The sequence below is a fragment of the Neptunomonas sp. genome (assembly GCF_016744175.1).
Classification (GTDB): Bacteria; Pseudomonadota; Gammaproteobacteria; order Pseudomonadales; family Balneatricaceae; genus Neptunomonas.
On record NZ_JADGEV010000024.1, the window covers coordinates 1 to 57187 of the forward strand.

Here is a 57187-nt window from a genome sequence, read left to right on the forward strand (position 1 = left end):
ACGTAGTCAGCGTCTTTATCGCCACGACCAGAAAGGTTCACTAAGATGCTTTGTTCAGGAGTCAGTGTCGCTGCTTTACGAATGGCCCACGCAACTGCATGAGCACTTTCTAGTGCGGGGATGATCCCTTCAACTCGCGATAGCATCATAAAAGCATCAAGGCACTCCTCATCACTTGCTACGTCGTACTGAACGCGGTCAAGGTCTTTAAGGTGGCAGTGCTGCGGACCAACACCTGGATAATCTAGTCCTGACGCAATCGAATGGACCGGCAGTGGCTCGCCGTTACTGTCTTGCAGGACATAGCATTTAAAGCCGTGAATCTCACCCGGTGTGCCTTTAGTCATGGTGGCAGAGTGGTGCGGTGTGTCTATGCCTTTGCCGGAAGGTTCAACACCTACGATGTTTACACTGTCATCATTTAAAAACTCGGTGAATAACCCCATAGCATTGGAGCCGCCGCCGACACATGCGGTGATGAAGTCGGGTAGTTGGTTTTCTTTCGCTAAAAACTGCTCACGGGCTTCACGCCCAATAACACTTTGAAAATCACGAACCATTTTAGGAAAAGGATGTGGACCAACAACTGAACCGATGGCGTAGATAAAATTAACAGGGTCCTTAAGGTACTCTTCAAAAGCACTATCAACAGCATCTTTAAGTGTTGCAGTTCCGCGTGTTACAGGAATGAGTGTGCATCCCAAAATTTTCATTTTAGTGACGTTCGGGTGCTCTTTCTCGATATCAACCTGACCCATATGTATTTCACAGGGGATGCCTACTAATGCGCATGCTGTGGCTAAGGCTACACCATGTTGACCAGCACCTGTTTCTGCAATGACCTTGGTTTTACCCATAAATTTTGCAAGTAAAGCTTCACCTAGGCAGTGGTTGATTTTGTGTGCGCCTGTATGGTTTAAATCTTCACGTTTAAGGTAAATCTTTGCTCCGCCGATTTTATCAGAAAGACGACGGGCATAATAAAGAGGGCTAGGGCGGCCTACATAGTCAGTTAAAAGCATTTCTAGCTCTTTCTGAAACTCGGGCATCTGTCGGATTTCTTCGTATGCTTGGTCTATTTCATCCATAATGGCTTTGAGCTCAGGAGGAATTATCTGGCCACCGTATTGTCCAAAAAAACCGTCTTTATCAGGCATAGGGCCAAAGTCAATATTGCTCATATTACATCTCTCTTGAAAAGTGCCGAATTTTTGTATCGTTATAAAAGAGACTATAAAAGAGAGTGAAGCAGGAATCTACGATAAGGGTTAATAATTACTACTAAATAATCTAGTGACCACTACGGATTTAGTTTAATCGAACTGAAACCCTAGTTGTGTTTCAGTGATCCCCATTGTTTTGTAACCTAATTTACGCTGTTGTTTATTCAGTGTAAGTACTAGAGTACGTGCTTCGATATATGTTGGAAGAATGGATCGATTGTATTCTTGCTTAATGGTTGACTGCAGACGGCCACGACTCTGAGAAACGATCCAATCACCCACAAGGTCTTGATAGAGTCGTATCACGATGTATTCTTGATTTTTTCGCCAGTGGACGATCAACGCGGCTGTACCATTTAATGAGTTCTGTAATGAGTTGTTTCAAGGATTTATAATGGCGCGAATTGAGCCTTAATCTACCGCATTTGTAAAGCGCAGGAGCTAAAGTTGTCAAAGAACACAGTAAAAATAGTGGCCGATGAGAATATTCCCGCACTGGAGGCTATGTTTGGTGCCGATACTAATATGAATATATCTATTCAGCGAGTGGCAGGGCGAGAGTTAACAGCAGAACAGGTTACAGATGCTGATGTCCTTTTAGTACGTTCAATCACGCAAGTCAATGAAGCGCTATTATCGACGGCTCTGCAGCTCAAAATGGTCGGTACCGCTACTATAGGGGTTGATCATATTGACCAAGTATATTTACAAAGTAGAGATGTTCCTTTTTTCAATGCTCCGGGATGTAATGCGGATGCGGTCGTTGAGTATGTGTTGAGCATTATATATAACACTTTATTTGAGCGTAAACTGGCATTACAGGAGCTAACCGTAGGTATTGTCGGTGTAGGAAATGTTGGAGGACGCCTTTATGAACGGTTACGTTCGCTCGGTGTTTCCCTATTGATTAATGATCCTCCACGACAGAAAAAAGGAGAGGAAGGTTTTGTTGATTTAGATATTGTTATGCAACACGCCGATATTCTTTGTTTGCACACGCCGCTCGTTCAGCATGGAGAATACCCGACATATCATCTACTTGCAGAGAGAGAATTGCTGGCGCTTAAACAGAATGTATTATTAATAAATGCCGGTCGAGGCCCCGTTATCGATAACGGGGCCTTGCTTACCTGCATGGAGGAAAGAAATGATATAACCGTGGTGTTGGATGTTTGGGAGCACGAGCCGCAGTTGAATACTTCTCTGGTTGCTAAAGCCATGCTGGCTACACCGCATATAGCAGGGTACAGCTATGATGGGAAATTGCGTGGCACTCATATGTTAAGGTGTCGTTTTAGTGAAGTGTTTGGGATCCCTCAACCGAGGCCTCTAGCGGATTATTTACCGCAAGCCACAATTAACAAAGTGAAGGTGACAAATGATGTGGCTATTCATGATTTGATGAACCTTGTCTATGATCCTTATCGAGATGACCGTGCGTTGCGCAAGACTTTAGTAGAAAAAAATCAACCCCAGCTATTTGATTTATTACGTAAAAATTATCCTATTAGGCGTGAGTTTTCTTCATTGAGTGTACAAGGCGTTACTGATAATGAGAAGGCTAATGTATTGAAAAACCTCGGATTTACGATTGATATAACGTAAGCTAAGTTTATTGATATAGAGGTTAAAATGCTCCCGACAACGAATGACCGCCAAAATGAAAAATCACTCAAAGACTTAATGCCTGCTGTTGGCGAGGTTGTTTCTATTCAGTTCCAGAGCCCACGCAAAAAGTTTTCATTAAAGCTATTAGGTTATAGAGAAAATGGTGGTGTAATTGTGTCAGCGCCTTCAGGCAGTGTGAATACTCTAAATCTTGAAGGTGCTAGATTAACAGCTACATTCATGGCGGGAAGTAGGCGCTGTGTTTTCGTTAGTCGACTATTGAAGGCTCAACCGTTTCCATACCCTCATTGGCACTTGGCATACCCCGATACAGTTGAGTATCAGCAAATAAGAAAGCATAAGCGCATCCCTGTTAATTTAGCTGTATCGATTGATCATCAAAATGAAATGGTAAGTGTAAAGTTGGGAATGCCTAGAATTTTACATAGCCAAGATGTGAGCCTCGATGGAATTTGCCTTGATGCTCCTTGCGCTCTTGGCCAAGTGAATGATAAATATTTTATAACGTTGCGGTTTCAGGTTGGTGGTTTTGATCAGGTGATTTTGCTGCCAACAGTATTACGTAGCATTCATAATATTGAGCCAGGCGTAGTGCTTCATGGTATGGAATTTGATGATTTAGAAGAAGATACGCAAGTGTTAGTAACGGCATTTGTGTACCAGCAGTTTTTAACAGAATTAGGTTATCTTGATGATGAATAATAAGCCACGGGTTTTTAAGTTAGGACTGTTAATTAACCCTTTGGCAGGGCTTGGTGGAAGCGTTGCTTTAAAAGGTAGCGACGGCGCAGATACTGCTCGTAAAGCATTGGCATTAGGTGCAGAACCTAAAGCCCAACTTCGGACGTTAGCAGCGCTATCCGTACTCAAGGGGTTAGAAATAGAGATCTTGGCTTATCCTGATGAGATGGGTGAAAGTGCAGCAAAAGCGGCTGGTTTTGTGCCACAGGTAATCGGAAGCATTGAAACAGGGCATACAACGGCGCAAGATACTGAGGAAGCTGCTTTAGCGCTCTATAACGCTGGGGTTGATTTGATTTTATTTGCAGGGGGAGATGGCACTGCTCGAAATATTTGTAGCGCACTGCCTGAGCAGTTCCCGGTTTTAGGTATTCCTGCGGGTGTGAAAATTCACTCAGGTGTTTATGCCGTCACACCAAAAGCAGCTGGAGAAATAGTTGCAATGCTTGTAAAGGGTGAGTTAGTGACTCTAGCTGATCAAGAAGTGCGTGATATTGATGAAGCACAGTTTCGTGAGGGAAGAGTGCGTGCTAAATATTATGGGGAGTTACTCGTGCCACAGGAGCATCGCTATCTTCAGAATGTAAAAAGTGGGGGCAAGGAAGTAGAAGAGCTTGTTGTTGCAGATATTGCTGCCGACCTGATTGAACGAATGGAGGCGGGTGTACGTTATATTATAGGATCAGGAACGACGGTCCAGACTGTTATGCATGAGCTAGGTTTGCCCAATACGTTACTTGGGATTGACCTGATAGAAGACGAACAGTTAATAGCAAGCGACTGTACCGCACAAGAGTTATTGGCTAAAACGGAAGGTTATACAACTAAGATTATTATTACTGTTATTGGTGGGCAAGGTCATATTCTGGGACGAGGAAATCAGCAATTAACTCCTGAATTGATCAATCGTGTTGGAAAAGATAACTTAATAATAATAGCAACTAAAACTAAGCTGGCCGAGTTGAAGGGTAGGCCATTGATTGTTGATACGGGTGATACTGAATTGGATAAAGCGTTATCTGGCGTAATACCTGTTATTACCGGATATCATGATGCTGTTTTATATCGTATTGCAGAGATTTAAGGTGAAAAACGCAAATCTCTTTGCGTTTTTCAGTTTGGAGGAGCTAGAACATTGCACCTTATAAGAGCATTAGGCTATCTGGACTCGGTTTCTTCCACTTGATTTAGCAAGGTAAAGTGCTTTATCGGCTCTTTCAATCATTTGTTCAGCGTCTTCGTTATGTAGCCTATGGCTGATACCAAATGAGGCGGTAATAGAGCTAATGACTTTTCCTGATCGTTTCTGTTTAATTCTAATAGCTTGAATTTTCTTACGTAGATTCTCAGCAAGATTGTGAGCTGCTTCTTGATGTTGACCAATCATAAGAATTGCAAATTCTTCACCGCCAAAACGCACAGGAAGTATAGGCTTTTGGCATTCTGTCTTAAGTAATTTTCCAAAGTATTGAAGAACTTTGTCGCCCATCAAGTGACCATACTCATCGTTAAATTTCTTGAAGTTATCAATGTCAATCATGATCAATGTAGCTTCCGCGTGTTTGGGTGACCCTATGATCTGGTCTAGTTCTGAATCAAAAACACGGCGATTAAACAAACCTGTCAAAGGGTCTACACGAGCATCTTGTTTCGTTTTTTGTAATTCTTCTTTGAGAGAAGCTATTTCAGCTTGGGCATCAGCAATTTGCTTTTGAAAGAGATTGGTTGATTCAGTAATTGAGGCTGTATTTTCAGCGAGTCGATTAATAATACTGGTGATCTCTTTGTCATTCTCTGATTCATTTAGGTCTTTTAGGCTGTTTTCAAGCACACATCCAAAATCAGATGTATGTTTGGCTGCATGGTCAACTTGGGTATTGAGGGTGTTAGTTAAGGCTATTATTTGGTTTTGAGCTTCTTCTGAATCAGTAATTTCATCACTGATGACATGCTCCCGAAAAAGCTGCTCACCTAATAATGTTGGGCAGGTTCCATAGGTATCAAGTGTTTGATCAATTTTATAGTTTAGATTTGGTACACGATTAGATACGTAAGTATACCAAAGTGCATAATTCAATGGGTTGGGAGGAATATTGTACTTTACCATTAATGGTATGGCTTGACGCAAATACTCTGCAGATTGTGTTGAATTTTCGGCAAACTTCATACATCCCCTTCGCTTATCTAAACTTTAGCAGTTCAGTATTACAAGCATGATTTTTGTACAACTTAACTCAAAAAACGCAACATAATATAGCGCTTTTTGATGAGTAATCAAACGCTTGTTTAAGCTGCCGCTTTGATTCTACTCTCAGCAAGTAAATTATCGGCTTCTATCCACTAAACTTTACATTGTTTGAGTATAGTTCATTTTGTAAACAAGAAATGAAGGCTGTTTGTTTTTTTATTGTCTTGTAACTCTTTGAGTGGCGACTAAAAGCTACTTGACTGTGTTTGGTTTAGCCGACAAGTTCGTAAGTAAAATTACCGCATGGAAATGCAAGTATGCAATGGTTATTCGGTTTACATTTCAATAACTTTAAGGGAGATCTTTTTGGTGGGTTAACGGCGGCAGTCGTTGCTCTACCTTTGGCACTAGCGTTTGGTGTATCTTCTGGTGCAGGCCCTGTAGCAGGAATGTACGGCGCAATTTTTGTAGGCCTGTTTGCTGCTTTGTTTGGTGGCACTCCTTCGCAAGTATCGGGTCCTACGGGCCCCATGACTGTCGTTATGGCGGGTATTTTCACTCATTTTGTTTCACTGGATCCTGTAAGCGGACCTGCAATGGCTTTTACTGTTGTAATGCTTGGTGGGGCGTTTCAAATACTATTTGGAGTCTTTCGTTTAGGGCAGTTTATTACTCTAATGCCGTTTCCTGTCATTTCTGGTTTTATGACGGGGATTGGGACAATTATTATCTTACTGCAACTGCCTCCATTATTAGGAGCTGCCAGTGAAGCAAATGTGCTCAGTGTAGTTAATCATCTACCTGTTATGATGAAGTCAATTAATCTAAATGCTTTGTTATTAGGGTTAGTAACATTAGGTATTGTTTTCTTTTGTCCAAAAAGCATCAAAAGGTACACCCCTCCTGCATTACTAGCGTTAATTGCAGGCACGGCTTTTTCTTTTGCTCTTAATGTTGTGGATACCATTGGTGAGATACCGACTGGTTTACCTTCTATACATTGGCCTGAGTTTGAGGTGAGCTTAGTAAAAGATATGCTCATCTCATCTTTGATACTTGCGACATTGGGTTCGATCGACTCATTATTGACTTCACTAGTAGCAGATAATATGACACGTACGCAGCATAAATCCGATAGGGAGCTGATAGGGCAAGGCATTGGTAACATAGTGGCTGGTTTTTTTGGCGGCTTACCAGGCGCAGGAGCCACCATGAGGACAGTGGTAAATATTCGTGCTGGTGGTAGAACACCGATATCAGGTTGTGTCCATGCGATTATTTTATTATCTGTCGTATTAGGTGCAGGTTCTTTTGCTGCTCATATCCCTTTAGCCGTTCTCGCCGGTATATTGATTAAAGTCGGTATTGATATTATCGACTGGCGCTTTCTTATGCGTATTCATCAAGCGCCACTGTTCGTTATCTTTTTAATGGTAACGGTATGGGGCCTCACAGTATTTGTTGATTTGATTACAGCGGTTGCTGCGGGTGTTTTTCTCGCTAATATTTATACAGTCAAACGCTTGTCGGAAACTCAGCTTGAATCGGTACGTATCATTCAGGACGATAAAAGTGATCATCATTTCTTAAGTGAGCATGAGAGTAATATTTTGATAGCTGCTGGAGGCAGAATTTTACTTTATCAACTGAATGGTCCATTAAGTTATGCTGCTGCGAAGGGTATTTCGAATAAACTCATGGCCTGCACAAATCATGAAATACTATTGTTAGATTTTAGCAATGTGCCACATATCGATGTATCAACAGCAATGGCTTTAGAAGAGGTTATTTTGGACTCTCATTTAGCCGCTCAAAATGTCCTAATAGTTGGCGCTAAACCTGAAGTAGAAACAATCTTGCATCGTATGAGAGTGGCCACATTGATTCCTAACCAATTTCATTTTCCTAATAGGGAGGCGGCACTTAATGCCGCCTCAGTTCTATTGACGGTTCCAAATGGTAAGCGTTGAAAACCACGGAAGCACTTGTAATGACTGGTTTAGTCGCAAGGTTAATTCTGAAATAGGGAGTGATAACGCGTTGTCTGCTTCAGCGTGATCAAATTTGAGCTCTATCTCAATTAAGTCGTGTAAGTAATGCAGTGTGACATAGTATTTTTGGATGCCAGGGGCATGAATACTCATCTGTTCTGATAGTGTTTCTTCTATTTCTTTCCTTAAAGGAAGAATTCGGCAAAAGCTTTCTTCTTCATCATCATAAGTATCGATGTGAAAGATGACATGGCCAATATCGTCAAAGCGTTGTAATAGTTTAATGACAGCAGTATCACCTATCCAGTGACCTTCCGAAGCACTACAGTAAGGTGCTACCTGAATATGCATTTCAAGCAGACTTTTACTTCCCATATTGCGGCTTTTGAAATTGTGTACGCTGATGATCCCATCGACTTCTTCTATTGACTCTTTAAGCTCTTTCACTCGCTCTTCAGGTAGAGCAGTATCGACAAGCTCTTTTATGCTATTCCAAGTAAGATCCCAACCGATCTTTCCAACAAAAGCAGCAACAATCACAGCGGCTAATATATCTAGCCATGCATAACCTGCCATCGCCCCAAGAATACCAAATAGAACTACGATTGATGAAAATGAGTCAGTACGGCTATGCCAAGCATTTGCTATTAGTAGGTCTGATTTAAGCCTTTTTCCTGCTGCCAATGTATATCGATAGATCCATTCCTTGCTGGCGATAGATAGGAAGGCAACTAATAAAGCAGGCCAGCCGGGTGTGGGTACTGTTGTAGAAATCCAAAACTCACGAATACTTTCAAATGCCATTGCTCCTGCAACAGCAATAAGAACACAGCCAAGAAAAACAGTACCGATAGTTTCAAAGCGTGCATGACCCCATGGGTGTTCCTCATCAGGCTCTTCATGAGAGAAGTGAAAGATGATAACAACCATAAAATCTGTCAACAGATCTGAGAAAGAGTGTATTCCGTCTGCGATCAAGGCGTTGGAGTTGGATGCCATACCAACAATAACTTTGGCAAAACCAAGCAAGGCATCAAGGATGGCACCGATAATAGTAACTTTTTGTGCTTCTTTGTTTCTATTTGCAGACATAGACATGTTTTACACCGATCATTTTGAACCAACGGCATGTTAACCTTACGGAAAGATTCGGGCTAGTTAAAAGCTAGAAAAAAGATATTTTTTTCATGAAAATAAGCTTGACACGAAAAAACACCAAAAATATCTATTTTAATTGAGTATTTTTTAATCACGCTGCATATTGTCTTTAAATGAATATGTAACTCATTGAAATTAAAAAGAAAATACATATGGTTAAAAAATGATCAATGTGAGTGAAAGCTCATTAAATGGGCTCTGTAAGACGTTTTTCTTACAGAATCCACAGGGTTATCCACAAGATATGTGTGTACCTTGCTCTAGCCCATATGGCGCGTAGGATTGAGGGTTATTTTGATAGGTTGTTTCACTTTGTAGAAGAAATTAGACTGCTTTTTTCTATGCCAAATAGGATTGACATTTAGATGGAAAATACATCGATAACGCAGGTTATTTTACCCATTGCTCTGTTCTTTATCATGTTCGGTATTGGTTTGTCACTGGTGGTTGCGGATTTTTTAAACGTGAAGTCTAAACCTCTTGCTATTGTAGTAGGAAGCTTAATGCAAATGGTCGGCTTGCCTGTATTGGGGTTTAGCATTGTGGTGTTATTAAAAGTTCCTGCTGAATATGCTGTCGGAATAATGATACTGACATTTGCACCTGGGGGAGCTACTTCAAATATGGTTAGTTACCTTTGTCGAGCTGATACTGCTCTATCTGTTAGCTTGACTATTGTTGCTAGCATTTTGACACCATTTACACTCCCACTGTTTTCTTATATGGCTGTTTCTCATTGGCTTTCACTTGATGCAATAATTACTTTTCCCATTGTATTCACTATTTTAAAATTATTGGGGATCGCATTACTTCCTGTTTTACTAGGTATGTGGCTGAACAATAAGGCCCCGTGGTTTTCAGCTAAATTGCAACCTATTATTAGATGGTGTTCTTTGCTGTTTATGGTTTTTGTTGTTGTTGGGATAGTAGCAGGGAATAAAGCTGAGTTATCGGGTATTCTGCTAGAGGCTGGGCCTGCAGTCGTGTTGTTATCTTTGAGTGCAATGTTGGCAGGGTGGTGGGCCGGAAGGCTTTTTAATTTACCTACACAGCAGAGCCTAACTTTAGCAATTGAAACCGGTATTCAAAACGCAGGGTTAGCTTTAATGATAACTGGAGTTGTATTGCACAACACTGAAATGTCAGGTGTTGTGCTGCTTTACGGTGTGTTGATGCAAATACCGGCTGTGTTACTAATTATCCGTCGCCACTGGCAGTGGAAAAAATCAGCGATGATTGATCGTATGCAGCACTTTACTCGATAATGTAATACAGCAACGGATTAATCTATTCCAATAACTTTGTGAGTTTGAAGGCTCATTTTCCAGCGCGGGTGCCTTAAACAGTATTCAATAACCTGCTGTGTGCTTTTTTTATGTTTTTCACTATCTAATGGCTGTAAGTAAAAGTTATCAAACTCTAGAGAAGTAAACCTTTCAGGCATTGCATCTGGCTGAGGGTAAACTAATTTTAGTTCATGGCCTTTATTAATGACTAAGGGTGCAGAAGCTTTTGGGCTGACACAGATCCAATCTATACCTTCAGGTAAAGGTTTGGTGCCGTTGGTTTCTACTGCAATTTCAAAGCCTAGATGGTGTACGGCGGTTATGAGTTCTTGTGTTAGTTGTAGTGCAGGTTCACCGCCTGTGAAAACGACGTAAGGCTTGCCTTCTGGTGTAGGCCAAAAGCTATTAATTGCATCTGCTAGCGCCTCTGCATTAAGGAACTTAGCACCATTTTGACCATCGGTTCCAATGAAATCAGTGTCACAAAAATCACATATAGCAGAAGCTCTGTCCTGTTCTCGGCCTGACCATAAATTGCAGCCCGTGAAACGGCAAAATACAGAGGGCCGGCCAGCATGAGCACCTTCTCCCTGCAATGTGTAGAACATCTCTTTTACGCTATACATTTTTGTATTATTTCTCTAATCAAGAAGGTAGTTAGGACGTTAGTTTAGATACATATAAGGTATTTTCTCAGAAGTAGCAGAGTCTACAGAGGATTAAAATCATATCAAGTGGTTATCACTTCATTTATTAGCCCTAAGTTGTATTCATTGCTATAGAAGAAAAGCTAGAGGTAATGTATAAATTAAAATGTACTAAATTAACATCCTCTAAACAAAAGATTCCTTATAATAAAAAGATAGGTTACCTATGTTTCTTAAAACGATTTCATCACTTGCACTAACAGGTATGTTAATGGCAGCGCCATTAGCGTTCGCAAAAGATAAACCCAAAGCCATGATTGCTCCAAGCCTATTCTCTTTCGAAGTGATGCATGATGGGGAAATGGTTGAGATTAAACGTAATCAAAACCCTGATAATGTAATTACCGAACTATATTCCACAACATTTAGGGGCATGCCACAAGCGATGCATCCCTTTGAACCATATGATGTTGAGACGGTTGCTGAGCGGGAATTTGTGCAGTACATGATTGCTGCTCAGAGCACAAAAAATATTATGATTGTTGATACACGTACCATAGGATGGCACCAACGTTTAACAATTCCTGGCGCGGTTAGTTACCCTTATACGATGATGGATGACGCTGATGATAGAGATTGGGCAATGGATGATTTTGGAGCTGTGAAGCAGTCCGACGGAAGCTATGATTTTACGAAAGCAAAAACGCTAGCAATGTTTTGTAATGGTTACTGGTGTGGGCAAACTCCATCCATGGTTAGAGCAATGCTTGAGCATGGGTATCCTGCAGAAAAAATCAAATATTACCGCGGTGGTATGCAGGCATGGACCAGCTTAGGCATGTCAGTAGTGGGTGAGGCAGTCGAATAAACAATAAGGTTTTTGGAAGTATTATTGATTAGAAAAGGGTTTATTTTAAATAAACCCTTTTCTTTTACTTGGCTAGCGCTGTACTTGTCCACCAAAAGCTTCTAAGACTTGTGGGAAGAGGCGTTGGCACTCAAGTGCTAGGCGTGAAACATCACTGTCTAATCTTACTAGAGGGTCTTCGGATGACTCCTCATTCAACGTCTGAGTTAATTCATCGGTTGGTTTTACACGCTTTATTAGCAAATCATCTTGTAGAATAAAACTAAGAGTTTCATCCCACTGTAAAGCTAGTTTGGTGACTTGTTTTCCCGTTTCCAAATGGGCGATGACTTCACTGCTATGTAGATCGTGTCCTTTAATGCGAATAACACCACCTTCTTCTGTTTGATCTTTTAATTCACATTCATCCAAGCACGTGAAGGCAGGAGATGAGCTTGATTGTTGCAACCATTCCGACATTACAACACCCGGTGAGTGAACAGTGTCCGGCAAAGCAACAGGTAAGGTAGTTAGGCTATTACGCAGGAGGTTAAGTAGCTCTTCAGCACCTTTGTGGCTGGAGCTGTCGACAACGATAAAACCGGCGCGAGGTAGAATAAGTGCACTTGTTTGTGAGAAGCGACTAAAAGCACGCGGTAATAAATCAATAATGATTTCATCTTTTAATTGAAGTTGTTCTTTGCGGTATACCTTTCTTGCCTGCTCGCGTTCAATCATGCCAACGCGTTCATTCAAATTTCTTTTAATAACATTTGCAGGTAAAAGTTTTTCTTCTTTTTGAGCGGTAATTAAATACGCTCCAGAGGAAGCAAATACAGTTTGTTCATCAAGTGCTGAATGCGGAGCAACCCAACCATAGCGGCTAAGTTCTTGGCTACGACATGGTTCAAATAAGTGTTCAGAGAAAGCGGCTTCTAGCTGTTCCTGTGTGTAATCTTGTTGCTCTGTAAACCGGTAAAAAACGAAATTTTTGAACCACATAAAGCTTCCACTATAAGAAAATTAAAATCGCTGCTAGCTTAGAGGGAAATTAGCTTGAGTGACAGAGCAAAAAGCGCAACAAGATAAATATTTGTTGTCGGGCCCCTTGTTACGTCTGCCTTATGGGGTATTTCTTAGGTGGCGCTTAGTCTTGTGAGTAGCAACGGCGCAAGACGGGTCATCTGGCCAAGGATGCTTAGGATAGCGGCCCTTCATTTCCTTTTTGACCTGAGGATATACATGTTCCCAGAAGTTCTCCAGGTCTTGTGTGACCTGCAAAGGGTGGCCTGCTGGTGAGAGTAAATGGATTATTAGCTTCACATTGTTAGCAATAGTAGGGGTAGATGTAGCGCCAAACATCTCTTGAAGCTTAACACCAAGCACGGGTGGGGTTTCACTATAGTCAATCTGAATTCTAGAGCCAGAAGGTACAGTGATGCGTTCGGGAGCAAGTTCGTTGAGTTGTTGTGGTAGTGGCCATGGAAGCAGGTTTTGCAGGATATGGTGTATATCTAGTTTGGCAAAATGATTAATATGGCTAACCTTGTTAAGGTATGGTGCTAGCCAGCTATCCAGTGTTGTTAGCAGTGCTGAATCTGATAAGTCAGGCCATTGGTTTTGTGCTTCTTTGGTTTTATTAGCTTCGTATAAAAAAGTGACGCGCTGACGCCACTGGATAAGTGCTTTTGTGTGAGTGAAAACAGTGAGGCCTTTGTTTGCTACAAGCCCTAACAAAGCGCGTGTCCGGGCATCCTCTGACGGTGATGTCAGCGGCTTTCGCTTAATGATGAGAGCTGCGCAGTAAAATTGTTCTTCGGCAATGAGCTTTTGTTGTTTGTCGTTCCATTCAACCAAGTCACGTTGCTTTATCATATGTGCAAGAGGGCCCTCAAAAAGAGATGGACTAAACTTAGCGGCAAGCCAAATGTTATCGCTTGCTTGCCCCTCCTTCCCACCTAGTTGAGCGACAGCTAGCCACGTTGATTTACTAAGATAATCGTTTTCGTGGGTGCTTGCTGCTCGTCCATTAGCCAGTTGAAAACGTGAATGTTCTCCTATGCGTTTTGCGATACGGTCTGGCCAAGCACTGGCTATTAATAGTCCAAGCTGGTCTTCGGTACTAATAGTTATTTGCTGTGGTGTTTGTTTGCTTGCTGGGAGTTTCTGGCAAAGTGTAACGTAACGTTGGCATTGTTGTTTTATTCGGTAGAGTTGACCCTGAAGGGAAGGGGAGCACTTATTAGGTTCTCGAAGCCAGTCAAGGCGAATCTGTAAGTCGGTTTGTCGTGTGTTTAATGGATCTCGTTCTGATAGTAGTGCGGCTAATTCACATGCTTGATACTCCAGTTGGTACACTCGAGCAGTCAGTATCATGTGAGCCAAGCGAGGATGTACAGGTAGGCGCGCCATCTGTTCGCCTTGCGCAGATAAATGGTATTCATTATTACTGAGTTCTAGGGCTCCTAATTGGCATAGCAGCTCACGTGCTTGCTGGCACGGCGCGAGGCTGGGAGAGTCTAGCCATGCTAGTTCAGCAGGGTCGTGGCAGCCCCAGTGGTACAACTGCAATATAAGAGGCGTTAGGTCTGCTTGTAGAATTTCAGGTGATGTGAAAGAGGGCAGTTGTTCTTGTTGCTCTAACGACCAGAGTTTATAGCAAACCCCTGGAGCCGTTCGGCCTGCTCGTCCAGATCTTTGTGTGCTGGCTGCGCGTGATAATCGTCGAGTTTGTAATCGAGTCATACCTGTATTGGGGTCATAGATCGCTTGACGACTGAGGCCACTGTCGATAACTACAGTGACTCCGTCAATTGTAAGGCTCGTTTCAGCAATGGAGGTTGCCAAAACTATTTTTCGTAAACCATCAGGAGCCGGCGTTATCGCTTTTCGTTGCTGTTCTAAGTTTAAATCCCCAAACAACGGGGTGATGAGCAGCTCTTGTATACCTGTAGGGTAAAGTGATTCGTGAAGTAGTCTTTCGACACGACGTATTTCGGCTTGCCCTGGCAGAAAGACCAGCAGGCTTCCTGAGTGATTGCTAAGAGCGGTTTTTATGGTAGCAACAATACGGGGCTCTATTCGTTCTTTGTACTTCCAAGGGGCGCCGTAAATCAGTTCAACAGGGAAGCTCCGGCCTTGGCTTTTTATTACTGGGGCGTCGTCAAGTAATTCCGCTATAGCTAGACTATCTAGGGTAGCGGACATGATGAGAAGCTTTAAAGGGTCATCGTCCCGAAATAGAAGGCGGCCTTGCAAGATTAAAGCAAGACCTAAGTCTGCATCTAGGCTGCGCTCATGGAATTCATCGAAGATAACCAAGCCGATATCATCTAAGCTTGGGTCGGTTTGTAGCATTCGCGTTAGAATTCCTTCAGTAACAACCTCAATTTTAGTTTTATTGCTAACCTTGGTGTCCATGCGAACACGGTAGCCGACGGTTTCTCCAACGGTTTCACCTAATGACATGGCCATACGTTCAGCGGCTGCACGAGCTGCCAACCGACGCGGTTCTAACATAACTATTTTTCGGCCACCAAGCCATGATTGATCAAGTAATGCTAATGGTATAACGGTGGTTTTTCCTGCGCCGGGAGGGGCTTCTAATACGGCTTCATGTCGGGCGTTGAGAGCGGTTGTCAGGCTAGGGATTATCGAATGAATAGGCAGTGTTAACATGTGAGAGAGGTATGCCTTTCGCTAATGGTTCATTAGTGGGGGTTTTTTAGTATAACGTGAACCGTGTTGGATGTTGATGTTCACATATGTAAAAGTATTTTTTCTTTGTATAAGTCACTATTTTTAAAATCTTTGCTACGATTATATTATTTAAGATTGTCGGGCGGGGAAGTTGTTTTGCGTTGCTTATTGAAGTTATTTGTCGCTAGTGTGTGTTGTATTTTTTCCGTGTTAAGTCTGGCTGTTTCTACACTGTCGTTCGCACAAGGTATAACCCCGGCTGTGTGCAATGCCATCACAAAAAAAGTGGATCGAGAACTATGTATTTTACGTTATCAAAGTCAAGAAGTTCGAAAGGTTCAGGCGGATGGTGCACGTGATAAAGCAGAAAAAGAAGCCGCTTTTAGACAGCGCCAAGAGCAAGTAGCTAGCCAAAAGGGATTCGGTATGCCGCGTATAGAGAGATACTCGCGTAATAAGTTAAAAGTTGTCTTTGATCCCGTACTTCGTCGTCAAAGAGTTAAATGTATTGGTTATGATGCCCAGGGTGAATACGTGTATAGCCGCTCTTTTCATTTGCGACCACCCGCTGATCATGGCTTAATGAGAACGAGGGATGCATCAAAAATTACTAGATTGGTGTGTAGGTAAGACGTTTATTTAGAACTATCTTTGAGTACTTTGATGGCTTTATCAATTGATTGGTCTAAATAATATCCATAAAACTCAGGTGTATTTACTCCTACCATATTAGGTACAAGGGTTTTTCCTTTTCGGTCCAGAAAAAGTAGGGTGGGTGTCAAGTTAGCGCTATAGCGGCGTGCAAAGCGTTTTGGTGAAATGTCTTGCCCATTGGCATCAGTTATAACCCTATTTGAATCAATCATTACTTCTCTAAAAAGAACTTTCTTTGCGTAATGTCCGCCTTTGTACATAGGATCAAGAAAGTCATTATGAATCAGTTCGCAATAGCTACAATCACGTTGGCTTATCATCACAATAGAGACTTGGTATTTTCCTTGAGTTTTTGCGTCCTCAAGGAAATTGTTGGCTGCAGGTAGTTCACCGGCCTGTGTAACAGAGAGGGCTGCACAGCTCACGAGAGCTGTAATGTAATGTATGAGTTTATTCATGGTCACTTTTGGTTTTCCAAAAATTCGACCAAAAGGTCAATAACTTCATCAGCGTATAGGTCTCTGAAATAATGATCGGCACCTTCAATAATACTGTGTCCGACTTGTGCATTAGAAACTTGAGCCATCATTTCGGGAAGCGCTGCTACCGTTTTATCCTCAGAGCCACTAATGACGAGTGTCTGTACCTCGATATTATTTAAGATATAAGGTGTATTAAAGCGTTTATCGGGTTGATAGTAATTTACGAAAGATTCGGTAGTAACTGTACTCTTGGGGCAGTAAATAAAGCCTGTGTTTTCAAGCCATGTGTCCTTATCGATTAGCTTAGCTTTAGCCAGCACTTCTGTTAGTGATTGGTTGTAACGTTGTTCGTAATTTCTCTTTTCATCTTGCTCATTCCACGTGGCGGGAGCGAGTAATATTTGAGCTCTTACTTTTTCTGGATTATTGGCTGAGAACCATGCGGTTTGGTTTCCGCCTCGAGAATGCCCCATTAAGAATATATCTTGTGCGCCCTTATGTTTAAGCCAATCAATCCAGGTCGATATTTCATTAAGTGCATCGGTATGTTTGTGCTGATGTGGTATCTCACAATCATACATACCGTGTCTGTTATCGACTCCGAGGCTTAAGTTGATCGCTAGTGAGCTGATACCAGAGTCGACTAATAAGTCTTGTAGTGTGCTAATGAGCTCCATCTTGTTATGAGCAAGAGTGCCATGTGTAATGAGTACTATACCGTCTGCTAAGGAGGTGCCTTCGGCGAGTAATAGTTCTGCATTTAAAGTGTGGTTATTGTATGAGGTAGTGACTTCTTTTGCATATAGCGCTTGGTTTGCAAGTAGTAAGGATAATGATAATGCGCAGAAAATAAGTTTAATCATGCAAACCTCTATTATTGTTATAAGCTTATAATAAACCAAACAATAACAGAGGTCTCTAATTTAGGCTACAGACCTTCGTAGGCCAGCATGGTATAGACAGGAATGCCCGCTTCCTGAATACGGGTCGAGCCATGTAGATCAGGTAAGTCTACAAGTGCCGCGCTCTCTATAACGTCAGCGCCAAGTTTTTTGATGAGAGTGCAAGCGGCTAAGATAGTCCCGCCAGTAGCAATTAAATCATCAAAGACTAGTACTTTGTCGCCAGGGCCTACAGAGTCGATTTGCATCTCTACCGCAGCACTTCCATATTCAAGGTCATACTCTTGGTGAACAGTTTCTCCAGGAAGTTTGCCTTTTTTGCGTACCAGAACCAAAGGCTTCTGCATTTGGTAGGCCATAATTGAAGCAATGAGAAAGCCTCTAGCATCGATACAAGCGATGTGTGTCAGCTCTGAATCCATATATCGTTGAATAAAAGCATCAGCGACCATGCGTAATGCTTTTGGGTCTTTGAAAATTGGCGTGATGTCACGAAAGACAACACCTGGTTCAGGCCAGTCAGGAAGTGAGCGGATCACTGATTTGACATAAAATTCGTCGTAAGACATGTACTAATAGCTCCTCAATCAAGTCGGAACGTCAACGCTTGATATGGCTCAATGTTTACAAAAAGAATATACGGTTTAATCACTGTGTTGGGTTACACATAGAGATGGCTACTTCTTTGTGCAACTATTTTTAGCGCCGTTCAATTATTTGAACGGCGTTTTTTTATGTGCAGCATCTTGTTTTATAAAGAGAGCTGTTGGATGTCGCTATCTTTATCGATATCTTTGCCAGGACACTCACCTGAAACTTCATATAAACCGTCTAAATCAAGAAGGTCCAGTTCTTTACCATCAACTTGAATCAGATTGTTTTTCTGAAAGCGGGTAAAGATACGGCTAACGGTTTCTACTGCTAATCCTAAATAATTACCTATTTCATTACGCGACATAGATAATCTGAATTTATGAGCAGAATAGCCTCGTGCTTGAAAACGTTGTGATAGTTTTACGAGGAAAGTGGCAACTCGCTCTTCTGCATTCTTTTTAGAGAGAAGGAGCATCATTTGTTGGTCATCTCTAATCTCTTTGCTCATAGTTCGCATCACTTGGCGGCGCAGTTCTGGTAGCTGGCCACAGAGTGTATCTAAATTCTCGAACGGAATTTCACATACCGTTGTTGTTTCCATGATTTTAGTAGAAACCGGATATTGTTGGCTATCATATCCACTTAGACCAACCAGTTCTCCTGGGAAGTAAAAGCCAGTGATTTGTTCTTCCCCTTCGTTTGTTATTGTGTAGCTTTTTACGCTCCCTGCGCGGATAGCAAAAACCGATTCAAAATTATCACCTTGGTGAAATAAGTGATCTCCCTTTTTTAAGGGACGGCTTTTTTCAATAATATTATCAAGACTGTCCATCTCAGTGTTGTTTAAAGACACGGGAAGACAAAGTGAGCTTATGCTGCATGTATTACAATGAGCTTGTTGCAGGCTATGTAGTTTCCCTTCTTTTTTTATATCGCTCATGGCCGGTTCCTGTGTTTGTTACATAATGAGAGGCTACTCAGCCGCTAATTATGTAACATTTCGAGGGAGGCGTGAAGCATCTATTAGATGATACGGGAAAAACCTTGTGTCGGTTGTTGCTTGGGAATATAGCGATCGAAGGCCATGCAGATGCGTCTAATGAGCAAGCGCCCTGCCGCGGTAACAACTATTTTCTGCTCATCGAATTCGATTAAACCGTCGTTGGAAAAGTGTTGTAACTCTGCTTGTTCATCAGAAAAATATTCTTTAAATTCAATACTAAACAACTCTTCTATAGGTTTCGGGTCTAATTCAAAATGGCAAATAAGTTGTGTGATTACAGCACGTCTTATGAGGTCATCTGTACTGAGTTGAACGCCGCGGCGAATAGCACTAGCTCGTGTTTCAACGGCCTCGGAATAGGCGTTAATGTCATGTTCATTTTGATAATAAACATTACCAATTTGACTAATGGCTGATACGCCCATAGCAACTAAATCGCAATCTGAGTGAGTTGTGTACCCTTGGAAGTTGCGGTGAAGGTGTCCGCTTTCCTGAGCGAGTGCAAGTTCGTCGTCTGGTTTTGCAAAATGATCCATGCCTATATAGACATAACCCGCAGCAAGTAATTTGTTTATAGTCGACTCAAGAATGGCTAGTTTTATTTCAGGGCTTGGTAAATCTGCTTCATTGATATGCTTTTGCGAACGAAAGCGATCAGGCATATGCGCGTAATTAAACACGGATAAACGATCTGGACTCATATCGATAACAGTATCCAAAGTAGCGTTAAAGCTCTCGAATGTCTGGTGTGGGAGTCCGTAGATGAGATCCATATTAATCGACTTGAAACCAAGTTCACGTGCAGCATTAAGCACGGCTTCAGTTTGTTCTGTTGGTTGGATACGATTGACAGCTTTTTGTACTTGCGGGTTTACATCTTGAACACCTAGGCTGATTCGGTTAAAGCCAGCTTTTCTAAGCGTGCGCATTGTTTCTAGTGATGCTTCGCGTGGATCAATCTCAATGGAGTAATCGCCGCTATCGTCATCCAGCAGATTGAATTCTTGTTTGAGTTTATTCATCAGCTCAGTCATTTGTTCATCGCTGATGAAAGTAGGAGTGCCGCCGCCCCAGTGAAGTTGGTTAACAATTCGGCCGTCACTATACCATTTTGCTGCTTGTTCAATTTCTTTATATAAGGTGTCTAAATAAGGCTGAGCTTTTTTTCTGTTACGGCTGATAACTTTATTGCAAGCACAGAAGTAGCATACGTGGGCACAAAAAGGAATGTGAACGTAAAGCGATAATGGTGCCGTTTTATCGGTGGTTGTTTGCCCATTTAAAACCAATTGCTCTTCAGAAAGAGAGGCATCAAATTGAATGGCAGTAGGGTATGAGGTATACCGGGGACCTGATAAATCATAACGTTTAATTAGGTCCAGATCCCATGAAATGGTTTTTTCCAGGCTCACGATAATTTCCTCATAGTATTAAGCGCTGCAGTATAGCATTTGGTATAGATATTAATTTGATGCGTATCAAATGCCAATGATTCCATTAAATGGAATGGTGTAAAAGCCGAATATAATAATCATCAGGCCTGCAATATGTTGAACGTTACGATTTGATAGTAAGGCTTGCATCTGCTTGGCAAGCATTCCGGTACTGAGCATCGCGGGAAGTGTGCCGATACCAAATGCAAACATTAAACTGGCACTTTTCACAGGATCGTTTGCTGTAGCGGACCAGATTAGAGTGCTATATACAAGCCCGCATGGAAGCCAGCCCCAGAAAAAGCCTAATAAGAGTGCTTGTTTGATATTTTTGACGGGTAATAGTTTGCTAGCAGCAGGGCTAATAAACGTCCACAACTTGCTGCCCAATCTTTCTACATGAGTTAGTCCTTTCCACCATTGAGCGACGTATAGACCCATTGCGATAAGTAGTAGTCCGGCAATAGTTCGAAGCATAATGGCAAGAGAGCTATCTTTTACCATCACACCTATGGAGCCTACTAATGCCCCAGCCACCGCATAACTGAGCAATCTTCCAAAATTATAGCCAATAAGGTTTGGAATTCGGTTTTTCTGCTGCCCGAGTGCGATAGTTGCAGCGATACCGCCGCACATGCCTAAGCAGTGAGCGCTGCCAAGCAAGCCAAGTAAAATGGCTGTAGAGATGGATAGGGACTCAATCACGTGTCGTGGTTACTTTTTCTTGCTTGGCGTCATCAGGAATTAAATCATCATCGTCATCAAATAAGATACTGTGGGCCGGTGAATCAAGATCATCATACTGACCTGTGTTAACACTCCAGAAAAAAGCCCAAATGGCAAACCCCAGCAAGATGATGGCTATAGGTATTAATACGAAAAGAATTTCCATGGAGAATTATCTCGAATATTGAAGAGGCTATTTTACAGGATTACGGCGAACAAGTTTAGTCAGACGAAGCGCATTACCAACAACGATCAGTGAGCTGACAGACATACCAATGGCTGCCATGTAAGGCGCAATAAAGCCCATAGCTGCTAAGGGTAAGGCAATTAGGTTATACAATAGCGCCCAGGTCAGGTTTTGTTGAATAATTGACTGAGTTTTTCGTGAAAGCAAAATAGAATCCGTTAAGCGTATGATATCACTGCTGATTAGTACGGCATCGGCATTAGTTTTTGCAAGATCGGTTGCACTACCCATAGCAATAGAGGTCTGGGCACCGGCTAATACAGGGATATCGTTAATGCCATCACCTATCATGACAACTTTGGCTCCTTGGTTTTGGAGCTGCTGGATGTAGGCAAGTTTATCTTCGGGGGAGGTATTAGCTATGACCTTATCTATACTAAGTTCTCTGGCTACCTCTTGAACAGCGCCGGAGTTGTCTCCCGTCAACATTTGAATTTCAAGCCCTAGTCGGCGCAGTATTGATAAGGTTTGATGAGTTCCTTTACGGATCTGATCATTTAAGCAAAACCATGCTAATGGCTCTTTTGTACTGCAAAGGAGTAGCCATTGCCCGTCGAGGTTAGGTGCATTGTCATGAGTTAGATGTTGCTGGCAAAGCGCAGAGGCAAATTGAGGTTTGCCTATTCGGTAAACATCAGTACCTATAGTGCCCTCTAAGCCTTGGCCGAGTTCGCTATGCATTGTTTCAGCTGTTCGAACTTGGTATTTGCGAAAAGCTTTAGCGATGGGATGCTCCGAGTGAGCCTCAAGTGCTGCAGCAATTTCTAACACAGATTGAATATCATGGCTGCCACAAGCTTGTGTGTCATTGAGCGACAGGTTTCCTTCAGTAAGTGTGCCTGTTTTATCAAAAATAATGTGTGTTGCTGTTGCAAGGCTTTCAAGAACATGACCACGAGTGATAAGTAGCCCGTGCTGTCTAAGCGTACCTGTTGCTGCGGTAAGGGCTGTCGGTGTTGCTAAAGATAGGGCGCAAGGGCAGGTAACCACAAGCACTGATAGGGTAATCCAAAAAGCATTTCCCGGATCTATTTGCCACCATGTAACGCTAACAACAGTGGCTGTAATGAGCACGGCAGCAACAAAGTAGCTGGCAACACTATCGGCAATTTTTGCAACAGCGGGTTTTTCTTCTTGGGCTCTGTCGAGAAGGCGTACGATGGCGGAAAGTTTTGTATCTGCACCTACTTCTGTAATTTTTAATCGAAGAGGACTTTCTACATTTATAGTGCCGCCAACAACAAGGTCATCAACTGTTTTATTAATGGGGCGATATTCGCCTGTAAGAGCTGATTCATCAACTGAAGAGTAGCCTGTAATGATGATTCCATCTGCAGGAATAGTGTGGCCTGGTTTGACTAAAACAATATCATTGATAGCAAGCTCTGTGGCAGGAATAAGCACTTCTTGAGCATCTTTTATTTTTATAGCGCTGGCTGGGATTAGGTTTAATAATGCATTACCAGCACGACCTGTTCTGTGTCGGGCTTGCATCTCCAAATAGCGGCCAATTAGAAGAAAAAAAGTAAACATTGTTACTGAGTCAAAGTAGACTTCGCCGCTTTGTGTAATGGTGGCCCAAGCACTCGCTAAATATGCGCTTCCTACAGCAATAGATACGGGGACATCCATGCTGAGGTGTCTGGATTTTATGTCGCGTATAGCTGCAGTAAAAAAAGGTCGAGCAGAATACAGTAGTACAGGTGTTGCAATAATGAGGCTAGTCCAGCGTATAAAGGTTTCAAACTTATCTTCGATCCCTTGAAGAGCACCTGCGTACAGAGCAATAGACATCATCATTACTTGCATCATGCCAAGCCCTGCAACCCCTAAACGACGAAATGCACGCTTTTTTTCTAGTGTCAGTAGCTGCTCTTCTTTATCTGGGTGGTAGGGATGTCCTTGGTAACCAATATGATAAATCGCCGCCATGATGCTACTCAGAGAGGTTTTATTATCGTTCCAGCGAATGCGAGCCCTATGGTTAGTTAGGTTTACGGAGGCTTGATCTACACCGGTTTGTTTTACTAAATGATGTTCCAATAGCCATACGCAAGCGGCGCAAGTAATGCCCTCAATAACCAGTGTTGCTTCTTTAGAGTTGTCTTCTAAAGTAACAACGAAGGCTTGTTGAATGGATGGATTGTCATAGAGTTTTAATTCATCTTGAACGGTACTTGGTAACTCTGTACCTGAAAGCTCAGGGACGATAGCTGAGTCTCCCTGACGATACTTATAATAGTGCTCTAGTCCACTAGATATAATGGTTTCAGCCACTGCCTTGCAGCCAGGGCAACACATAGACTGTGCTGTCCCTTTAATATTAGCTACAAAATGAGTGCCATTGGGTACATCCTGGCCACAATGAAAACATCTTTCAAGACGATGTTGGCTATTAAGATTACTGCTCATACTGCGTGCCTTATAAATTTGGCTTTAGTTCAAAGCTGCGTTGCTCATAAGGTGGCAGAACCTCTTTGCGGAGATGCCAGTTTTCATCAGCAGGAAATAGGAAAAGATATCGCTTTCCCTTAAGTGGGTTGGCTAATGAACCGGAATACAGTTGCTGGGAACCAATTGCTTTAAGAGTAATTTCTTGGTCATATTTTTGGTGGGTAGGGTGGACAATATCTAATGTTAGGAATTCAGGAACAGTAGTCAGTTGCCCATTTAATTTTACCATGATATCGCCGGTCAAATCATCCAGACTGAGCTCTGCAATAATATTCTGGTCAATGGCGTTTTGATTTTTCTCGGTGTTGAGTTCATAGCCTCTGGCTATGCGGTAGTAGTCATCTTTGACAACGCCGTCCATTGTGACAATAGACAGGTAAAGAAAGCCAAAACCGTAAAATACTACAGCGAATATTGGCGTTAGAATAAAAAGAAGCCAAGGTTGTTTGTACCAAGGTTTTGCTGCTTGAATTTCATCTTCAGTCATATTTATTTCTGTCATAAAAATAGCTGCTGTCTTTGCAGAGAGCAGCTATTGTAACTTAATTTAATGCGCGGGTCGGCTATCGACGTGGCGCAGGGCCAATGAATCTATTGTCTTCGGTAATCGAGATACTATCGTTGTCGAGTGCTTGAACATTGATCTGAATATCATAATTTGGACGTTTGATATTCTCTTTTTTTACATGAATTCGGATATTGTAATCAAGTAGCTCGCCAGCCTTAATAGTGACTACTGGTTCAGAAATTAGTTTCAGTCCCTCAATACCAGTAATGGTTATTCGATAGTCATGGTCTCGTTGCTCTTTATTAGCGAGCTTAAGTTTGTAAACGTTTTCAATAAGACCGTCGGAAGTTTCGTTATATAGTTGTCCACGGTCACGCAATATATCGAGCTCAAGAGGAATACGGCTGAAAATCGTATAGCTAAAGGCAATACACATTGCTATGAGCACTAAGAAATAGCCAATTAGATTTGGTCGCAATAAATGAGTCGTGTTGCCGTCAAGTTGATGTTCCGTTGTGTAGCGAACGAGGCCTTTCTCATATCCCATACGGCCCATGATGTCATCGCATGCATCGACACATGCGCCACATGCTACGCATTCATATTGCAGGCCATCACGTATATCAATACCGACAGGGCAAACATTTACACAGAAGCCACAATCAATACAGTCTCCCATACCTTCTGCTTTGTAGTCTGCATTCTTTTTGCGTTTGCCGCGACTTTCTCCGCGTTTTTCATCATAAGAAATGACGAGAGTGTCTTGGTCAAACATAACACTTTGAAAACGTGCGTAGGGGCACATATAAATGCATACTTGCTCGCGAAGCCAGCCAGCATTTGCATAGGTAGCTACCGCAATAAATCCAATCCACCACATTTCCCATGGGCCGAGTGAGAACGAGGCTAAGTCACTAACTAACTGACGGATAGGGGAGAAGTAGCCAACAAATGCTATCGCTGAAGTAATGGCTATAAATAACCATAATGCATGTTTAAGCGTTCGTTTACGGAGTTTGGAGGCACTCCAGGGTGCTTTGTCGAGTTTGATGCGTTGATTGCGGTCGCCTTCAGCGATACGTTCGGCCCAAATAAATAACCAAGTCCAGACAAACTGTGGACATGCATAGCCGCACCACAAGCGCCCTGCAAATACGGTTACAAAGAAAAGAGTGAATGCGAGAATAATTAAAAGCCAAGATAGCAACATGAAATCTTGAGGCCAAAATGTCATTCCAAATATATGAAATTGGCGGCTGGGTAAATCAAAGAGAATGGCTTGTCTTCCGTTCCATTCAATTAACGGAAACGCATAAAACATGAGCAGCATTATTGAACCGGAGATAACGCGAAAGTTCTTAAAGATTCCTTTGTAGAACTTCACGTGAATATGTTCACGGTTTGCGTAGAGTTCGTAAGTCTCTTTCTTGCCACTTGCTGGAGGTGTGACGTCTTTAACAGGTATCTGATTCATGTCTGTGCTCGCAAGCTTATTGTTGGGTATTAGCCTACTGGGCCAACTCATCCATTAGAGAAGTTGAATATTATAATCTTGTCTATAAAAAAGGCGATATGAATTTCTTCATATCGCCTTTTTATTGATAGTTGTCAATTACTTGTTAGACAAACTATACACGTAAGCAGTAATCAGCTGAACTTTGTCTTTGCTAAGCAAGTCTTTATGAGCCGGCATTACACCATTACGTCCAGAGCGGACAGTGTGTGCGATTTGCTCAAATGAACTTCCGTAAAGCCAAGTGTTGTCAGTCAGGTTAGGAGCACCAAGTGCTAGCATTCCTTTACCGTCAGCACCATGGCAAGCGGTACAAAGTGCCTGGAACTGGGTTTTCCCACGGGCAGCTCCATCAGCGTCAGCTTCCTGACCGCTGAGTTCTTGCACATAACTAGCTACGTCACGTACACCTTCTTCTCCTAATACAGCACCCCATGCAGGCATAGCGCCTTGGCGACCATTTAAAATAGTCTGGGTTAGTGCATCCGGAGATCCGCCGTACAACCAGTCATTATCTGTTAGGTTAGGGAAGCCGTGAGCACCTGTTGCAGCTGTTCCGTGACAAACAGAACAGTTATTAGCAAACATGCGCTGCCCCATTTTAAGGCCCGCTTCGTTTTCTGGTTTTTGCAGGTCTTCTACAGACAAGGTGGCGTACTTAGCGAAGACTGGTTTATACACTTCATCAGCGTAAGCCATTTCTTCTTCCCACTGGTTTGTGGAAGTCCACCCCAATAATCCTTTGAAGTTACCTAGGCCTGGATATAGCGCTAAGTAAACTAAACCAAAAATAACAGTGCCCATAAACATCTGGAACCACCATTTTGGAAGAGGGTTATCTAATTCTGCAATGCCATCGAACTCATGCCCGACAGTTTCTTCAGTTTCTTCTTTATAGGTTTCACCCTTACGTGTCTGTAAAAGCAACCAAGTACAGCCAAAAATTACTGCTAGGGTAATAATCGTTACCCATGCGCTCCAGAAAGCACTCATTTTTCCACTCTCCTGTTCGGGGTCGATTCATCCGAATTACCGTTTGCTTCATCAGCGAAGGGTAGTTGAGATGCATCATCAAATCGTTTCTTATTACCGGGTAGTAACACCCAGATAAAAAGTCCGATAAAGGTGATGAGCATAATCACCGGTATGAATGGGCCGTAAACATCGTAACTCACTAGTGATTACCGTTTATTGTTATAGACAGAATGGGTTTTGCCCAGTGCTTGTAGATATGTAACCAGTGCCTCGATTTCATATTTACCTGCAACATCGTCCTGAGCACTTGCGATTTGTTCGTCAGTGTAAGGGACACCCAATTTACGCATAACACTCAATTTGGCAGCCGTATCCTTACCCGTTAGCTTGTCTTCGAACAACCAAGGGTAAGAGGGCATTTTCGACTCTGGTACAACATCACGAGGGTTGTACATATGAGCACGATGCCAGTCATCGGAGTAACGACCTCCAACACGAGCTAGATCTGGCCCGGTACGCTTAGAGCCCCATAGGAACGGATGCTCCCATACTTGCTCATTTGCAGTGGAGAAGTGGCCATAGCGCTCAGTTTCAGCACGGAATGGACGAATCATCTGAGAGTGACATACATGACACCCTTCGCGTATATATATATCACGGCCTTCTAGCTCAACAGCGTTGTAAGGGCGTAGACCCTCAATAGGTTTTGTTGTTGATGCTTGGAAGAATAAAGGTACGATTTCAGCTAGACCACCACCGCTGATAACGATGATGATTAACAAAACCATTAGGCCGATATTCTTTTCTACTGTTTCATGCTTAATCATTATTCTGCTCCTCAGCCTTATGCAGCCTGCGCAGCAGCATCAGCCGCTGGGGCTTTGCTGTCCTTACGAACAGTTTGCCAAGTGTTATAAGCCATCAGAAGCATACCTGTCAGCCAGAATATACCGCCTAACCAGCGAACGAAGTAACCTGGGTGAGATGCTTCGAGTGCTTCAACGAAGCTGTATGTTAGCGTGCCGTCTTCATTAACTGCGCGCCACATTAAGCCTTGCAGGATACCGTTGACCCACATCGCGCAGATGTAAAGAACAGTACCTACAGTTGCTAACCAGAAGTGAGTATTAATTAGGGCAACGCTCCACATCTGTGTTTTACCAAATAATTTTGGAATCATGTGGTATGTCGCACCAACAGAAATCATTGCAACCCAGCCCAATGCGCCGGCGTGTACATGACCAACAGTCCAATCTGTGTAGTGAGATAGTGCGTTGACAGTTTTAATAGCCATCATAGGGCCTTCAAAGGTAGACATGCCGTAGAAGGATAGAGAAACGACTAAGAAGCGAAGTATAGGATCTGTGCGTAATTTATACCAAGCACCAGACAGTGTCATCATACCGTTAATCATACCACCCCATGAAGGCGCTAATAGAATCAATGACATAACCATTGCTACAGATTGAGTCCAATCTGGAAGAGCAGTGTAGTGAAGGTGATGTCCGCCGGCCCACATGTAAGTAGCAATCAATGCCCAGAAATGCACGATTGATAGGCGGTAAGAGTAAATTGGACGCTCTGATTGCTTAGGAACGAAGTAATACATCATTCCTAGGAAGCCCGCGGTTAGGAAGAAACCTACCGCATTATGGCCGTACCACCACTGAACCATGGCATCAACGGCACCAGGGTATATTGAGTAAGATTTCCACATAGTAACAGGCATAGCCATGCTGTTAACAATGTGTAGAACCGCTACCGTAATGATGAAGGCCATGTAGAACCAGTTACCTACATAGATATGTGAGGTTTTACGGTTCTTTACAGTGCCTAGGAATACAATTGCATAGGAAACCCATACAACAGCAAGCAATATGTCAATTGGCCACTCTAGCTCTGCGTATTCTTTAGAAGAAGTTAAACCCATTGGTAGGGTTATCGCTGCTAAAAGAATAACCGACTGCCATCCCCAGAATGTGAAGGCCGCTAAACCGTCTGAGAAAAGACGCGTTTGGCAAGTACGCTGAACTACATAATAAGATGTAGCAAATAGCGCTGATCCACCAAATGCGAATATAACCGCATTGGTGTGTAACGGGCGTAAACGTCCGTAGGATAACCATGATGTGTCAAAGTTTAGTGCCGGCCATACAAGTTGTGCGGCAATTAAGACGCCAACTGTCATTCCGACTATACCCCATATCACCGTCATAATGGCGAACTGGCGCACAACCTTGTAATTATAAGTTGGGTGTTCAGTTACAGTGCTCATGTCAGGCTCTCATCCAAAAGCTTGGTTTGATAGTACAGTTCCGCAGGCAATTATCTTGGAATAGCCTTGCGTTTTCAACGAGGTTCAGGCGTTGAGTGTGGCGCATTGTCGCATAATTTGATCAGTAAATATATTTTATATCCATTTTAGTTAAGTGTTTATTTTGCGTGTATCTAATTGATTTTATTTGAAATAAATTTTACTGGCGATGCTATTCTACAATCGTCTACAGTGGTCTTAAGCATGAAATTGTCTTTTTTATGCTACTTTAGGCTTGCTTTTATCTTTTGTTAATTGTCAATTGCTTGATATAGATCAAGCTCTAAATTAGCGATAAATATCCTTAAGTAAGTTTTTTTTTGTTGAGGTGACTTTTTTGAATGTTTTGATCGATGGTGAGCCTATTCTTGGGCGGCTATTATTGGCGCATGGGGCTGGCGCTGGTATGGAAAGTGACTTCCTAATTGACGTTTCTCAGTATCTAGCGGGCTGTGGTTTGCAAGTTATTCGGTTTGAATTTCCATATATGCAAAAGAGGCGCCTTGATGGTAAGAGAAGGCCTCCTGATAGAGCAGATAAGTTGTTGATTGCTTATAAAGAAGTAATAAATGAATTTTCGGGAGAGGAACCATTATTTTTGGCTGGGAAATCTATGGGAGGAAGAATTGCCTCTATGGTTATGGAGGATACACAGGCAAGAGCATGTTTTGTATTTGGCTATCCTTTTCATGCGGCCGGTAAGTTGTTAACAACGCGAATAGACCATATGCATAGATTATCAAAGCCTTTACATATATTCCAAGGGGAAAGGGATTCTATGGGGACAAGAGGAGAGGTTATAGAGTACCCGTTGCCTCCTGCTGTAAGAATGCACTGGTTGGTAGATGGCAATCATGATTTAAAGCCACGAAAGGTATCCGGGTTTACACAACAAGGCCACATGCGATCCAGTATGGATAAGATGATTGAAGAAATCCAATCTCTTAATCATCACCTTGCAATCAATGCTCAAGAACCGTGAACTTTTCTTCTTGGTCTAGCATTGGCTTTAATTGTTCCATCATTTCTTTGCGTTCTGGAGAGCTTAGCCAATGTTGCCAGTCATTTATCGTTCTGTAATTAGCAATAACCACTCTGTGGTTTGGGTCATTTGAATCCCTCAGTGCCTCACCAGAAATAAATCCGTGTGCTTGCATTGCTTTTTGAAGTGTTGCTTTAGCTGCCTTTTCGTAGTGTTCCCCTAGTTCATCAGCGATATGACGTTCAATTATTACTTTAATCATGGTTTCCCCCTAAGAATTTATCGCTATTCACTAATAATAAACCTAGTTATTGAAATCACAAACTCATACTTTGGCAAGTACCAGCTTTCGTTACTGTGTTTTATTTGAGACAATAGAGATGTTTATAGATCGAGATGTGAAATGGCTGGTATTAAAGAAGATCATTTGCTGGATGCTACAGGGCTATATTGTCCCGAACCGGTAATGATGCTGCATAACAAGGTACGTGAAATCGAGACGGGTGAGGTTTTGCTGGTGTTAGCCACAGATCCATCTACTCAGCGAGATATACCAAAGTTCTGTACATTTCTTGGACATGAGCTGGTTGAACAGGTCAATGAATGCGAAAATGAAACATTCAGCTATTATATTCGAAAAGGCAGCTGATATAGTGTTTGACGATATAAATGCCGCAGTGGAAAAAACATTGCGGGTAGTTGATGAGTGCGAACGGTTAATTAGCGATTTTGAGCTGAAGAAAAACCGTTCGAATATCAAAGTGATCGAGAGAAATGTTGTGAACGACGTAGTGATACCAAAAAGTAAAAGTAAAGCGAAGAATCGAGCTGCAAATCAGGCTGCACTTCAGCTTTTGATGGAAACATACCCACAGGTCTTTAACCGTGAAAACGTGCGACCTTTAAAAATTGGTATTCAGGACGACTTGATCGCTGATGACAAAGTTGCAAAAAATAAAATTAAGAGAGCGTTAGCTTCATATGTACGTTCTCCTCAATATTTTCGATCCTTACAAGAAGGCGTCGATAGGGTTAATCTGCAAGGTGAGGGCCAAGGACAGGTTACAGCTGAAGAAGCAGAACATGCCAAAGGTAAGCTAAAAGAATTTCATCAGCACCGACGTGAGCTTCAGAAAGAAAAAGAGAAGCAGCAACGTGAAGCTGAAAAAGCTGATCGCTTGCACAACAAGTTGGATCAGTTGGTTGCGCTAAATAAACGTTAAGCGGGCCTTGTAATCCCTTCAAAGCACCTTATATAGTTACTAGCTTATATATAAGGTGTTTTATGTCTCAAATAAAGTTAATTTCTTGCCCTTCCTGTCAAACACAGAATCGTGTACCTGCTGATAAGCTTGCTGCTAAACCAATTTGTGGTCGATGTCGTGTGCTGCTTTTTCAAGGCACTTCTGTTGAGCTAACAATGGTTCAATTCGATAAGTTTGTTAAGAGAAGTGATGTTCCTGTTGTTGTAGATTTTTGGGCGTCTTGGTGTGGGCCATGTAAAATGATGGCTCCAGTTTTTGAGCAAGCAGCAAGGCAGTTGGAACCACGATTTAGATTTGTGAAGGTTAATACAGAAATTGAACAAGCGCTTGCTGCGCGTTATTCAATTCGTAGTATTCCAACACTTATTATACTGAAAGGTGGAGTAGAGATTGCTCGTCAAGCTGGAGCTTTAGATTTAACGAGCATGTCCCATTGGTTGGAGCGCTACCAATAATCTATATGCAATAAATTATTTAGATAAGCGCTTCCGGCCTACCGTGTAGGAAGCCTTGTGTACCATCTATATTTAACGTGCTGAGTTGCTCGCTTTGGCCTTCTCTTTCTATACGCTCTGCATAAGCTTGTATGCCTAGGCTGTGTGCAGCTGTGATTAAGCTACTCACAAAGAAGCGGTCTTCAGCACTGTTATCAATTTCACGGCAAAGGGAGCCGTCAATTTTAATATAGTCAGGTTGTACTACATACAAGTAACTAAACCCACTGGGATGAATGCCAAAGTTATCTACTCCGAAGCCAACGCCATTTTGTTTTAGTAAATCTCGAAACTGAACTATGTGCTCAATATCATTAAGAACAGCTGTTTCGTTGATTTCAATATTTAAGCGACCTTTGAGTTTTTGTTTGCGTAGCTTTTTATTTATCCACGCCGTGAAGTTTTCAGAATGGATTGCCTGTTGGCTAAAGTTAATAGTCAGGGGAGGGCATGAAGGGTGCCCCTGAATGTATTCGATAGCACGTTCCAGCACGGCTTTGTCTAATGCTTCAATTAATCCTAGTTCTTTAACAACTTGTATGAACTCAATAGCAGAGCAAGGCATGTTTTCTCTATTGAGAATACGTGCTAATAACTCTCTTTGTATGACGGTGTTGCCGGAGTTTGAAATAACTTTCTGATATTGCAGAAAGACTTGTTTGTTATTGATGGCGTTAGCAACATGTGACTGCCATGAATTCGACGTTGTCTGAACTCCAGTAAATTGCTCGGGGTATTGTATATCTACGTTATTTAAGGATGCTTGCCTTAGGAGAATGCGCGCTTCTGAGAGTAACTGAGCAGCAGTGGTGTGCTCATTGCTTTGCGTTACTGCTATATGTATAGGTAGTTGGTTTTGGGCGATTTCTTGCGAGTTGGCATTGATTTTTATTGATTCTTTGAGTTGGTTTATAGTGCGTTTTACTGTCTCTTCATCAGTAACAGGAATCAAAGCTATAAAGTCTGAGCCGGTTAAGCGTCCTACTATATTCTGCTGGTATTGTAAGGCTAAATTGCTCAATTGAGTTCCTACATAACAGAGGAAGTTATTTATTCTCTCTTCTCCTGCCTGTTGGTTGAGCGATTGTAGGTTGGGGATGTGTAGGTAGATGCATGTGCCGGGCCCAAAATCTTTACGATAGTCTAACCAGTCGCTGAGTTGTGCTTGTGTGGATCGTTGATTGGCAAGGCCTGTTAGATTGTCTTGATATGCAGTTTTTCGCAGTTCTTCTATATGGCGTGTTTGTTCGTCAAAGGTTCTTTGCACGCGACGTACCATTTTGTTCATCGCTTCGACGACTGTTTTCAGTTCTTGAGTTTTTGGTATGTGCTTTTGTTCAACATATTTTCTTTCCGATAGTGCGGATGCTTGTTCTGCAACGCCTTTAAGTGGACGTAAGATAAATCTAAGGAGGTAGCTAAGTGAAAAGACCGCGATAAGAGAAAGTGAAATAAACCAAATGAGAGTTTTTTCGGCACCTTTCCATAACTGTTCATAAGCATATCCTGCACGACCCTGGACTTTAACTTTGCCTACTTTACGCCACTGGTGGCTTATTTCACGTTCCATAGACGGTGGGGTGAATTGAACGAGCTTAAGAAACCATTGAGGTACGTTTTGAGGGGTAGGAGGTGGGCTATCAGAAGTAAACAGTGTTTGTCCTTGAGCATCAAGTACTTCAATCTTTTGGTAAAATCCGCTATCAAAAATGGCGTTGATAGTTGTCTCGATAGTTGCTGTGTCTTGCTCGGCAATATAAGGCGCTAGGTAAAGCCCTAAGTGAGTAGCAGTGTCTTGGCCGTGAGATTCTAATTGGTGAGACAGCATGTCTTTTGAGCTGTCTGACATAATGTAAAGAGTGCCAGACACCAAGCCAATCAACACGGCAAAAACCGCAGCAATCAACTGATTGAGTAAAGACATAAAACACTCCTTGGTTCTAAATTAATTAACATTAACACGATTGTTCTCTATTCTTGATTTGAGTTTTACCCAGGGCCCTAGGCGGTCTGAAGTGCCTACTAAAGTGGTTCTTCGTCCTTTTTTTGACAACCAGAGATTGTCACCATTGAAGCTGTATACATGTAAAAGATCTGTTCTTTGGGAGGCCGGTTTAATCTCAGGAATGAGGTTATCAAGTACAACAGGCATTGCGCTTGGTTTTTTATAATATGTGAGTACCATGTGCGCTTGATTGAGCTTAAGAGCTTTAACGTAGGATATGCTTAATTTACTCACATCCACCCCAACTTCCTTAAGCGTGTAATATTTTGCAATTGAAAAATCTTCGCAGTCCCCACCATTACTGATGAGAAATTCAACGGGGGTTGCCCAGTAATCTTTTTTCCCCCAGTGGTCGATATCATCTAAAAATCTAACTTGATTAAAAAAATCATTTACCTGTGCTAGCTTTTCACTTTCTGGCAAGTTTGCTATGTCGGTTATTAGTGTTTGCCACGCTTGTAATCGGAGTTTTGCTTGCGGCCCATATTTTTGCCCGAGCTTTTGAATATAAGCATTGTTAAGACGAATACTTATATCACTCAAGGCGAACATAGATATTGATGCGCAGAAGAAAGCGACGCATACATAAATTAAGCTATTGATTTTTAGTGACTTGGACCGTCTTTTTTCAGCGATGCAAGAGCGGTTTTTAAGCACAAGCTACCTTAAAGCGCAGGAGTAATGCATGCAGCATGGTAGAAGAATGCTATTTTTTCAAGGTTGAAGCTATTTACTTGTTATTGTTTGGCATTAAATTGCATTGACTCAGAATTTCTTGCCAGGCATCGGTGTGTTTGTTGCGTGCGTTGATATATCGATTCCAAATACTTTCATTAGAATCCCTTAAAAACACTTGAGATACATAGGGCGCCACTTGTGAAGGAATAGGTAAAAATTTTAGCGTTTGTTCATGAATACCAAACCACTGTTCACCAATGAAGTGTACATTAGCCAAATAGGGCTGTAGCTGGCGTGCATAGTATTCAGTGAAGACGTTTTTTAATATATTTGCTTTAGGGTTTGTCATGCCTTGAAAACATAGTGGTCTTCGCATGAGTCTAGCGTTTATTAAGTCGGCGGCTCTATTTAGTGTGGACTCTAATAGCAAAAGGGACTTTAGCAACGGAGTACCAAGCGGGTCGTGATATAGAGCTGCATAGCTCTCTTCTAGCTTCTTTAAAGAGTGTGAGTCGGGAGGGATCTGTTTGCCTAGCGTCATTTCAGTGACTGAAAAAAGCTTACGCATCGCTCTAAAATAGTTGCTATGATTTTTTTTATTTAAAGAAAGAGGCGAAAGATTTAAGGCAAGTGAGGCTTCTATTTCTTGTCCGGTATAGAGAGCGTTCCAAAAAACTGCAGGTAAATTTTGTTCTTTTATTTCGTATATAGCAAAAATACGTAGTTTGGATTTTTGGGATAGGCTGTCGTCTTTCTCAATGCTTGGTAAGCAGCGTTTAAGTAGAGTGTGAAATTGTATTTCGTAACTAAGCCGTTGAGAGGGAGGTGCTACTGCTCCGAGTGAGCTATTTCTAGCGGCGATCAGTGAAAGCAGATTGCATCTGCCTAAATCTAGAACATCAAACATGCCTTCTTTGATGGTTGTGATTTCACGGTAGCGAAGCCGTTGAGGGGGTAAGGCCGGTAATGAAGAAGTCAGTATAGGTTCTTCTATTTTCTCGCCTAATACATTCTCTATACGCTGGATATAGTCGTTTGTCAGCTGTTGTTCGGGCGTTTCATTACTGCAGCCCATGACGAGAAGCAAAATAGCACAGTAGAGGTATGTGCTAAATACATGCATGTTTAGCGACCCGTCGTAACCTTATCATTAATAATATGGCTGAGACGGAGAGACCTATTACAAGTCCATACCAAAAGCCTGCAGCGCCCATTGCGGGTAAAATAATATCGGTTAAGCTAAGTACATAGCCAAGTGGAAGGCCTATTACCCAATAGGCAATGAAAACGATAACGAGAGGGATAGTGGTGTCTTTGTAGCCACGTAATGCTCCCGCAGCTGTTACTTGAAGCGCGTCAGATATTTCAAAGAGAGCGGCGATTAGTAGTAAGCTTGCCGCGAGTTCAATGAGATATTGTTCTGTTGTAAATATTTGGGCAATGTGGGTGGCAAGAAGCCAGATGACGACACTAGTAAGTAGAGCAATACTGGTAGTAACTAATATGCCAGCCTTTGCGCTAAACCACGCTTCCTTCGGTTTTTTGGCTCCTGTTAGCTGACCTATTCTTATCGTGCAAGCCATGGCGATACTCAAAGGGATCATGAATATTAAACCAGAAAAAGTCATTGTGATTTGATGAGCTGCAACAACGAGCGTACCTAAAGGAGCAAGCAAAAGCGCAATAACAGAAAACATGCTAGTTTCAATTAAAATAGCAAAGCCCATTGGGATGCCGAGTTTTAAATAATTAAATAAAGCGTGGAAATCTATCCAGCAAGGTTCGGTTTCTTCAGGTAGTTTTAGTTGCGGATTACGTTTTATTGCTGTGGTGCCGAGCGCAAGCATTACCCACATTACTAATGCGCTGGCCCAGCCGCATCCTGCAGCCCCTAACTCTGGAAAGCCCATTTTACCAAAGACAAATATATAGTTAAGAGGAATATTAAGTAATAAAGCAAGAAATGCGATGCGCATTGCTGGACGGGTTTTGCCCAATCCCTCGAAATAACTTCTTAACAGCTGATAGAGTAAAAGTGCTGGAAAGCCCCACGAAATAGCGTGTAGATATTCTTTTGTTTTGGTAGCTAAAGACGGCTCAACCCTCATGAAGTCGAGAATCCATGTCGTGGAATTCAATATGAGTACGCTGAGTATACCCAGAGCAAGAGCAACCCAAAGCCCTTGTCTGAAAATGCTGAGAACCCCATGTGTTGTCTGTGATCCGGATGCAAAAGCAACTAAAGGCGTTGTTGCCATGAGAATACCCGTAGCGGCGAGGTAAATAGGTAGCCATATACTTGAACCTAGGGCGACGGCTGCTAAGTCGAGGGTGCTGTATTGTCCGGCTATTAGTGTGTCGACAAAGCCCATGGAGGCTTGTGCTAATTGCGTGAGCATAATAGGGAAGCCAAGAGCAAGAAGGATTTTAACTTCCTTCCAAGTGCGGTGTTGCGTCACAGATTGGTTCTCTTAAAGAATGAGTGTAGTGCTATTGGTTTCGAGTAAAACGTATAACTCGTAGAAAGCAAAAAGCCTCTGCAATACAGAGGCTTTTAATGTTACAGATTATTGTTCTAAAAATCGTTAGTCGATACGCACTGTTACGAAACGGCCTGGAGCTGCTTCAATCGCTTTGTTGTCTGCGTTTCCATAATCTGCAGGAGCGGCAACCTTTTTACCGCCACGTTTTTTCTGCCACTCGGACCAGTTTGGCCACCAAGAGCCTTCAACGCGTTCAGCTGTTTCTAGCCAATGATCAGATCCTTTTCCTTGCTCGCCTTTGACCCAGTAGTTACGACGGTTTTTAGAAGCAGGGTTAATAACCCCGGCAACATGACCGCTGCCACCGAGAACAAACTCCACATTATTGAAGTTTTCTGCGCCTGTGAAAGTGCCTTTCCATGGAGCAATATGATCATCAATAGTCGACAAGAAGTAGCACGGAATTTTAATGCGGCCCAAATCAATTGGAGATCCGCACATGGTCAGAGCATCTTTCTCAACAAGTTTATTTTCTAGGTACATGTTGTTGATGTAATAAGTGTACATCTCAGCTGGCAGGTTAGTAGAATCGCCATTCCAGTATAGGATATCAAATGGAGGCGGTGTCTGGCCTTTCAGATAGTTGTTAACAACATATGACCAAATAAGGTCATTAGAGCGAAGCATGTTGAAAGAGGTTGCTAGTTCTTTGCCCGATAGGTAGCCCTGATTGTTCACCTTGTCTTCTAGTTTTTTGACCTGCTGTTCATCAAGGAACACGCAAAGATCGCCTGGATCTCTGAAATCAGTTAGCGTAGTCAAGAACGTTGCCGATGCAACACTGGCGTCTTTACGGTGCGCTAATACTGCCAAGGCTGATGCAAGCAGAGTTCCGCCTATACACCAAGCGACGGCATTGACTTTAGGAGATGCTGTGATCTCTTTAACCTTGTCAATTGCAGTGATGACACCTTTGCCAACGTAATCGTCCCAGCTGATATCGCCTTGCTCAATACTTGGATTAATCCAAGAAACTAAGAAAACAGTTTGGCCTTCATCAACGCAGTATTTAACGTAAGAGTTGTGTTCTTGGAGATCCAGAATATAAAACTTATTAATACATGGAGGCACAATTAGAGTTGGCTTTTCATAAACCTGCTCTGTTGATGGCTTGTATTGAATAAGCTGGAACATATCATTTTCAAAAACAACAGCTCCTTTTGACGTGGCAATGTTTTCGCCAAGCACAAAAGCGCTTTCATCTGTCATCGAGATACGACCTTTCTCGATATCGCCCAATAGATTTTGCAAACCATCTACTAAGCTTTTACCTTTGGTTTCTAAGGCTTGCTGTAGTACTTCAGGGTTGGTGATTGCAAAATTAGTAGGAGACATAGCATCGATGTACTGTTGAGTATAAAACTCAAGCTTACGTTGCTCTGTATCTGACAAGTTGGCATTTGAAGCCATGTTCTGAAGCATTCCAGAACCCAAAAGGTAAGATTGCTTTATATAACTAAAAACTGGGTTTTGAGACCACTCTTCCGCATTGAAACGACGATCACCTTGCACCGGTGCAGCAACAGGTTTTACATCGCTTTGGCCTGTTAACAGATTTTTCCAGAGGTTCATTTGAGCCTGCTGGTAATCTGTAATCGCTTTGATCCAGACAGTCGGGTCTTCTAGAGAGCGAGTGGCTAGTTCTGACCAAGATTGAGTGAACTGGCTAAATACATCATCTCCACCCGCGCTAGTGTAGTTTTCGAGGAGCTTTTGGGTTTCCTGGTTAACGTAGTTGATGAACTCTTGAGGGTTCGTAAGCTTGTCGTTACTATTTTTTTCCATGAAACTACCTTATTTTGCTGAAATCTGGTTGCTGCCCGGCTAATACCTAGGTATCGATTTGACGTTATTCAGATTAGAGTTAACAGTTTACGATTATCGATTCTGAACTTAAGTTCAGCATATCCTTGCCGCTGCGAGGCTTGCAAGTGATGATGATAGAACTTTAGCCTTGTTTTTGGTTATGATGCTCATCAACCATACCGTCAATATATTGCAAAACCTTGTCACTTGCATTTTCTGCGCGCTGCATTGAGTCAGTTATTTCTTTTCTGATCGATGGGTTATTCCCCCAGTCAGCGTCGCGCAGTGCCACAGCATTTTGTATTGCAAGGTGAACCGCTTCATGAGGAGCTTCAAGTTTTGCATAGGCTGTCGTATTGCTAAAGAGCTCCGCACCAGGTCCCTTATAGTACCATTTTCCTAAGCGGCAGTTATGGTGGCTTACCGATGTTGCTTCGATTTCGTTGGTACGATCCATTGATCCATCAAGTGCGATATAACCGTTTTGTTTAAAAATAACATGATCGGCTTTAACTAAGGAACCAAATGCTTGGCTTCTTGCATGGGTTATAGCCCGCAGTGTTTCGTCGGCGCCTATTGCAAACCCGTCGAACTGTGTCTGGAACTCAGCGACGATACCATTCACGTCTGCTGCCATCTTATTCGAGCTTTCTGCTTGCTCAATCATTTCGTTAACGTGAAGACTGAAATCTGAAATAGTGGACGTTACTTCGATAGCAGCTTCTTTAGTGCGGCGAGAGAGCGCTTTTACTTCATCGGCAACCACTGCAAACCCGCGTCCTTGTTCTCCGGCTCTCGCCGCTTCAATAGCGGCATTCAGAGCGAGTAAATTTGTTTGGTCTGCAATGTCCGTGATAATAGATAAAGAGTCAGTGATTTTGGCGCTATCTTCTCCTAATTTACTAACGTTAGTTGCAATAGAGTTAATAGTGGAAGAAATATTATCAAGTGCAGTGATCATTTGACTTACAGATTGCTGGCTTTGTTTAGCGGCTGTTCCGTTGTCTTGAACGATTGATTCCACTTTTATCATATCTTCGCTGATCTGTAATAGATCATTTTGGGTTTGGCGTAAATTGGTGATTAAGTGCTTCCCATTGAGGGAATGGAGTTCTGAGTGTAGTGCGTTTGCTGCGACTGTTTCATTACCCTTTTTCATTTCTATAAGAGCAAAATTGATATTCTTTAGCGACTGTTTTAGAAGGCCGGGTAGCCCTTGATGGAGTGCAGGTCTGTCGTACTCGCCTCTGGCTACATGCGTGAAACATGAGTCAACTTCTTTAAAGTAAGATTCCACTTTATCGAGGAAGTCATTGACTTCCCATGCTATTTTACCAACTTCGCCTAGTTTTTTTGTGCGCGTTATTCGTGCATCAAACTCCCCACGGTTTGCTTTCTCCAGTGTTTGATGTATTTGTTGCAAGGCATGAAATACATAACCGGTGTTTACCAGTAGTCGATAAACTATGTAGCTGGTTAGTAAGGGAGGAATTAGCCAAATCGCATTAATTTCATAAGCATAAGTAATATAGAAGGAGCTGATAAGTGAAATGCCAATAAAGCTATAGCAGTAAGTTTTAATTCTGGCATCTAAAAATGGAGCTCCAGCGCTGACACCCGATTGCTGAGGATTACGTATACTCATGTTTGCTCCTCCATATCATTCAGGCTCAGCATTAAATGAGAGTATGTAGTGTTCAGTGATAATAGTGTTTCGTTCAGGTAGGCTTGTGAAGCTGCCATCGCCTCTTTTGTGGAGCTGCTTTTCTCTATTTCTAGCATTTTTTTATAAATTGGTATAATCGTATTAATTGCGCGGCGTGAGGGTTTTCTTCGAACAGAATAGTAACCTCGTAATTGTCCGTTTCCGTCATAGTCATGGGTGATATTAGCGAATACCCAATAGTAGCTGCCGTCTTTACATAAATTTTTCACATAAGCAAAAAATTCGTCTCCTTGTTCTAAAGTGTCCCATAGAAGCTTAAATGCGCCTCTTGGCATGTCTGGATGGCGAATAATGTTGTGTTGTTTGCCTAATAATTGAGATTCTGGATACCCTGAAATACTCATAAAGGTGCGGTTTACATAGGTGACGATGCCTTTTTTATCCGTTTTGCTGACAATAAACTCATTTTCAGTGAGTGAAACTTCATGATCGATAGGTGTTATTTTGGGCTTCATAGACAGCGTCTCTATAAAGAAGTTGATTAAATGTTCATTTACTTAGGATATTTAAGATCCTCATTAGGGTTTATGTTAGCAGAGATGCCATAATCTGCATGAAAAACCATAAAGACCTTGGTATATATTATGATGCAAAAATTTGTTTTTTTTACGACAACAGGCTGCCATTTGTGTGAGTTAGCAGAGGCTTTACTTGTCACAAATCTGAACCCGGAGCAACATCAAGTAGATGTTATTGATATTGCTTATAATGACCAATTACTTGGATGCTATGGTGAAAAGATTCCCGTCATAAAAAATGAAGATACCAGCGAAGAATTGTTTTGGCCCTTTGATGCAGAGAAGCTAGTAAAGTTTGTGTCCTTATAGGAATGTGTCTTGCTATTCAGATCCCGAAAAGCCGGCGGGTATTTGTGACCGTTTGCGCTGAAAGTTCATCGAGAGATACATTACGTAGTTTTGCAATTGTTGATGCGACGTGTTGAAGGTAGGCGGGTTCGTTTCGACCTTTTTTTGCTTTAAAAGGCAAATCCCTAGGTAATAAATAGGGTGCGTCAGTTTCAATTAAAAGTTTGTCACTAGGTATTTCTTTTACTAGAGACTGCAGCTCCAGCCCTCGGCGTTCATCACAGATCCATCCAGTAATACCAATAAATAGCCCTAAATCTAGATAATTAAAGAGAGCTTTTTTATTGCCTGTGAAACAATGTAATACTGCGCCTTCAAGTTGTTGCATTGCTGGCGTAAGTAAGCTTATTTGTTTTGATGTGGCTTCTCTATCGTGAAGGAATAGTGGAAGCTTGGTTTTCTGAGCTAGTTCAATGTGGCTTTCGAAGGAGCGTATTTGTTCTTCGGGCGTTGAGAAGTTGCGATTAAAATCAAGCCCGGTTTCTCCAATAGCAACAACACAAGGTTGTTGGCTAAGTATATAGAGCTGATCGAGCATCGAGTCAGTCAGTACTGATGCGCCGTGAGGATGAACCCCCACAGTGGAATATAAATATTCTGAGTGATGCTTACATAAATCTGCAGCTTTTAGTGATGACTCTAAAGATGTTCCAGTTAACAGCATTGCACGTATCTGCGAGTCTTTCGCTCGCTGAATAACCTCCTCTGTATCGTTACGAAAACGCTTGTCAGTAAGGTTAACACCAATATCTATCAGTTCAGCCATAGTAGTTATAACGTAGGGCCGCTATTATTTTTTTCATCTTGATTTAGTGCAAGCAAATCAGATTCTTGCTTACTGAATAAGCTAGCTTTTTTGGAAGCCATTACGTCATAAATGACACTGAATGCTAAAACATTTTGCACATAGTTACGTGTTTCATCAAATGGGATAGTTTCAATCCACACGTCCAAAGGAACATTTCCGCGTGCTTTTAGCCATTTTTTAACACGATGTGGGCCTGCATTGTAAGCTGCTGTTGCATATACACGATTTCCTTTGAATGTCCCCAGGACCTCTGCAAGATACGCTGTACCCAATGAGATATTGGTACGAGGGGTGAATAGCTGATTAACGCCGTTGTATTTAATATCATATCTTTTGGCAGTCATCTTTGCAGTGGCGGGCATTAATTGCATTAGTCCGCGAGCGCCCACTCTAGAGCGTGCGGTCTGATGCCAAGCGCTTTCTTGGCGAGCGACAGCGACGGCCCATGTTTGGTATATCCCACGCTTGGCTGATAGCTCCTTAAATAAGGACTGATGAGGGTTCGCAAAGCGGATATCCAAATCATCCCAAGCCTTTATTCGTGCAGCACCTCGAATGGCTTGATCATACCAGCCCCAGTCATAAGCAATATGAGCCATAGCCAATTTATCATTTTTTGATAGCTGCTTGCTTAAATGATTCCACTCAACACGTGCAGCGTATTGGTAATCAAGCGCCAGTAACTCTTTAATTCTTTTAAAAGCGGGCAGGTTGCTCACTTTGTTTTTATGAGCCGTTGTGATGCCCGATGGACGATGGTTTAGGTAGAAAGCGTTGTTAGTAATCTCTGATGCGAGAAAACCGTAAAAACTTCTTTCTTTAGAGATCTCATCATAATTAGGTTTATGGCTTTGAGGGTTTAATCTATGTGTCGTAGATTCCTTCCAGTATGCCCAACGGCCTTCGCTTTGAAGTTTCTCCGGGAGTTTCTCAATAAGTGCTAATGCACCTTTCCAATCTTGCTTGGCGAGCTTCAAGCGAATACGCCATTCTGTTAGTTTTTCATAAGTAAAATTAGGGTCCAGCTTGCCCAGCACCTGTTCGGCATTTTTACGATAGCCTTTGGCGTAGCGCATCCCGAAATATAAATTAGTTTTATCCACTACCTTTTGACTAAACATCAACCGATTGCGATCACGGAGCCATAAGTTAGCTGCTTTATTAATGTCCTTGCGTGCAATTTTGCGAATAGCATATGCTGCTACTACGCCATGGTGAGGCAGTTTTTCTTTGAGCAACTTGGTATTTTCGATTAAGTCTGGTTTATTTTTCACATCCCAGAAAAGCATGGTTTCTTTAGTATGTGTAGGGTTGTTTATAAAGCGGGCAAGGTACTTCGCGAGATCAAAGTTTTTGTTTTCAATGGCAAGCCAGAAGCGTTTGCTCGCAATGGAAGATGTTACGTTACCTTGCTTAATCCATTCTACAAATAAGGCATTACATGCAGAGTCTTGTGAATAACCTACTAGCCATAGTTGTTGTGCTGCAATAAACGCTTGCTTCTTCTGCCCAAGTTGAAACGTAGCATTAGCTAGCTCGCATCTATAACGTTTACTGTTTATGGGGAATTCGGCATAGGCTTTGTTAAACGATTGCCATTTTTTTTGCCGTAGTAGTTTATTTAGTCTTACTTTCTGTACATCATCAGCATAGGGTGTTGTTTTGTTCGCTTGAATGAAACTGCTCACAAATGCATCATCAAGCTTTGCAATATCTCTTTTAATTTGTCTGGTGTGTAAATAAGGAGCGAGAGGATAATTTTTTAGTTGATCGGTTAGTTTATCCGCTAACGCAGTGTTTTTTTTCTCAAAGGCTGTTTTGGCTTTTAGATAAAGTTGGCGCTCGGGTGTGCTTGCATAGGCAGAAAAAAAAGGAGAGCTGAAGCCTATAGCTACACCGATGATTGCTACCGCAGATAACAGTTTTCTTCTTTTTAACATGATGCTATGAGCCTACGGTTGAGTCATATGTTTTTTTAAGTGTAAAACAGCTTTTATAAAAAGGGTAATATATTGATAAGTTTTTATTTCAGAATAATATAACGTTATAAAAGCGAAACTATGACATATCTGTTTACGTTAAGTTCGTTTTAATTTGTTTTTGGGAACACAGCAGAAGTTACCTCCCGTGTGTTCCGCTTGACATAGGTAAATAGTTTTAAACGTTGTTTAACACGGCATTGGGATAATGTTCTTGAAGAACTTTATTTTGAAATTTGTCGTTGAAACGGCTATTTATAATAATGATGAACCGTTCGAATGGGATGTCACTGCTAATGGGATGGACTTGCGAAACATTATGAAATACCTCGTTATCCCTAACATGCAGAATTTCTCCAGGCTCTAGAGTGACCTCAGTTAAAGGGTGCTTCCCTGTTTTGTCTTTATATAGTGCATTGCTTCCGCCAGCCACATTGCTTCTATTTAATACTAAGATGCTAAGGAATTGACTGCCATCCTGATGAATACCCTGACCTTGTAATGGGTCAAGTAATTGTTGGCCTCTGACACCATTAATTTGCATCAAAATAGGCTCATGAGGACCGATATTCCATAAACTTGCCCAGTTTTTAATAAACACTTGTACATCTTGGCGCTTAAGAAACTGTTGTTGTAGTTGGGGGTAATAACGTAACTTATCTGCCATTGTTGCAGCATCATTGTACTGGCTTCCTTGTGCCATCGGGCATTCATTTATAATTTGTAATTGGTTGTCATCATCTAAAAATAGCCATGACATTCGTTTCCAGCGTGTATCGACATAAGGATCTTTAGGTAAGTATTTCAGGTAGTCTTGCCACTCTTCTAAATCAATATGTTCTTCTATATTGGCTTTACTCCATGAACCTTGTGATAAATCCTGGCGTACGCTGGACTCCCAGTAAGGTATTCCTCCATGAATAAGAGGGGGTAAGGTAGGTTGTAAGAAAGAAATATTAGAACTTTTCATTGTTGACTCCATTCACATTAAATGAGCTTGATAGGCTATTTGCCTTATCTGGAGGTAACAATGAAAGTGTTACAGGGATTGAGTCAATACTCTGATTGTTTTTTGTGCTGGCTTTATTTGGCGTTAATGTTAAAACTAATTAACATAGAAAGTATATTATTTAACAAACTATAAGGGTATTTGGGTTGAGAATTTATTCCTTCTCATTGAAATTAGGGTGCGAAACTTCCTCATGTTTGGTTCTGCATATAAAACTTTTTCTGCAAACATTTGAAATGCGTTCATATCAGCGACATTAACAATCAAAACGAAGTCGACTTCCCCAGTTACTTGGTAACATTGAGTAACTTCTGTGCTGTTGGCTATCCGTTTGGCAAAGACTTGGTTGAGGTCCACGCGATCGCGTTCCATTTCGACTTCCACAATTATGGTAATACCAATACCGCTAAGCTTAGGGTTTAGTATGGATACATCTTGCTCAATAATTCCTTTTGCCCGTAATGCTTTTACTCGCTTAAGGCACGCAGGTGCAGATAATCCGACCGCTTCTGCCAAAGCAAGATTGGTGATGTTGTTATCTGTTTGTAATAAGCGAAGGATTCGCTTTTCTGTATCGTCTAGTTTCATATCTGGAACACCAAATGTCGATCGTGACTAAGTGGTTAATATAATTAACTAATATATTAAAATACAAAATATAATTAGTTGAAAGCTCTTCATAAAGAATTTTTATAAGGTTCTGTCTCGTTATCATATACCGACTAGCTAATTATGGGTGGCTTCATGAAATTGTTTTTTACTGAACTGGGTCGAGATATTTTCCAAGTTTCTTTTACGCTTTTTAAATTGATGATTCCTGTCATTATTGTCGTGAAAATATTTGAAGAGCTGGGTGCTGTTGAATACCTAGGTTTCATGCTTAGCCCGGTGATGCATACCGTAGGCCTGCCAGAATCTATGGGGTTTGTGTGGGCAACCACAATGTTAACCAATATATATGGTGGCATGCTGGTATTTTTCTATGTCCAGCAAGGAGAAGTGCTAACCATTGCACAAGTAACAATATTATCTATTCTGATGCTACAGTCACATGCTCTTCCGATTGAAGCTCGGATTGCGCAGCAAGCCGGAGTTCGCTTACGTGTAACCTTGTTGCTCAGGGTGGGTGGAGGATTAGTTTTAGCTTTTATCATGCATCATATTTATCAGTTTTATGATCTCTTACAGGAACCAATGACCTTAATTTGGCAGCCAGAAATGCCTGAGCCTGGTTTGCTTGCATGGGGAGTTAGCCAAGTAGAAAGCTTAATTATGATTCAAGTTATAATTGTGATCTTACTGACCGTATTAAAGTTATTGAAAATAGCAGGGATAGAGCGCTTGATGGCACTACTGTTACGCCCTGTTTTGCGTTTGGTGGGCATTGGTCGTGAGGCAACAACAATTACCATTGTGGGTGTAACGCTAGGATTATCCTTTGGCGGTGGCTTATTGATAAAAGAAGCTCGAGCAGGGCACGTAGCCAAACGTGATATTTTTGCTTCTATGAGCCTCTTAGCGCTGTGTCATAGTATTATCGAAGATACATTGCTGGTAACCGTTTTGGGCGCTGATCTTTCAGGGGTTTTATGGGCGCGTTTATTGTTTACATTCGTCTTTATCGGTGTCCTGACTCGCGTGCTAAATGCTTGTCCTGACTCATTCTGGAAGACCCATCTCGTTAATAAGCATGTTGAACCATTAGGCTAAGTCGCTCGCACTTAAAGAATCAGCTATATTGCTACCGTTAAATTCGGTAAAATGCCGGCTCATTTTTCCCGTATAGAGAATACCATGCCCCTGATTCGCCTTGATAAAGCCTCCGTCGCGTTTGGCTCGCGCCCTCTACTTGCTGATGTAGGTCTTAACATTGAGCCAGGGGAGCGTATTGGTTTGGTTGGGCTTAATGGGGCTGGTAAGTCGACCTTGTTAAAAGTCATTACTGGACAAGTTCATCTAGATAATGGCGAGTTATGGATTGATCCTTCGTGTCGTATTGCTGAGCTCGCTCAGGCTTTGCCGGCTGCTGATGAGCGAAGAGTATGGGATGTTGTTGCTTCGGGATTACAAGAAGTTGTTGATATGCGTGCCGAATACGACAAGCTATCATCAAATACAGATGCTAAATCTCTCGCTAAGCTTGATCATTTATTACATGAAATGGAAGCGGTAGATGGTTGGGGGTTAGAGCAACGGGTGGAGCGGGTACTCACTCGTCTAAAGCTTAACGGCGAAGCGCTTATGTCTTCGTTGTCTGGAGGGTGGCGCCGACGTGCGGCACTGGGTACCGCCTTGGTACAAGAACCCGATTTATTATTACTTGATGAGCCGACAAACCATCTGGATATAGATACTATTGAATGGCTTGAAAAACAGCTGTTAGAGTTTCGTGGTGGCGTGTTATTTATCTCGCATGACCGTGCTTTGGTTGATCATCTTGCGACACGTATTATCGAATTAGATCGCGGGGTTTTAACCTCATTTGTTGGTAATTATACGTCTTACACTGAGCAGAAGCAGATATTGCTAGAGCAGGAAGAGCGCCATAATGCTCTTTTTGATAAAAAACTTGCGCAAGAAGAAGTATGGATTCGCCAAGGAATTAAAGCTCGTCGCACCCGAAATGAAGGCCGTGTTCGTGCGCTGGAGTCATTACGACGTGAGCGTTCAGACCGTCTTGGCCGTCAAGGCAAAGCCAGTTTTAACCTTGAGGCAGCACAGCGTTCAGGTAAATTGGTAGCGGAGCTTGAAAATGTGACTGTTGGCTTTAACGGCACTCCGGTTATTGAGAACTTTACGGCCGCTATTCAGCGTGGCGATAGAATCGGCCTGATTGGCCCCAATGGTGCTGGTAAAAGTACCTTGCTTAAATTGATACTAGGCCAGCTTAAGCCTGATAGTGGAAGTGTTTCTCACGGTACCAAACTTGAAGTAGCGTATTTTGATCAGTTACGTGGTCAGTTAGATCCAGAAAAATCAGTTATCGATAATATTTCTGAAGGACGTGAGGCGATTGAAATAAACGGCCAGCGGCGTCATATCATTAGCTATCTTCAAGATTTCTTGTTCGCACCTGAACGAGCACGGACACCCTTAAAAGCATTATCAGGTGGAGAGTGTAACCGTGTGTTATTAGCGCGACTGTTCAGCCAGCCTGCAAACTTGCTGGTATTGGATGAGCCAACAAATGACCTTGATGTAGAAACACTAGAGCTGCTAGAAGAGATTTTGATGGACTTTAAGGGTACGGTTTTACTCGTGAGTCATGACAGGGCATTTTTGGATAATGTGGTAACCAGCTCATTTGTGTTTGAAAACGGTGGGGTATCAAGTTACATCGGTGGTTATCAAGATTGGTTAAGACAGCGTCCTACTGTTGTAAAAGAAAAGCCGCCTGCTAAAGCCGGATTGAGCCAAGCGGGGGCTGTTCCTGTGAAAAAAGCCTCAAAGCTTAGCTATAAGTTACAGCGAGAGCTTGAGCAAATGCCTGCTTTATTAGAGTCTGCAGAAGCTGAGCTTGATGCGCTAATGACAGAGACTAGCGCAGCAGGTTTTTATGAAAGCGATCATTCACTAGTCACGGAAAAGCTTGCGTTACTGCAAGAGCAGGAACGCAAGATTGAAGTGCTAATGGAGCGTTGGGTAGAGCTGGAAGCTATGTAGTCTAGTTTTCAGGTTCATAAACGCGAACAGCGAGGACATCGCAAGGTGCTCCATGTAATACGCTGTTTGCGGTTGAACCCAGAAGTAACGCCAGGCCGTGACGGCCGTGACTGCCAACAATTATTAAGTCGCACTTTTTCTCTTCGGCCATGCGATGAATTTCAGATTCAGTATGGCCTGTGATCACTTGTTGAGACTCAACAGGGTAGTTGAGTTTTTCAGAAAAAGCCGAGAGTTTGGTTCGAGCGTGCTCGTCGAGTTGGTCTTGAACAGTGGTAAGGTCCATTGGGACATCGCCACCATAAGCGAAGCTAAGCGGCTCGATAACATGTAGTACTGTTAATTCTGCTTGGTTATTCTGCGCAATAGTACGGGCTTTCTCAATGAGCTGGTCTGATTCCTCAGACAAGTCTACAGCCAAGAGAATTTTGGAATAAACGGCCATTGGGTTAATCCTCTTTATTGAATTTACTTCAGTCTAGCATATAGAAACGTTATGAAATTGTGATAACCATCAATAGAATATGAGTCCTTCAAAGGAAATTTTAAGATGAAAATTTTTATTATCGTTGTTGTAGTAATGTCCCTGCTAGGCTCATTTATGTGGATGATGCCAACGCAGCGAGAAAAATTTCAGGCACAATTGCGTTTAAGAGCAAAAAAAGAAGGCTTTATGGTGCAGCTCGTTAGGTTAACAGCACCAAGGGCTGAAGGTGAACTGGACGAAAAAGTCCGCAATACACCTGCTTATCGTTTGCCTAGAACGAACCTTGGTAAAAGAGAAGTGGCTGAAATGCTTCCTTGGCAAGTTTTTAAAGTTACGGCGATAGCAAATGAAGGTCTGCCAGAAGGCTGGTGTTGGAAGTTGGGGGAAAGGTCTTTGTCGGATGCTCAGTTAAGTGTGTTAAATGAAGTTATTGCACTTTTGCCTTCTGATGTTGTTGCATTGGAATCAACCCCTGTTCATGTCACCGCCTTTTGGAATGAGCGAACCGGAGAGGAGCAATTGGAAACACTCAAAGTTGCTTTAGGAAAATTGATTGAGGAAAAACTATGAATCAGGACCTATCACTTAAGCCTTCATTTCAGGCCGGCAAATACCGTCATTATAAGGGTAATGAATATGATGTGACTGATCTGGTAAGACACTCCGAAACGGAAGAGTGGATGGTGCTCTATCGACCTTTATACGGTGATGCTGATCTTTGGGTTCGCCCTTTTGATATGTTTTTTGAGCAAGTTACCTTGGACAATGGTCAGCTTGTTGAACGGTTTGAGAAGTTATAATGAGTGGTAAATTACATCCCAAAAATCTTCATCAGGGTCGCTATGATTTAGTTGCGTTAAGTCTTACTTGCCCTGAGCTTACTGCGTTTCTTAGGCCGAACCCTAAAGGAGATCAAACGATCGACTTTAGCGACGAAAAAGCAGTGCTTTGTTTAAATAAAGCGTTGTTAGCTCATTACTATCATGTTCAACATTGGCAGATTCCCCCCGGCTACTTATGTCCTCCCATTCCAGGGCGCGCAGATTACATACATTACATAGCTGACCTGTTAGCTACAGGTAATGAAAAACAATGTCCGACAGGAAAAAAAGTTCATGTGCTGGATATTGGCACGGGTGCTAACTGTATTTATCCGATTATTGGTAGTCAAAGCTATGGTTGGCAGTTTGTAGGGACTGATATTGACCCCTTGGCAGTTAAAACAGCGGGTTTAATTATTCAATCAAACAGTGCTCTTAATAAACTTATTAAGGTGCGACAGCAAAAAGAGAGTGCGTGTATTTTTAAAGGCATTATTAAGCCTAAGGACAGATTTGATCTAACACTTTGTAATCCTCCTTTTCACGCCTCAATGAAGGAAGCTCAAGCGAGCAGCCAGCGGAAGTGGCAAAATCTTAACAAAGGAATAAAAGAAAATTCATCTGAATTGAATTTTGGTGGGCAGCAGTTTGAGTTATGGTGTCCCGGTGGAGAGTTAGCTTTCTTGGAATGTATGGTTAAAGAGAGCGTTGATTATGCTGAGCAAATTTGTTGGTTTACAAGCTTAGTTTCAAAGAAAGACAATATTAAGCCATTACAGCAAATACTTAAGCGCTTAGGGGCAAAGCAGTGTGAAGTTATTAACATGAGCCAAGGACAGAAAGTGAGCCGATTGATCGCTTGGAGCTTTCTTACTAAGGCTGATCATGCTCAATGGGCTAATATGTACTGGCATTAATACCTCGTCCAATTTTCTTCTATCTTTCTTTAGGCGCTTAACATGCTTTCGGATTTGCATACTTCATTAAAAGAAGTGTTTGGTTTTGATCAATTTCGTTCAGGGCAAGAGCAAACTATTTGTCAGTTGTTAAAGGGTGACTCGTCGTTAGCAATTTTTCCCACCGGTTCTGGAAAGTCCTTGTGTTACCAGTTAGCTGCAATAAAGTTACCGCATCTAACACTTGTTGTGTCGCCCTTGTTGGCGTTAATGAAAGACCAGTTATTATTTCTTAGGCATAAAGGTATTGCTGCAGCGAGTATAGATTCTACGTTGACAGCAGAGCAAAGCAAAACTGTAATGTCTGAGGCTCGTTCCGGAAAAATAAAAATATTAATGGTATCAGTTGAGCGCTTTAAAAATGAACGCTTTCGGAATTTTATTCAATCAATCCCCGTATCTATGTTGGTCGTCGATGAAGCGCATTGTATTTCTGAATGGGGGCATAACTTTCGGCCTGATTATCTAAAGCTTCCTGCTTATCGTGATGAGTTGCAAATACCCCTGGTATTGTTATTGACGGCAACAGCAACGCGTAAGGTTAAAAGGGATATGGCTAAAAAATTTGATATCGCTGAAACTGATATTGTCCAAACCGGATTCTACCGCCCCAATTTAGACTTGTCTGTGGTACCTGTGAGCGCAGCGCTCAAAGATAAAAAACTTATCGATGTTGTTTGCGAGCAGCAGGGGCCAGGAATTGTATACGTCACGCTTCAGCAGAGTGCAGAGCGGGTGGCAGAATATTTGAGAAGTAAAAAGGTTAATGCAAAAGCCTATCATGCGGGGTTACCAAATGACCTTCGCCAGCAAATACAGTCTGATTTTATGCAGGGTGAAACTCAAGTTGTTGTTGCCACTATTGCCTTTGGCATGGGTATTGATAAATCAGACATTCGTTTTGTCATTCATTATGACTTGCCGAAGTCAATTGAGAACTATAGCCAAGAAATTGGCCGTGCAGGTCGTGATGGTTATCTTTCTTACTGTGTCACACTGGCCAACTTAGATGGATTAAATACAGTCGAAAACTTTGTCTATGGTGATACTCCCGAGCTGAGCGGTATTGAGTATGTAATTAATAGTATTAAAAATGAGAGCCAGAACAGTCAGTGGGAGTTACAGGTACTTGGTTTGTCCAATGACAGTAATATTCGCCAGTTACCGTTAAAAACCTTATTAGTGCAGCTTGAATTGCTCGGAGTATTGCGACCTCTGTATGCCTATTTTGCTGATTTTAAATTAAAGCTGCTGAAGTCTGAAGACGACATATTGAGTATGTTCACAGGAGAGCGGCAAGATTTTATTGCTGCTATTTTTGCTTACACATCTTTCAAAAGAGTGTGGGGAAGCCCAGATTTTGACGCGTTATTTCAAAACTACCAATGTGAACGTTCACGCGTGGTATCAGCATTGGAGTACTTGCAAGAGCAAGATTGTATTACGCTAGAGACTAAACGTATTACTGAAGTGTTTGCTGTTAACTCCAAAGTGTTGGCTGAACCTGATTTAGCGATGAAACTACACAATTATTTTGTTGAAAAAGAGCAAAAAGAGATAGCGCGTATAGCAACCTTAGTGCGATTTTTTGAACTGTCGCGTTGCTTAAGTCACCATCTAGCAATGTATTTTGATGATGTGCAATCTCCTGAAGTGTGCGGTCATTGCTCTGTATGTAAAGGAGAGGTAGCTCAACTAGAATATTCTTCTCTTGTTAAATGGCCTGATGATACGGAGGTCTCTCGTATTACAGGCACTTTGGTTGATCATCTAGCAGAAAAAACATCAGAATGCTCTTTATTAGAACGAAAAATCACGCTTTCACAAGAAAACATCAGCAGGTTTTTGGCGGGAATTAGTGTGCCGGTATTCAATCGATATAAAGTAAGAAAGTTGCAAGGGTTTGGGCTATGCGAGCATTTACGTTACGAAGATATTCGTAACAAGGTTCGGAGTTTAAGGGCCATAGAAAGCTATGAGTAAAAGCCGACACCCTCAATAACTCAGTGAGTTACCCCAAGAGGGCGCCGGCCGTGCAGAGTGTAATTAAAGATTGAGGTTAAAACTCTCCTCTTCTTTATTAATTACCTTCAATTGATTCAACGAGAGCCTGAAAGTTCCCTCTGATTCGCGCATAGTTCGGTTTACTAGAGGCTTACAAACCTTGGGTGGGGCGTGCGGAGCAAAATTTAGCCTATGCTTCAATAGAGCGCATTAGCCCAGAGCAGCAAAAAAGGCTTAAAGGGTGTCGATTACGAGAGAACATACGCCACTCATATTCCATCTTGCTTGCTTTGTGATAATTAACCTAGGCAGGGCCGGGCGTTATTACAGGAAAAACTTCAGCAAGTGTTTGGTTTCATATGTATGAGCGTTAGCGGCGTGAAATTTCACGCATTAAGCTACTGAGGTCAAGTCCCATTTGGTCAGCCATTTTTTCAACATCGCTGGTTTTACGAGGAGGAACTTTCATAGCGGCTTTTCGTTTTTCGACTTTACGCTTTTTGTCTTGGACTTTTAATTCGAGGTTCTTCTGTATTTTGTCTAACTGTTCAAGACTGAAAGAACGTAGTAGTGAAACAAATTCTTCTTCTGTCATTAGTGGTACAAACGCCTATTTACGAAATAATAATCAGATATCATTATGGATGTAGATGCTATTTATCTGGAGGAATACAGAATGTATTCAATACCATTCTAGCATAAGTAACCTTTATTATTTGATTTCTACTAAATTTAATCCGCAACCTTTGAGTACTAGTCGAGTAATGAGCTCGGTTGCTGTTTGATAATCGTGATTATCGAGTGTTTTTTTTCCTGTTACTTGGCCTATTTGCCAATCAAAGTCCGCATAGGTTTGGGTTGAGGCCCAAATGGTAAATAATAAATGCTGGGCATCAATAGGTTCCATTTTCCCATCACTTACCCATTGATCAATACGTGTTGTCATATGCTTTGTTTGTGACATTAATTTATCAGAAATATCTTTTGTTAAATGGGGAGCTCCATGCATTATTTCACTGGCAAAAACTTTTGATGCATGTGGATGTTCTTTTGAAATCCTGATTTTTGTGCGGATATACTCTCCAAGTGCGATAGCTGGGTCTTCATATTGATCAAAGGGTGCTGAAGCTTCCAATAATGGTTCTATGATGGATTCAAGCACGCAACGGTAAAGGTTTTCTTTGCTTTGAAAGTAGTAGTAAATATTAGGCTTAGGTAAACCCGCTTTCTTGGCAATATCAATTATTTTTGTTGCCGAATACCCCTTTTCGGCAAACTCGATACAGGAGGACTCAAGAATACGTTCACTATTTATTTCGCGGATTCTACTCATACGTTCTTCTTATGTAAGATACCTTAGGCCGGTATGTTCATTATTGCTTGCACAGGGTGGTGCATGTTTATCAATATTTCATGTAATCCTAGCGGGCTTCTGATATTTGCTCAAGGAGACAATAAAATAGATTGTCCTTGTGGAAAGTAAAACTCATCACAGTTATCGCCAGGGCCTGTACGGTCGACGACTAAGAAGTCATCATTGTCATTAAGCGCGAGTATCGGGTGATGCCAGACATTTCGCCGATAGTTAATACCTTGTTTGTCGTGGCTAATGAAAGCTTTGATTTTGGTCGGATCAATGAACTCACTTTCAGGTGCCACTACGATCAAAAAGGCAGCATCTTGCATGGGAATAAATGCTTGGCTACCCATTGGATGTTTTTCAAGCATTATAATGGGTAGCGGCATTGTTAATGCTGAGGCTTTAAAAATGCTAATGATGGCTGAACCTTGCTCATCTAGGCTAACAGTAGTGAGCTGGTGGTAGCGTTGAGTCGAGCCATTGTTAATAAGAAAGAAATCTCGGTCTTGGGTTTCAATAACATCGCCAAAGGGAGCAAACGCTTCTGCCGTTAATGGTTGCGGTGTAAGTGTAATCATCGGTTGCTCTCTTTATTGTGGTGAGAATTTTATAACAAAGTGTTTATGGCGACGTTTTATGTAAGAGCCCAAGCACGCGTAATCGGCTAATGCCACCATCAGGGAATATGTTGAGTTTGATGTGGCTTACTTTTCCTAAGTCATTTAGTTCTGTAGAAAATTGGTGCTCGCTATCCATCTGTAATTTTTGTGAAGGTAGTAATTCGCGCCAGAATAAGCTACGAGTTGCTATTTGCTCATCAGTGCCACTGTCTACAAAAGCGGCTTGAATTGAGCAACTATCCGGATAATTCCCTTTAAAATGGCAAGTGTCAATGAGCACTTGCTTAACATCGCAAGGGTGAGCTAATGCAACTATAACCCAATCATTACCGGGTACCCTTCGCCTTGCTGTTTCCCAGCCATCTCCCATGTTAACGCCACGTCCAGGGTTTAGGATATTGCTTTTGTTGCCGTAGTGTTCATTACTACACACTAGAGCTCTCGCGCCGTTAACAGCAGCAGCAAAATCGATCTCTTCATCATGACTGTGGCTACTCCAGTCACGATGTGGCATACCATAAAGCCTTAAACGAGCAATACCGCCATCAGGGAAAATATTAAGGCGAATATGAGTCCAAGGGCGCTCGTCATCTATTGGAAATAAGTTATGGCTATTACCGCTCAAGCTGACAGGGCTTAAAATACTTTCCCATGCAGTGTGTTCATCAGGCTCTTTATCGGGAGAGAAACAGGCTTCTATAGATGCAGATGGGGGGTAGTTGCCAGTAAAGTAAGAGGTATCAATATCAACCCCTTTGAATATGCCTGCAACACCTAAACGAACAATAGCGTAATCATACCCTTCAAAGCGTTTGCGGCGAGATTCCCATCCATCCATCCATTTTCCGTTGTCATCATAAATATCATCTTTCCATACAGGCGCTTCAGGTTGAAGCATGCGATTGACCTCTGCGAACCAATCATCGGTTACAAAGGTAGCGGTGCTTCCTAGTCGACTATCAGCAAGGTTTAGAAAGTGGGTGAATTCAGTGGGTAGGCTCATAAGTGTTTCTCAGAAAGGTTAGAGGGCTTCAAGCCGAAACAGTGCAATTTTGTTGATTTCTGTTATCGCCTGTTTAAATTCAGTTTCTACATCGTTGTGGATACGTATTTCAAATGCATCAAGTATTTGTAATCGATTACTTCCCTTCACCGCCATGATAAATGGAAAGTTAAACTTGGTTTTGTACATCTTGTTTAGCTCTGTGAAGCGTGCAAACTCCTGTGGGCTACATTCATGGATACCTGCTCCCGCTTGTTCAGAGGATGAGGAGGCAGTCAGCTCTCTGGATATAGCTGCTTTACCGGCTAAGTCGGGATGAGCGTTAATGAGGGTGAGTTGTTGGCTTTTAGAGGTGTTTAATAAGACATCAGACATTAACTGGTGTAGGTGTCGTATATCATCAGCATTAATCGATGATAAGTGTGCATAAGCGCGCTCAGCCATCCAGGGGGAGTGTTCGTAAATATCTTTGAAGTGCTCTATAAACGAAGCTTTAGTCATTGTGCTGGGGTGCAGAGTACTAAACCTCATGATGTCGTCTGTTTTTGAGTTTTATACGGCGCTTTATAAGGGTGGTGCTCATGCCAGTGGCGTGCAATATCAATTCGACGAGCATACCAGACCTTTTCAAACTGCTGTGTATAAGTAATAAAGCGCTTAAGTGCAGCGATACGGCCAGGGCGGCCTATTAATCGACAGTGGAGACCGATGGATAACATTTTAGGCGCGCTTTCGCCTTCTTCGTAGAGAGTGTCGAAGCTGTCTTTTAAATAATTAAAGAACTGTTCACCGCTGTTAAAGCCTTGCGATGTCGAAAAGCGCATATCGTTTGTATCAAGTGTATAGGGGATAACTAAGTGCCCTTTATCTTGATTCGCTACCCAGTAGGGTAGGTCGT

General features: G+C 42.0%; 58 protein-coding genes (1 of these 58 cut by a window edge). 18 read left to right on the forward strand and 40 right to left on the reverse strand.

Annotated features, from left to right (window positions below; translation table 11 throughout):
• Window positions 1-1181 (reverse strand): tryptophan synthase subunit beta (gene trpB / locus QZZ55_RS11940; RefSeq protein WP_293267560.1); only part of this gene is annotated, 1181 nt, incomplete at its 3' end.
• Between the two features lie 132 nt (window positions 1182-1313).
• Window positions 1314-1529 carry a hypothetical protein gene (locus QZZ55_RS11945; protein ID WP_293267561.1) on the reverse strand — a complete coding sequence of 72 codons (216 nt, stop codon included), beginning with the start codon at window positions 1527-1529 and terminating at the stop codon, window positions 1314-1316.
• 141 nt (window positions 1530-1670) lie between these two features.
• On the opposite strand from QZZ55_RS11945, the gene QZZ55_RS11950 reads away from it, so the two are divergent.
• Genes QZZ55_RS11950 through QZZ55_RS11960 form a run of 3 tightly spaced genes read left to right on the forward strand, consistent with a single transcriptional unit; the run spans window position 1671 to window position 4677 of the window.
• Window positions 1671-2828 carry a 4-phosphoerythronate dehydrogenase gene (locus tag QZZ55_RS11950; protein WP_293267562.1) on the forward strand — a complete coding sequence of 386 codons (1158 nt, stop codon included), beginning with the start codon at window positions 1671-1673 and terminating at the stop codon, window positions 2826-2828.
• A gap of 27 nt (window positions 2829-2855) precedes the next feature.
• On the forward strand, window positions 2856-3554 hold the full coding sequence (locus QZZ55_RS11955) for a PilZ domain-containing protein (protein ID WP_293267563.1): 699 nt from the start codon (window positions 2856-2858) through the stop codon (window positions 3552-3554).
• Window positions 3544-4677: an ATP-NAD kinase family protein gene (locus QZZ55_RS11960; RefSeq protein ID WP_293267564.1), complete on the forward strand. Its 1134-nt coding sequence runs from the start codon at window positions 3544-3546 to the stop codon at window positions 4675-4677. Before QZZ55_RS11955 ends, QZZ55_RS11960 begins: the two co-directional genes overlap by 11 nt.
• A gap of 69 nt (window positions 4678-4746) precedes the next feature.
• Here the strand turns inward: QZZ55_RS11960 and QZZ55_RS11965 are convergent, their stop codons facing one another.
• Window positions 4747-5760 (reverse strand): GGDEF domain-containing protein, encoded by a 1014-nt coding sequence (locus tag QZZ55_RS11965; RefSeq protein WP_293267565.1) that lies wholly within the window; start codon window positions 5758-5760, stop codon window positions 4747-4749.
• Window positions 5761-6098: 338 nt separating this feature from the next.
• Between QZZ55_RS11965 and QZZ55_RS11970 the strand changes: the two genes are divergently transcribed.
• The gene (locus QZZ55_RS11970; protein ID WP_293267566.1) at window positions 6099-7751 is read left to right on the forward strand and encodes a SulP family inorganic anion transporter; all 1653 of its coding nucleotides are present in this window, start codon (window positions 6099-6101) and stop codon (window positions 7749-7751) included.
• On the opposite strand, the gene QZZ55_RS11975 is transcribed toward QZZ55_RS11970, so the two are convergent.
• Complete coding sequence (locus QZZ55_RS11975; protein WP_293267567.1) at window positions 7722-8870, reverse strand: cation diffusion facilitator family transporter; 1149 nt, start codon at window positions 8868-8870, stop codon at window positions 7722-7724. The genes QZZ55_RS11970 and QZZ55_RS11975 overlap by 30 nt on opposite strands.
• A 425-nt stretch (window positions 8871-9295) precedes the next feature.
• On the opposite strand from QZZ55_RS11975, the gene QZZ55_RS11980 reads away from it, so the two are divergent.
• Window positions 9296-10195, forward strand: a complete 900-nt coding sequence (locus QZZ55_RS11980; protein WP_293267568.1) for a bile acid:sodium symporter family protein — start codon at window positions 9296-9298, stop codon at window positions 10193-10195.
• Window positions 10196-10212: 17 nt separating this feature from the next.
• Here the strand turns inward: QZZ55_RS11980 and queE are convergent, their stop codons facing one another.
• Window positions 10213-10842, reverse strand: a complete 630-nt coding sequence (gene queE, locus QZZ55_RS11985) for a 7-carboxy-7-deazaguanine synthase (protein WP_293267569.1) — start codon at window positions 10840-10842, stop codon at window positions 10213-10215.
• Between the two features lie 247 nt (window positions 10843-11089).
• On the opposite strand from queE, the gene QZZ55_RS11990 reads away from it, so the two are divergent.
• Entirely contained in the window at window positions 11090-11731 is a 642-nt protein-coding gene (locus tag QZZ55_RS11990; protein ID WP_293267570.1) for a rhodanese-like domain-containing protein, read from the forward strand.
• Window positions 11732-11803: 72 nt separating this feature from the next.
• Here QZZ55_RS11990 and rdgC read toward each other — a convergent pair whose 3' ends face one another.
• Window positions 11804-12712, reverse strand: a complete 909-nt coding sequence (gene rdgC / locus QZZ55_RS11995; RefSeq protein ID WP_293267571.1) for a recombination-associated protein RdgC — start codon at window positions 12710-12712, stop codon at window positions 11804-11806.
• Window positions 12713-12832: 120 nt separating this feature from the next.
• A complete protein-coding gene (hrpB, locus tag QZZ55_RS12000; RefSeq protein WP_293267572.1) occupies window positions 12833-15388 on the reverse strand; it encodes an ATP-dependent helicase HrpB in 2556 nt (851 codons plus the stop codon).
• Between the two features lie 282 nt (window positions 15389-15670).
• Between hrpB and QZZ55_RS12005 the strand changes: the two genes are divergently transcribed.
• Window positions 15671-16039, forward strand: a complete 369-nt coding sequence (locus tag QZZ55_RS12005) for a hypothetical protein (RefSeq protein ID WP_293267573.1) — start codon at window positions 15671-15673, stop codon at window positions 16037-16039.
• A gap of 5 nt (window positions 16040-16044) precedes the next feature.
• Here QZZ55_RS12005 and QZZ55_RS12010 read toward each other — a convergent pair whose 3' ends face one another.
• The 14 genes from QZZ55_RS12010 to ccoN form a co-directional block, all read right to left on the reverse strand.
• Window positions 16045-16521: a thioredoxin fold domain-containing protein gene (locus tag QZZ55_RS12010; protein WP_293267574.1), complete on the reverse strand. Its 477-nt coding sequence runs from the start codon at window positions 16519-16521 to the stop codon at window positions 16045-16047.
• A gap of 2 nt (window positions 16522-16523) precedes the next feature.
• On the reverse strand, window positions 16524-17408 hold the full coding sequence (locus QZZ55_RS12015) for an alpha/beta hydrolase (RefSeq protein ID WP_293267575.1): 885 nt from the start codon (window positions 17406-17408) through the stop codon (window positions 16524-16526).
• 65 nt (window positions 17409-17473) lie between these two features.
• Window positions 17474-18016 (reverse strand): adenine phosphoribosyltransferase, encoded by a 543-nt coding sequence (locus QZZ55_RS12020; protein ID WP_293267576.1) that lies wholly within the window; start codon window positions 18014-18016, stop codon window positions 17474-17476.
• Window positions 18017-18198: 182 nt separating this feature from the next.
• A complete protein-coding gene (gene fnr, locus QZZ55_RS12025) occupies window positions 18199-18981 on the reverse strand; it encodes a fumarate/nitrate reduction transcriptional regulator Fnr (RefSeq protein WP_293267577.1) in 783 nt (260 codons plus the stop codon).
• Window positions 18982-19064: 83 nt separating this feature from the next.
• On the reverse strand, window positions 19065-20456 hold the full coding sequence (gene hemN / locus QZZ55_RS12030) for an oxygen-independent coproporphyrinogen III oxidase (RefSeq protein WP_293267578.1): 1392 nt from the start codon (window positions 20454-20456) through the stop codon (window positions 19065-19067).
• 66 nt (window positions 20457-20522) lie between these two features.
• The gene (locus tag QZZ55_RS12035; RefSeq protein WP_293267579.1) at window positions 20523-21182 is read right to left on the reverse strand and encodes a sulfite exporter TauE/SafE family protein; all 660 of its coding nucleotides are present in this window, start codon (window positions 21180-21182) and stop codon (window positions 20523-20525) included.
• Window positions 21175-21369: a cbb3-type cytochrome oxidase assembly protein CcoS gene (gene ccoS / locus QZZ55_RS12040; RefSeq protein ID WP_293267580.1), complete on the reverse strand. Its 195-nt coding sequence runs from the start codon at window positions 21367-21369 to the stop codon at window positions 21175-21177. Before ccoS ends, QZZ55_RS12035 begins: the two co-directional genes overlap by 8 nt.
• 27 nt (window positions 21370-21396) lie before the next feature.
• A complete protein-coding gene (locus tag QZZ55_RS12045) occupies window positions 21397-23862 on the reverse strand; it encodes a heavy metal translocating P-type ATPase (RefSeq protein WP_293267581.1) in 2466 nt (821 codons plus the stop codon).
• Between the two features lie 10 nt (window positions 23863-23872).
• Window positions 23873-24391, reverse strand: coding sequence for a FixH family protein (locus QZZ55_RS12050; RefSeq protein ID WP_293267582.1), 519 nt, complete (start codon window positions 24389-24391; stop codon window positions 23873-23875).
• A 76-nt stretch (window positions 24392-24467) separates the two neighbouring features.
• The gene (gene ccoG / locus QZZ55_RS12055) at window positions 24468-25886 is read right to left on the reverse strand and encodes a cytochrome c oxidase accessory protein CcoG (protein WP_293267583.1); all 1419 of its coding nucleotides are present in this window, start codon (window positions 25884-25886) and stop codon (window positions 24468-24470) included.
• A gap of 138 nt (window positions 25887-26024) precedes the next feature.
• Window positions 26025-26918, reverse strand: coding sequence for a cytochrome-c oxidase, cbb3-type subunit III (ccoP, locus tag QZZ55_RS12060; protein WP_293267584.1), 894 nt, complete (start codon window positions 26916-26918; stop codon window positions 26025-26027).
• Window positions 26915-27061, reverse strand: a complete 147-nt coding sequence (locus tag QZZ55_RS12065; RefSeq protein WP_293267620.1) for a cbb3-type cytochrome c oxidase subunit 3 — start codon at window positions 27059-27061, stop codon at window positions 26915-26917. Before QZZ55_RS12065 ends, ccoP begins: the two co-directional genes overlap by 4 nt.
• A 45-nt stretch (window positions 27062-27106) precedes the next feature.
• The gene (gene ccoO, locus QZZ55_RS12070) at window positions 27107-27727 is read right to left on the reverse strand and encodes a cytochrome-c oxidase, cbb3-type subunit II (protein WP_293267585.1); all 621 of its coding nucleotides are present in this window, start codon (window positions 27725-27727) and stop codon (window positions 27107-27109) included.
• Between the two features lie 17 nt (window positions 27728-27744).
• The gene (ccoN, locus tag QZZ55_RS12075) at window positions 27745-29175 is read right to left on the reverse strand and encodes a cytochrome-c oxidase, cbb3-type subunit I (protein ID WP_293267586.1); all 1431 of its coding nucleotides are present in this window, start codon (window positions 29173-29175) and stop codon (window positions 27745-27747) included.
• A 376-nt stretch (window positions 29176-29551) separates the two neighbouring features.
• Here ccoN and QZZ55_RS12080 point away from each other — a divergent pair, with 376 nt between their 5' ends.
• On the forward strand, window positions 29552-30196 hold the full coding sequence (locus QZZ55_RS12080) for an alpha/beta family hydrolase (RefSeq protein ID WP_293267587.1): 645 nt from the start codon (window positions 29552-29554) through the stop codon (window positions 30194-30196).
• Here the strand turns inward: QZZ55_RS12080 and QZZ55_RS12085 are convergent.
• Window positions 30177-30458 (reverse strand): antibiotic biosynthesis monooxygenase family protein, encoded by a 282-nt coding sequence (locus QZZ55_RS12085; protein WP_293267588.1) that lies wholly within the window; start codon window positions 30456-30458, stop codon window positions 30177-30179. The two genes, QZZ55_RS12080 and QZZ55_RS12085, sit on opposite strands and share 20 nt — an antisense overlap.
• 141 nt (window positions 30459-30599) lie before the next feature.
• On the opposite strand from QZZ55_RS12085, the gene tusA reads away from it, so the two are divergent.
• From tusA to trxC, 3 genes are all read left to right on the forward strand, one after another.
• Window positions 30600-30845 (forward strand): sulfurtransferase TusA, encoded by a 246-nt coding sequence (gene tusA / locus QZZ55_RS12090; protein WP_293267589.1) that lies wholly within the window; start codon window positions 30600-30602, stop codon window positions 30843-30845.
• 4 nt (window positions 30846-30849) lie between these two features.
• Window positions 30850-31419, forward strand: coding sequence for a ProQ/FINO family protein (locus QZZ55_RS12095; protein WP_293267590.1), 570 nt, complete (start codon window positions 30850-30852; stop codon window positions 31417-31419).
• Between the two features lie 62 nt (window positions 31420-31481).
• A complete protein-coding gene (gene trxC, locus QZZ55_RS12100) occupies window positions 31482-31916 on the forward strand; it encodes a thioredoxin TrxC (RefSeq protein WP_293267591.1) in 435 nt (144 codons plus the stop codon).
• 19 nt (window positions 31917-31935) lie between these two features.
• Here trxC and QZZ55_RS12105 read toward each other — a convergent pair whose 3' ends face one another.
• From QZZ55_RS12105 to QZZ55_RS12135, 7 genes are all read right to left on the reverse strand, one after another.
• Complete coding sequence (locus tag QZZ55_RS12105) at window positions 31936-33879, reverse strand: EAL domain-containing protein (RefSeq protein WP_293267592.1); 1944 nt, start codon at window positions 33877-33879, stop codon at window positions 31936-31938.
• 21 nt (window positions 33880-33900) lie between these two features.
• A complete protein-coding gene (locus tag QZZ55_RS12110; protein WP_366512319.1) occupies window positions 33901-34617 on the reverse strand; it encodes a transglutaminase-like cysteine peptidase in 717 nt (238 codons plus the stop codon).
• A 73-nt stretch (window positions 34618-34690) separates the two neighbouring features.
• Window positions 34691-35761 carry a DUF3080 family protein gene (locus tag QZZ55_RS12115; protein WP_293267593.1) on the reverse strand — a complete coding sequence of 357 codons (1071 nt, stop codon included), beginning with the start codon at window positions 35759-35761 and terminating at the stop codon, window positions 34691-34693.
• Window positions 35748-37097 carry an MATE family efflux transporter gene (locus tag QZZ55_RS12120; RefSeq protein WP_293267594.1) on the reverse strand — a complete coding sequence of 450 codons (1350 nt, stop codon included), beginning with the start codon at window positions 37095-37097 and terminating at the stop codon, window positions 35748-35750. The genes QZZ55_RS12115 and QZZ55_RS12120 overlap by 14 nt, the downstream gene beginning before the upstream one ends.
• A gap of 126 nt (window positions 37098-37223) precedes the next feature.
• Window positions 37224-38966: a class I poly(R)-hydroxyalkanoic acid synthase gene (gene phaC, locus QZZ55_RS12125; protein WP_293267595.1), complete on the reverse strand. Its 1743-nt coding sequence runs from the start codon at window positions 38964-38966 to the stop codon at window positions 37224-37226.
• A 163-nt stretch (window positions 38967-39129) separates the two neighbouring features.
• A complete protein-coding gene (locus QZZ55_RS12130; protein WP_293267596.1) occupies window positions 39130-40632 on the reverse strand; it encodes a methyl-accepting chemotaxis protein in 1503 nt (500 codons plus the stop codon).
• The gene (locus QZZ55_RS12135) at window positions 40629-41168 is read right to left on the reverse strand and encodes a PAS domain-containing protein (protein WP_293267597.1); all 540 of its coding nucleotides are present in this window, start codon (window positions 41166-41168) and stop codon (window positions 40629-40631) included. The genes QZZ55_RS12130 and QZZ55_RS12135 overlap by 4 nt, the downstream gene beginning before the upstream one ends.
• A 129-nt stretch (window positions 41169-41297) precedes the next feature.
• On the opposite strand from QZZ55_RS12135, the gene QZZ55_RS12140 reads away from it, so the two are divergent.
• Window positions 41298-41540: a glutaredoxin family protein gene (locus QZZ55_RS12140; RefSeq protein ID WP_293267598.1), complete on the forward strand. Its 243-nt coding sequence runs from the start codon at window positions 41298-41300 to the stop codon at window positions 41538-41540.
• A 16-nt stretch (window positions 41541-41556) separates the two neighbouring features.
• Here the strand turns inward: QZZ55_RS12140 and QZZ55_RS12145 are convergent, their stop codons facing one another.
• The 4 genes from QZZ55_RS12145 to QZZ55_RS12160 all read right to left on the reverse strand — a co-directional run bounded on the left by QZZ55_RS12145 (window position 41557) and on the right by QZZ55_RS12160 (window position 45963).
• Window positions 41557-42345, reverse strand: coding sequence for a TatD family hydrolase (locus QZZ55_RS12145; protein WP_293267599.1), 789 nt, complete (start codon window positions 42343-42345; stop codon window positions 41557-41559).
• Window positions 42346-42350: 5 nt separating this feature from the next.
• Complete coding sequence (locus QZZ55_RS12150) at window positions 42351-44327, reverse strand: transglycosylase SLT domain-containing protein (protein ID WP_293267600.1); 1977 nt, start codon at window positions 44325-44327, stop codon at window positions 42351-42353.
• A 217-nt stretch (window positions 44328-44544) separates the two neighbouring features.
• Window positions 44545-45336: a 2OG-Fe dioxygenase family protein gene (locus tag QZZ55_RS12155; RefSeq protein WP_293267601.1), complete on the reverse strand. Its 792-nt coding sequence runs from the start codon at window positions 45334-45336 to the stop codon at window positions 44545-44547.
• Window positions 45337-45504: 168 nt separating this feature from the next.
• Window positions 45505-45963, reverse strand: a complete 459-nt coding sequence (locus QZZ55_RS12160) for an Lrp/AsnC family transcriptional regulator (RefSeq protein ID WP_293267602.1) — start codon at window positions 45961-45963, stop codon at window positions 45505-45507.
• Between the two features lie 156 nt (window positions 45964-46119).
• Here QZZ55_RS12160 and QZZ55_RS12165 point away from each other — a divergent pair, with 156 nt between their 5' ends.
• Both QZZ55_RS12165 and QZZ55_RS12170 read left to right on the forward strand, forming a co-directional pair.
• Entirely contained in the window at window positions 46120-47085 is a 966-nt protein-coding gene (locus QZZ55_RS12165; RefSeq protein WP_293267603.1) for a hypothetical protein, read from the forward strand.
• Window positions 47086-47169: 84 nt separating this feature from the next.
• Window positions 47170-49038: an ATP-binding cassette domain-containing protein gene (locus QZZ55_RS12170; protein WP_293267604.1), complete on the forward strand. Its 1869-nt coding sequence runs from the start codon at window positions 47170-47172 to the stop codon at window positions 49036-49038.
• 1 nt (window position 49039) lies between these two features.
• On the opposite strand, the gene QZZ55_RS12175 is transcribed toward QZZ55_RS12170, so the two are convergent.
• A complete protein-coding gene (locus QZZ55_RS12175; protein ID WP_293267605.1) occupies window positions 49040-49483 on the reverse strand; it encodes a universal stress protein in 444 nt (147 codons plus the stop codon).
• A 105-nt stretch (window positions 49484-49588) separates the two neighbouring features.
• On the opposite strand from QZZ55_RS12175, the gene QZZ55_RS12180 reads away from it, so the two are divergent.
• From QZZ55_RS12180 to QZZ55_RS12195, 4 genes are read left to right on the forward strand one after another with little or no spacing between them, the layout of a single operon-like run.
• A complete protein-coding gene (locus QZZ55_RS12180) occupies window positions 49589-50095 on the forward strand; it encodes a hypothetical protein (protein ID WP_293267606.1) in 507 nt (168 codons plus the stop codon).
• The gene (locus QZZ55_RS12185) at window positions 50092-50325 is read left to right on the forward strand and encodes a DUF1653 domain-containing protein (RefSeq protein ID WP_293267607.1); all 234 of its coding nucleotides are present in this window, start codon (window positions 50092-50094) and stop codon (window positions 50323-50325) included. The genes QZZ55_RS12180 and QZZ55_RS12185 overlap by 4 nt, the downstream gene beginning before the upstream one ends.
• Entirely contained in the window at window positions 50325-51263 is a 939-nt protein-coding gene (gene rlmF / locus QZZ55_RS12190; protein WP_293267608.1) for a 23S rRNA (adenine(1618)-N(6))-methyltransferase RlmF, read from the forward strand. The genes QZZ55_RS12185 and rlmF overlap by 1 nt, the downstream gene beginning before the upstream one ends.
• A gap of 42 nt (window positions 51264-51305) precedes the next feature.
• Window positions 51306-53285 carry an ATP-dependent DNA helicase RecQ gene (locus tag QZZ55_RS12195; RefSeq protein ID WP_293267609.1) on the forward strand — a complete coding sequence of 660 codons (1980 nt, stop codon included), beginning with the start codon at window positions 51306-51308 and terminating at the stop codon, window positions 53283-53285.
• A gap of 391 nt (window positions 53286-53676) precedes the next feature.
• Here the strand turns inward: QZZ55_RS12195 and QZZ55_RS12200 are convergent, their stop codons facing one another.
• From QZZ55_RS12200 to puuE, 6 genes are all read right to left on the reverse strand, one after another.
• A complete protein-coding gene (locus tag QZZ55_RS12200; RefSeq protein WP_293267610.1) occupies window positions 53677-53901 on the reverse strand; it encodes a hypothetical protein in 225 nt (74 codons plus the stop codon).
• Between the two features lie 117 nt (window positions 53902-54018).
• A complete protein-coding gene (locus QZZ55_RS12205) occupies window positions 54019-54639 on the reverse strand; it encodes a TetR/AcrR family transcriptional regulator (protein WP_293267611.1) in 621 nt (206 codons plus the stop codon).
• Between the two features lie 110 nt (window positions 54640-54749).
• Window positions 54750-55244, reverse strand: a complete 495-nt coding sequence (locus tag QZZ55_RS12210; RefSeq protein WP_293267612.1) for an ureidoglycolate lyase — start codon at window positions 55242-55244, stop codon at window positions 54750-54752.
• Between the two features lie 43 nt (window positions 55245-55287).
• Window positions 55288-56289 (reverse strand): allantoicase, encoded by a 1002-nt coding sequence (alc, locus tag QZZ55_RS12215; RefSeq protein ID WP_293267613.1) that lies wholly within the window; start codon window positions 56287-56289, stop codon window positions 55288-55290.
• Window positions 56290-56307: 18 nt separating this feature from the next.
• The gene (uraD, locus tag QZZ55_RS12220) at window positions 56308-56820 is read right to left on the reverse strand and encodes a 2-oxo-4-hydroxy-4-carboxy-5-ureidoimidazoline decarboxylase (RefSeq protein WP_293267614.1); all 513 of its coding nucleotides are present in this window, start codon (window positions 56818-56820) and stop codon (window positions 56308-56310) included.
• Window positions 56817-57187 carry the 3' end of an allantoinase PuuE gene (gene puuE / locus QZZ55_RS12225; RefSeq protein WP_293267615.1) on the reverse strand. 565 nt of this gene lie beyond the right edge of the window, so 371 of the gene's 936 nt are visible here — the last part of the coding sequence; the start codon falls outside the window, past its right edge; its stop codon occupies window positions 56817-56819. Before puuE ends, uraD begins: the two co-directional genes overlap by 4 nt.

What these genes read in the sequence shown, in the direction of transcription:
- uraD (WP_293267614.1), bottom strand. Translation starts at nt 56,820, where the DNA reads ATGAGGTTTAGTACTCTGCACCCCAGCACAATGACTAAAGCTTCGTTT.
- QZZ55_RS12010 (WP_293267574.1), bottom strand. Translation starts at nt 16,521, where the DNA reads ATGAATAAACTCATACATTACATTACAGCTCTCGTGAGCTGTGCAGCC.
- QZZ55_RS12155 (WP_293267601.1), bottom strand. Translation starts at nt 45,336, where the DNA reads ATGAAAAGTTCTAATATTTCTTTCTTACAACCTACCTTACCCCCTCTT.
- QZZ55_RS12150 (WP_293267600.1), bottom strand. Translation starts at nt 44,327, where the DNA reads ATGTTAAAAAGAAGAAAACTGTTATCTGCGGTAGCAATCATCGGTGTA.
- QZZ55_RS12200 (WP_293267610.1), bottom strand. Translation starts at nt 53,901, where the DNA reads ATGACAGAAGAAGAATTTGTTTCACTACTACGTTCTTTCAGTCTTGAA.
- alc (WP_293267613.1), bottom strand. Translation starts at nt 56,289, where the DNA reads ATGAGCCTACCCACTGAATTCACCCACTTTCTAAACCTTGCTGATAGT.
- trxC (WP_293267591.1), top strand. Translation starts at nt 31,482, where the DNA reads ATGTCTCAAATAAAGTTAATTTCTTGCCCTTCCTGTCAAACACAGAAT.
- QZZ55_RS12105 (WP_293267592.1), bottom strand. Translation starts at nt 33,879, where the DNA reads ATGTCTTTACTCAATCAGTTGATTGCTGCGGTTTTTGCCGTGTTGATT.
- rlmF (WP_293267608.1), top strand. Translation starts at nt 50,325, where the DNA reads ATGAGTGGTAAATTACATCCCAAAAATCTTCATCAGGGTCGCTATGAT.
- ccoN (WP_293267586.1), bottom strand. Translation starts at nt 29,175, where the DNA reads ATGAGCACTGTAACTGAACACCCAACTTATAATTACAAGGTTGTGCGC.
- QZZ55_RS12180 (WP_293267606.1), top strand. Translation starts at nt 49,589, where the DNA reads ATGAAAATTTTTATTATCGTTGTTGTAGTAATGTCCCTGCTAGGCTCA.
- QZZ55_RS11975 (WP_293267567.1), bottom strand. Translation starts at nt 8,870, where the DNA reads ATGTCTATGTCTGCAAATAGAAACAAAGAAGCACAAAAAGTTACTATT.
- QZZ55_RS12130 (WP_293267596.1), bottom strand. Translation starts at nt 40,632, where the DNA reads ATGAGTATACGTAATCCTCAGCAATCGGGTGTCAGCGCTGGAGCTCCA.
- QZZ55_RS12115 (WP_293267593.1), bottom strand. Translation starts at nt 35,761, where the DNA reads ATGCATGTATTTAGCACATACCTCTACTGTGCTATTTTGCTTCTCGTC.
- QZZ55_RS12205 (WP_293267611.1), bottom strand. Translation starts at nt 54,639, where the DNA reads ATGAGTAGAATCCGCGAAATAAATAGTGAACGTATTCTTGAGTCCTCC.
- hrpB (WP_293267572.1), bottom strand. Translation starts at nt 15,388, where the DNA reads ATGTTAACACTGCCTATTCATTCGATAATCCCTAGCCTGACAACCGCT.
- QZZ55_RS12045 (WP_293267581.1), bottom strand. Translation starts at nt 23,862, where the DNA reads ATGAGCAGTAATCTTAATAGCCAACATCGTCTTGAAAGATGTTTTCAT.
- QZZ55_RS12135 (WP_293267597.1), bottom strand. Translation starts at nt 41,168, where the DNA reads ATGAAGCCCAAAATAACACCTATCGATCATGAAGTTTCACTCACTGAA.
- QZZ55_RS12165 (WP_293267603.1), top strand. Translation starts at nt 46,120, where the DNA reads ATGAAATTGTTTTTTACTGAACTGGGTCGAGATATTTTCCAAGTTTCT.
- QZZ55_RS11980 (WP_293267568.1), top strand. Translation starts at nt 9,296, where the DNA reads ATGGAAAATACATCGATAACGCAGGTTATTTTACCCATTGCTCTGTTC.
- ccoS (WP_293267580.1), bottom strand. Translation starts at nt 21,369, where the DNA reads ATGGAAATTCTTTTCGTATTAATACCTATAGCCATCATCTTGCTGGGG.
- QZZ55_RS12065 (WP_293267620.1), bottom strand. Translation starts at nt 27,061, where the DNA reads ATGCTCATCACCTTTATCGGACTTTTTATCTGGGTGTTACTACCCGGT.
- QZZ55_RS12145 (WP_293267599.1), bottom strand. Translation starts at nt 42,345, where the DNA reads ATGGCTGAACTGATAGATATTGGTGTTAACCTTACTGACAAGCGTTTT.
- QZZ55_RS12085 (WP_293267588.1), bottom strand. Translation starts at nt 30,458, where the DNA reads ATGATTAAAGTAATAATTGAACGTCATATCGCTGATGAACTAGGGGAA.
- fnr (WP_293267577.1), bottom strand. Translation starts at nt 18,981, where the DNA reads ATGAGCGATATAAAAAAAGAAGGGAAACTACATAGCCTGCAACAAGCT.
- QZZ55_RS12050 (WP_293267582.1), bottom strand. Translation starts at nt 24,391, where the DNA reads ATGACTGAAGATGAAATTCAAGCAGCAAAACCTTGGTACAAACAACCT.
- QZZ55_RS12170 (WP_293267604.1), top strand. Translation starts at nt 47,170, where the DNA reads ATGCCCCTGATTCGCCTTGATAAAGCCTCCGTCGCGTTTGGCTCGCGC.
- QZZ55_RS11965 (WP_293267565.1), bottom strand. Translation starts at nt 5,760, where the DNA reads ATGAAGTTTGCCGAAAATTCAACACAATCTGCAGAGTATTTGCGTCAA.
- QZZ55_RS12185 (WP_293267607.1), top strand. Translation starts at nt 50,092, where the DNA reads ATGAATCAGGACCTATCACTTAAGCCTTCATTTCAGGCCGGCAAATAC.
- QZZ55_RS11990 (WP_293267570.1), top strand. Translation starts at nt 11,090, where the DNA reads ATGTTTCTTAAAACGATTTCATCACTTGCACTAACAGGTATGTTAATG.
- QZZ55_RS11955 (WP_293267563.1), top strand. Translation starts at nt 2,856, where the DNA reads ATGCTCCCGACAACGAATGACCGCCAAAATGAAAAATCACTCAAAGAC.
- tusA (WP_293267589.1), top strand. Translation starts at nt 30,600, where the DNA reads ATGGCTGGTATTAAAGAAGATCATTTGCTGGATGCTACAGGGCTATAT.
- rdgC (WP_293267571.1), bottom strand. Translation starts at nt 12,712, where the DNA reads ATGTGGTTCAAAAATTTCGTTTTTTACCGGTTTACAGAGCAACAAGAT.
- QZZ55_RS12015 (WP_293267575.1), bottom strand. Translation starts at nt 17,408, where the DNA reads ATGATTAAACTTATTTTCTGCGCATTATCATTATCCTTACTACTTGCA.
- QZZ55_RS11960 (WP_293267564.1), top strand. Translation starts at nt 3,544, where the DNA reads ATGATGAATAATAAGCCACGGGTTTTTAAGTTAGGACTGTTAATTAAC.
- QZZ55_RS12160 (WP_293267602.1), bottom strand. Translation starts at nt 45,963, where the DNA reads ATGAAACTAGACGATACAGAAAAGCGAATCCTTCGCTTATTACAAACA.
- QZZ55_RS12020 (WP_293267576.1), bottom strand. Translation starts at nt 18,016, where the DNA reads ATGTCTTACGACGAATTTTATGTCAAATCAGTGATCCGCTCACTTCCT.
- ccoO (WP_293267585.1), bottom strand. Translation starts at nt 27,727, where the DNA reads ATGATTAAGCATGAAACAGTAGAAAAGAATATCGGCCTAATGGTTTTG.
- QZZ55_RS12175 (WP_293267605.1), bottom strand. Translation starts at nt 49,483, where the DNA reads ATGGCCGTTTATTCCAAAATTCTCTTGGCTGTAGACTTGTCTGAGGAA.
- QZZ55_RS12210 (WP_293267612.1), bottom strand. Translation starts at nt 55,244, where the DNA reads ATGATTACACTTACACCGCAACCATTAACGGCAGAAGCGTTTGCTCCC.
- QZZ55_RS12195 (WP_293267609.1), top strand. Translation starts at nt 51,306, where the DNA reads ATGCTTTCGGATTTGCATACTTCATTAAAAGAAGTGTTTGGTTTTGAT.
- QZZ55_RS12140 (WP_293267598.1), top strand. Translation starts at nt 41,298, where the DNA reads ATGATGCAAAAATTTGTTTTTTTTACGACAACAGGCTGCCATTTGTGT.
- ccoG (WP_293267583.1), bottom strand. Translation starts at nt 25,886, where the DNA reads ATGAATCAGATACCTGTTAAAGACGTCACACCTCCAGCAAGTGGCAAG.
- queE (WP_293267569.1), bottom strand. Translation starts at nt 10,842, where the DNA reads ATGTATAGCGTAAAAGAGATGTTCTACACATTGCAGGGAGAAGGTGCT.
- phaC (WP_293267595.1), bottom strand. Translation starts at nt 38,966, where the DNA reads ATGGAAAAAAATAGTAACGACAAGCTTACGAACCCTCAAGAGTTCATC.
- ccoP (WP_293267584.1), bottom strand. Translation starts at nt 26,918, where the DNA reads ATGAGTGCTTTCTGGAGCGCATGGGTAACGATTATTACCCTAGCAGTA.
- QZZ55_RS11970 (WP_293267566.1), top strand. Translation starts at nt 6,099, where the DNA reads ATGCAATGGTTATTCGGTTTACATTTCAATAACTTTAAGGGAGATCTT.